This window comes from Streptomyces torulosus, assembly GCF_001419765.1.
In the GTDB taxonomy this organism is placed as follows: Bacteria; Actinomycetota; Actinomycetes; order Streptomycetales; family Streptomycetaceae; genus Streptomyces; species Streptomyces torulosus.
In genome coordinates, this window is the sequence record NZ_LIRK01000053.1 from 1 (window position 1) to 48,928 (window position 48,928).

Below are 48,928 nucleotides of genomic sequence, written 5' to 3' on the forward strand. Positions count from 1 at the left end.
CCGTCCTCGTCCCCCTCCTCCTCAGCCGCGGCTACCACGTCAAGCGGGACATCCCCGAGATGGCCGCCGACAGCGCGGTACGCGCGCGTGTCGCCGCCCCGCTCGGCCCGCACCCGCTCCTCGTGGAGACCCTGCACGCCCGCCTCGTCGAGGCCGGCTGGCGCACTCGCATGGACGCCGAGACCCGCCGTACCAGCGCCGTCGTCCTCGCCGCGGCCGGCTCCCGCGACCCCGAGTCGAGGGTCGACACGGGCCGCACCGCCCATCTCCTCGCCGAACGCCTCGGCGTGCCCGTCGTCCCCGCCTACGCCACCACCGCCGCGCCCACGGTCCCCGACGCCGTCGCCGCCCTCGCGGCCCGGGGCCACACCCGGGTGGCGGTCGCCTCCTGCTTCACGGCCCCCGGCCGTTTCGCCACGGAGTGCGCGCAGGCGGCCCCCTGGATCGCCTCGGCCCCCCTGGGCACCCACCCGGCGATGGCGAGCCTGGTCCTGCACCGCTACGACGAGGCCATGGCGACCCCGGCCGCGACGAGGGAACGGACGCTGGCGACGGCGTAGGGCGCCGCACCACGAGAGGGCACGTGTACAAGGGGCGCGGGGCCGTATCGAATGTGCGGCTCCGCCGCGTGGGCGCGACAAGCAACGACGCACCCGCACCCGCCCGACGACCCAACCCGGCAGCCGAGTAGGCACCCATTTGTCACACCCTCCCCGTACTGTCGAATCATGGAAGGCACCGCACCCCCCGACCACGACACCCCCGCGAGCCTCGACGCACCGGCCGGCTACGACCCGCCCTCCGCAGAGCGCTACGCCCCGGAACACGACAAACGCCCAGGCCGCACCGCCTTCCAGCGCGATCGCGCCCGCGTCCTGCACTCGGCGGCGCTGCGCAGACTCGCCGGCAAGACCCAGGTGGTCACGCCCGGCACCCGCACCCCCGCCTGGGACGCCAGCCCCCGCACCCGCCTCACCCACTCCCTGGAGTGCGCCCAGGTCGGCCGGGAGCTGGGCGCGGCCCTCGGCTGCGACCCGGACCTCGTCGAGGCCGCCTGCCTCTCCCACGACCTCGGCCACCCCCCGTTCGGCCACAACGGCGAACAGGCCCTGAACGAATTCGCCGAGGACTGCGGCGGTTTCGAGGGCAACGCCCAGTCCCTGCGCCTCCTGGCCCGGCTCGAACCCAAGCGGTTCGTACGGTCTCCCGAGTCCGGCGACCCCGTCAGCGTCGGCCTCAACCTGACCCGCGCCACCCTGGACGCCGCCACCAAGTACCCCTGGCCCCGGGGCGCCCACCCCACCGACCCGGCGTCCCCCAAGTTCGGTGTCTACGAGGACGACCGCCCCGTCTTCGACTGGGTCAGAAAGGGCGCCCCCGACGGCCGTACGACCTTCGAGGCGCAGGTCATGGACTGGTCCGACGACGTGGCGTACTCGGTGCACGACATCGAGGACGGCCTGCACGCCGGGCACATCGACCCGGGCTGCCTGCACGCGGAGCCCGAGCGGCAGGCGGTGTTCCAGGTGGCGCTCGGCCGGTACGTGCCCGCCGACACCGACCCCGCCGAACTGGCCGAGGCCCTCGACCGGCTCCTCGACCAGGAGTGGTGGCCGCACGGCTACGACGGGACGGCCGTCGCACAGGCCCGGCTGAAGGACGCCACCAGCCAGCTCATCGGCCGCTTCTGTCTCGCCGCCGAGGGTGCGACCCGGCAGACGTACGGCGGGGGGCGCCTCACCCGGTACGCCGCCGAACTGGTCGTCCCGCGCGGCGCGCGCCTGGAGTGCGCGGTCCTCAAGGCCGTCGCCGACCGGTACGTGATGCAGCGCGCCGAGCAGGAGCGGCTCCGCGCCGACCAGCGCGTCGTCGTCGCGGAGTTGGCCGAGGCCCTCACCGCCCGCGCCCCGGACGGGCTCGACCCGCAGTTCCGCACGCTGTTCGACACGGCGCCGGACGACCGTGCCCGCAAGCGGGTGATCGTCGATCAGATCGCCTCCCTCACCGACGCGTCGGCCCGCTCGCTGCACGCGAGACTGACGAACGCGACCGGCAAGGGGTGAGCGACAGCCCGTGACCGACAGTGCACGACCGGCGGCCCGTGACCGACGGCGTGTGACCCACGGGGCGTTTGGGGCATCCATGTGACCCTCCGTGGCCTGATCGGGTCACTACCTCTTCCCGCATCACGCTCTGTGCGGGACGCTCGCAAGTGGACGCACCCTCAAGAGGAGGCATCAAGTGGTCGACGCGGATCAGACATTCGTCATCGTCGGAGGCGGTCTCGCCGGCGCGAAGGCGGCCGAGACGCTCCGAGCGGAGGGTTTCACCGGCCGCGTGATACTGATCTGCGACGAACGCGACCACCCGTACGAGCGCCCGCCGCTGTCCAAGGGCTATCTGCTGGGCAAGGAGGAACGCGACAGCGTCTTCGTCCACGAACCGTCCTGGTACGCGCGCAACGACATCGAGCTGCACCTCGGCCAGACCGTCGACAAGATCGACCGTGCGGCGAAGACCGTGCACTTCGGGGACGACGGCACCTTCGTCCACTACGACAAGCTGCTGCTGGCGACCGGCGCCGAGCCCCGCCGCCTGGACATCCCGGGCACGGACCTCGCGGGCGTCCACCATCTGCGCCGCCTCGCCCACGCCGAACGCCTCAAGGGCGTCCTCGCCGCCCTCGGCCGGGACAACGGCCACCTGGTCGTCGCGGGCGCCGGCTGGATCGGCCTGGAGGTCGCGGCGGCGGCCCGCGAGTACGGCGCCGAGGTCACCGTCGTCGAGCCGGAGCCCACGCCCCTGCACGGCGTCCTCGGCCCCGAGCTCGGCAACCTCTTCGCCCAGCTGCACCGGGAGCACGGGGTGCGCTTCGCCTTCGGCGCGAAGCTCACCGAGATCGTCGGCCAGGACGGCATGGTCCTCGCCGCCCGCACGGACACGGGCGAGGAACACCCGGCGCACGACGTCCTCGCCGCGATCGGCGCGGCGCCCCGCATCGGCCTGGCCGAGGCCGCCGGACTGGAGATCGCCGACCGGGCGCACGGCGGAGGAGTGGTCGTCGACGAACGGCTGCGCACCTCCGACCCGTCGATCTACGCGGCCGGTGACGTCGTGTCCTTCCCGCACCCCCTGTTCGACACCCGGCTGCGGGTCGAGCACTGGGCCAACGCGCTGAACGGCGGCCCGGCCGCCGCCCGGTCCATGCTCGGCAAGGACGTCACCTACGACCGGGTGCCCTACTTCTTCTCCGACCAGTACGACATGGGCATGGAGTACTCGGGCTGGGCGCCGCCCGGCTCGTACGACCAGGTGGTGATCCGCGGGGACGCCGGGAAACGCGAGTTCATCGCCTTCTGGGTCAAGGAGGGACGCGTCCTCGCCGGGATGAACGTGAATGTGTGGGACGTCACGGAACAGATCCAGAAGCTCATCAGGTCACGGGCCCGGATCGACGCGGACGCGCTCTCCAACCCCCAGGTCCCCCTGGACGGGCTGATCGCTGCCCCCTAGCTGTCGGTGCGCCCCCGTAGAATCACCGCGTGGCAGGACGGATCAACGACGAGGACGTGAAGGCGGTACGGGACGCGGTCCCGATCGACGCCGTGGTGTCCGAGTACCTCCAGCTGCGCAACGCCGGCGGGGGGAACCTGAAGGGGCTGTGCCCCTTCCACGACGAGAAGTCGCCGTCCTTCCAGGTCAGCCCGAGCAAGGGACTCTTCCACTGCTTCGGCTGCCAGGAGGGCGGCGACACCATCACGTTCGTGATGAAGGTCGACCACCTCTCCTTCTCGGAGGCCGTCGAGCGGCTCGCCGCCCAGGCGGGCATCACCCTGCGGTACGAGGAGGGCGGGTACAACCCCTCCCACCAGCGCGGGGAGCGCATCCGTCTCGTCGAGGCCCACAAGATCGCCGCCGAGTGGTACGCGGAGCAGCTCGCGACCAGCCCCGAGGCCGACACCGGGCGGATCTTCCTCGCCGAGCGCGGCTTCGACCAGGCCGCCGCCGTCCACTTCGGCGTCGGCTACAGCCCCCAGGGCTGGGACCACCTCACCCGCTACCTCCGCGGCAAGGGCTTCACCGACAAGGAGCTGCTCCTGTCCGGGCTCGCCCAGGAGGGCCGCCGGGGTCCGATCGACCGGTTCCGGGGCCGACTGATGTGGCCGATCCGCGACATCGGCGGCGACGTCGTGGGCTTCGGCGCCCGCAAGCTGTACGAGGCGGACAACGGGCCGAAGTACCTCAACACCCCCGACACCCCGATCTACCGCAAGTCCCAGGTCCTCTACGGCATCGACCTCGCCAAGAAGGACATCGCCAAAGCCAGCCGGGCCGTGGTCGTCGAGGGCTACACCGACGTCATGGCCTGCCACCTCGCCGGGGTCACCACCGCCATCGCCACCTGCGGCACGGCCTTCGGCGGCGAACACATCAAGATCCTCCGTCGGCTGCTCATGGACAACGGCTCGGCTCGGGTGATCTTCACCTTCGACGGCGACGCGGCCGGCCAGAAGGCCGCCCTGCGCGCCTTCGAGGACGACCAGAAGTTCGCGGCCGAGACCTACATCGCCATCGCCCCCGACGGCATGGACCCCTGCGAGCTGCGCCTGGCCAAGGGTGACGACGCGGTGGCCGAGCTGGTCGAACCCCGCACCCCCCTCTTCGAGTTCGCCCTCCGGCACATCGTGGCCCGCTACGACCTGGAGACCGCCGCCGGGCGCGCCTCCGCCCTCGACGAGGCGGCACCCGTCGTGGCCCGCATCAAGAACAGCGGCGCCCAGCACGAGGTCGCCGTGCAGCTCGCCGGCATGCTCGGCATCCTCGACACCCAGTTCGTCGTCAAGCGCGTCGCCCAGCTCGCCCGCTGGGCCCGCGACCGCGGCGGCAAGGGCCCCGCTCCCGCTCCCCAGCAGCCCGCGCAACCGTACGAGACCGCCGTCCGCCGCCCCTCGGGCCCCGCCCTGGTCCTGCGCAACCCCGTCTACGCCACCGAGCGGGAGCTCCTCAAACTCGCCCTCCAGCGGCCCGAGTTGGTGGCCCCCGCGTTCGACGCCTACGGGATCGACGAGTTCACCGCCGCCCCCTACGCGGCCGTACGCGAGGCGATCATCGAGGCGGGCGGTGTCGAGTTCGGCGTCGAGGACCCGCAGGAGTATCTGGTGCGCGTCCGGGAGGCCGCGCCGGACGACGCCGTGCGCGCCATGGTGACCGAGCTCGCCGTCGAGGCGATCATGCGCAAGACGGTCGACGAGATCTACGCCGGCGCCCAGCTGGTCACCGTCCGCCGCCGCGCCGTCGAGCGCCGCGTACGGGACGTCCAGAGCAGCCTTGCCCGCCTCGGCGCCCACGGCGACCCGGCCCAGCTGGCCGCCGTGCAGAACGAGTTGTGGGTGCTCCAGCAGTACGACCAGGCCCTGCGGGAGAGGGGCGCGGAAGCGCTCTAGAAGAGGGGAACATCCCCGGCGCACTTGCCAATCGGGCGCCGGTCCCCGCAGGTCGCCCCGGTTCCGTACGCGCTTCAAGCTGTTTCACGGCCTGTCAGCGGCCCACTCGTCCGTGAGAGTAACCGTGGGGTCACGGACCGGACGCAAAAAGTCACCGCACGCCCCTCGTGGCGGCTGTGTGTCGTACTCCACACTGGGTTCCGGTGCCTGAGTCCTCGGAGCGCGGCCGACCCGTCCCCCATGGGTCCGAGATCCCCGCGGTTCCGCTCGATGAGTACGGGATGGAGGGCGGACAGGCCGCCCGCGCCATCCCCGACATACCGCTGCCGTACGCGTCAGCAGCGACATCCCTGGAGGTCGCCCCCGTGCAGACCCAGACCCTCATACAGAACGACACCACGGCCCTGAGTACCGACGGCGCGCAGCCGGGCGTCGAGACCGAGGTGATCCGCGCGGTCCCGGCCCAGAGCCGCGCCGTGCACCACCCCGAGACGGCGCCGGAGCCCCCGCCGGACGCCGACGAGCCGCCCGCGGCGGCCGTGGAGGCCATCGAGACGGCCGAACCCGAGCCCGTCGAACTGCCGCGCCGCACCGACACCAGCGCCCCCTCCTCCGACCTGTTCCGCCAGTACCTGCGGGAGATCGGCCGCATCCCGCTGCTCACGGCGGCCGAGGAGGTGGAACTGGCCCGCCGGGTGGAGGCCGGCCTGTTCGCCGAGGAGAAGCTCGGCACCACCCCCGACCTCGACAGCCGGCTCGCCCTCGACCTCGACCGGCTGGTCGTCCTGGGCCGTATGGCCAAGCGCCGCCTCATCGAGGCGAACCTGCGGCTCGTCGTGTCCGTGGCCAAGCGGTACGTCGGCCGCGGCCTGACCATGCTGGACCTCGTCCAGGAGGGAAACCTGGGCCTCATCCGGGCCGTCGAGAAGTTCGACTACGCCCGCGGCTACAAGTTCTCCACGTACGCGACCTGGTGGATCCGCCAGGCCATGTCCCGCGCGCTCGCGGACCAGGCCCGCACGATCCGCGTCCCCGTCCACGTCGTGGAACTCATCAACCGGGTCGTCCGCGTCCAGCGCCGCATGCTCCAGGAGCGGGGCTACGAGCCGACGCCGGAGGAGGTCGCCGCCCACCTCGACCTGCTGCCCGAGCGGGTCAGCGAGGTGCTCCGCCTCGCCCAGGAGCCGGTGTCCCTGCACGCCCCCGTGGGCGAGGAGGACGACGTGGCGCTCGGCGACCTCATCGAGGACGGCGACGCGGCGAGCCCCGTGGAGTCGGCGGCGTTCCTGCTGCTACGGGAACACCTGGAGGCGGTGCTGTCCACGCTGGGGGAGCGTGAACGCAAGGTGGTGCAGTTGCGGTACGGGCTCGCGGACGGGCGGCCGCGGACGCTGGAGGAGATCGGCCGGATCTTCGGGGTGACCCGGGAGCGGATACGGCAGATCGAGTCGAAGACGCTGAACAAGCTGAGGGACCACGCGTTCGCGGATCAGCTGAGGGGTTATCTGGACTGAGGGGCGCCCAGGGGGACGGGGGTGCGCCTGTCGTTGGCGGGTGCGCGTTCGTGGGGGCTGGTCGCGCAGTTCCCCGCGCCCCTGGAAAAGCAGGGGCCTGCGGCCCCGTGCTTTTCCGATGAAGGCCGGGCCGCAGGCCCAAGCCTTCAGGGGCGCGGGGAACTGCGCGAGAAACCACAACGGACCCGCACCCGACAACGCGCCCCCAGGAGGGCCGGCGCCTCAGTCCACCTCGGCGACCGCCTCCGCGAACTGCGCCTTGTACAGCCGCGCGTACGCCCCGCCCGACGCCAGCAGCTCCTCGTGCGCGCCCTGTTCGACGATCGAGCCGTTCTCCATCACCAGGATCGTGTCGGCGTCCCGGATCGTCGACAGCCGGTGCGCGATGACGAACGACGTCCGCCCGTGCGCCAGCTTGGCCATCGCCTTCTGGATCAGCACCTCGGTCCGGGTGTCCACGGAACTCGTCGCCTCGTCCAGCACCAGGATCACGGGGTCCGACAGGAACGCGCGGGCGATGGTGATGAGCTGCTTCTCACCCGCGCTCACCCCGGTGCCCTCGTCGTCGATGACCGTGTCGTAGCCGTCCGGCAGCGTCCGGATGAACCGGTCCGCGTGCGCGGCGCGGGCCGCCTCCTCGATCTCCCCGCGCGTGACCTTGCGCGCGGTGGACGCCCCGTACGCGATGTTGTCCGCGATGGTCCCGCCGAACAGCCAGGTGTCCTGGAGGACCATCCCTATCCCGTCGCGCAGCTCGTCACGGGACATGGACGCGACGTCCACGCCGTCCAGCGTGATCCGCCCACCAGTGACCTCGTAGAACCGCATCAGCAGGTTGACCAGGGTGGTCTTGCCGGCGCCGGTGGGCCCCACGATCGCCACCGTGTGGCCGGGCTCGACCACCAGCGACAGGTCCTCGATCAGCGGCTTGTCCGGCTCGTAGCGGAAGGAGACGTGCTCCAGCGCCACCCGCCCGCGCAGCTCCTCCGGCCGCACCCCGGGCACGGCGTCCGCCGCCTGCTCCTCCGCGTCCAGCAGTTCGAAGATCCGCTCGGCGGAGGCGACGCCCGACTGCACCAGGTTCGCCATGGACGCGACCTGCGTCAGCGGCATCGAGAACTGCCGCGAGTACTGGATGAAGGCCTGCACGTCACCGATGGACAGGGCGCCGGTGGCCACCCGCAGTCCACCGACCACGGCGACCAGCACATAGTTGATGTTCGACACGAAGAACATCAGCGGCTGCATGATCCCGCTGTTGAACTGGGCCTTGAACCCGGCCTCGTACAGCCGCTCGTTCTCCTCGGCGAACTGCTTCGCCGACTCCTCCTGCCGACCGAACACCTTCACGAGGGTGTGCCCGGTGTACATCTCCTCGATGTGCGCGTTGAGCTTCCCGGTGGTCCGCCACTGCGCCACGAAGTGCGGCTGCGACCGCTTGCCGACGCGGGTGGCCACCACGAACGACAGCGGCACGGTCACCAGCGCGACCAGCGCCAGCAGCGGCGACATCCAGAACATCATCACCAGCACACCGATGATCGTCAGCAGCGAGTTGACGAGCTGCCCCATCGACTGCTGCAGCGTCTGGCCGATGTTGTCGATGTCGTTGGTGGCCCGGCTGAGCACCTCGCCGCGCTGCCGCTTGTCGAAGTACGACAGCGGCAGCCGCGACAGCTTCGCCTGGAGCTCCGCCCGCAGGTGGAACATCGTCCGGTTGATGGCCCGGTTGGAGAGCCGTGTGGCCCCCGCCATCAGCAGGCCCGCGACCAGGAAGATGCCGAGGGCAACCAGCAGCACGGCGCCGACGGCCTCGAAGTCGATGCCCTTGCCCGGTGTGAAGTCCGTGCCGGACAGCATGTCGGCGACCCCGCCGTCACCGCGCTCGCGCATCCCTTCGAGGACCTCGGCCTTGGTCCGGCCGGCCGGCATCTCCCGTCCGACCACGCCCGCGAAGACCAGGTCGGTCGCCCGGCCGAGGATCCACGGGCCCAGCACCGACAGACCGACGCTGATCACCGCGCACACGACCATCGCGTACATGGTGAACCGCTCGGGCTTGAACTGCGCGAGCAGTCGTTTCCCGGACCCCTTGAAGTCCATGGACTGCTGATCGGGACCGCCCCCGGCTCCCGCCATGCGTCCCAACGGCCCGGCCATCAGGCTGCCTCCGCTTCCGTCAGCTGGGAGAGCACGATCTCCCGGTACGTCTCGTTCTCGGCCATCAGCTCGTGGTGCCGTCCTGTCCCGACGACGCGGCCCTCGTCCAGGACCACGATCCGGTCGGCGTCCCGGATGGTCGCCACCCGCTGGGCCACGATGACGACGGTCGCCTCGGCGGTCTCCTGCGACAGGGCCGCCCGCAGCGCCGCGTCCGTCGCGTAGTCGAGCGCGGAGAACGAGTCGTCGAACAGATAGATCTCCGGGCGCTGCACCAGCGTCCGCGCGATCGCCAGCCGCTGCCGCTGACCGCCCGACACATTGGTGCCGCCCTGCGCGATGGGGGCGTTCAGCCCGCCCTCCAGCCGCTCGACGAACTCCTTGGCCTGCGCCACCTCCAGCGCGTGCCACAGCTCCTCGTCGGTGGCGTCCGGATTGCCGTAGCGCAGGTTCGTCGCCACGGTCCCGGAGAAGAGATACGGCTTCTGCGGCACCAGGCTCACGGTCCTGGCCAGCAGCCGCGGATCCAGCGTGCGGACGTCGACGCCGTCGACGAGCACCTCGCCCTCGGTGGCGTCGAACAGCCGGGGGACCAGCCCCAGCAGCGTCGACTTCCCGCTGCCGGTCGACCCGATGACGGCGGTCGTCTCACCCGGCCGCGCCACGACCTCGATGGACCTGAGCACCGGCTCCTCGGCCCCCGGGTAACGGAACCCGGCTCCCCGGATCTCCAGGTGCCCGCTCCGCCGCAGCTCCCGCACGGGCGCGAGGGGAGGCACGACACTCGTCTCGGTGTCGAGGACCTCCTGGATGCGCTCGGCGCACACCTCGGCGCGCGGCATCATCATGAACATGAAGGTGGCCATCATCACCGCCATGACGATCTGCATCAGATAGGCGAGGAAGGCGGTGAGCGCACCGATCTCCATCCCGCCGCTGTCGATCCGGTGGGCGCCGAACCACACCACCGCGATCGACGAGAAGTTGATGACGGTCATCACGATCGGGAACATCAGCGCCAGCATCCGGCCGGTGCCCAGGGACACGTCCGTCAGCTCGGTGTTCGCGGTGCGGAAGCGGTCCTTCTCGTAGTCGTCCCGGACGAAGGCCCGGATGACCCGGTTTCCGGTGATCTGCTCGCGCAGCACCCGGTTCACGATGTCGAGCCGCTCCTGCATGGTGCGGAACAGGGGGCGCAACCGGCGCACGATGAGGCTGACGGAGATACCGAGCACCGGCACGACGGCCAGCAGCACGCCCGACAGCGGCACGTCCAGACCGAGCGCCAGCACGATGCCGCCCACGCACATGATCGGCGCGGACACCACCAGGGTGAACGTCATCAGCACCAGCATCTGGACCTGCTGGACGTCGTTCGTCGTCCGCGTGATCAGCGACGGCGCCCCGAAGTGACCGACCTCACGCGCCGAGAACGACTGCACCCGGTCGAACACGGCCGCCCGGATGTCCCGGCCGACCGCCGCCGCCGTACGGGCGCCGTAGTACACCGCCCCGATGTTGCAGACGACCTGGACCAGCGAGATCCCGATCATCAGCGCGCCGAAGGCCAGGATGTAGCCCGTGTCGCCCTGCACGACACCGTTGTCGATGATGTCCGCGTTCAGTGTGGGCAGGTAGAGCGTGGCGCACGTCTGCACGAACTGCAGCAGCACCAGCAGGGCGATGGGTTTCTTGTACGGACGTAGATGACTTCTGAGCAGTCGTATGAGCACGCGAGATCTCTCGGAGTCGGCGACGGGATGGGATGCACCACCCCCCATCGTCGGACACTCCACCCGCGTTACCTCAACCGAATTAACCCAACGGTGAAGGATCGATGGCGAGTCCTTGAGGTCGTCGCGGCCGAGGAGGACCGCTCCGCCGGGCGCTCAGCCCCGGAACGCCCCCGGGTGCGTCTGTTCGCGGACCGCCACGTACTGCTGGCGCACCGCCTGCCCCACGGCCAGTTCCTCGCCCGGCTCCAGGATCTGCGCGGCCGCCCCGGGCCACATCGGCGGCGTCCGCGGGTCGAGCGTGCCCTGGGACACCCCGAGCGCCCAGGCCGCCTGCCGCGCGGCGCCGACCGCCGCGTAGTCCGCCGGCTGCGGCACGACCACCTGCACCCCGAACAGCGCCGGCGCCGCCGCCTGCACCGCGGGCAGCTCGGCCGCCGCACCCAGCATGAAGATCCGCCGGACGTCGACGCCGCGCCCCCGCAGCACGTCCAGCGCGTCCGCGAGCCCGCACAGCATGCCCTCGAACGCGGCCCGAGCGAAGTGCTCCGGCTTCATCGACTCCCGCCGCAGCCCGGCCAGCGTCCCCGCCGTGTGCGGCAGGTTCGGCGTCCGCTCGCCCTCCAGGTACGGCAGCATCACCAGCCCGTGCGACCCTGGCGTCGACTTCAGCGCCAGATCGGAGAGCCCCTCCAGGTCCGGCACGCCGAGCATCTCGGCGGCGCCCCGCAGCGTCCGTACGGCGTTCAGCGTGGTGACGACCGGAAGGTGCATCCCCGTGGCGTCGGCCAGCGAGGTGATCATCCCCGAGGAGTCGACGAGCGCCTCGGTGTGCACGGCCATCACGGACCCGCTGGCGCCCAGTGACACCACCGCGTCACCGAGCCCGATGCCGAGCCCGAACGCGGCGGCCATGGTCTCGCCGGTGCCGGCGGAGATGAGGAGCCCCTCCGGCGTCGTACCGGCGGCGTCCGAGGGGCCCAGCACCTCGGGGAGCATCACCTGGTGGCCGAGCGCCATCTCGACGAGGTCGGTCCGGTACTGGCCGGTCGCCGCGTTCCAGTAGCCGGTGCCCGAGGCGCCGCCCCGGTCGGTGGTCCGCCGCACGGGCCGCCCCAGCAGCTGCCACACCAGCCAGTCGTGCGCCTGGAGCAACACGGCCGTCCGCATGGCCGCGTCCGGCTCCGTACGGCTCATCCAGCGCAGCTTCGTCACCGGCTGCGCGGCCCCCGGCACGCACCCGACGGCCTCCGCCCACGCGCCGCGCCCCCCGAGCGCGTCGATGAGGTCGGCCGCGGCGACCTGGGAGCGCTTGTCACCGCCGACCATCGCCGGGCGCACGGCGTTGCCCTGCGCGTCCAGCGCGACCAGCCCGTTCTGCTGCGACGACACCCCGATCGCCTGCACGCCCTCCAGCAGCCCGCCGCCGGCCGCCTCGCCCAGGGACAGCAGCCACGCCTGCGGATCGACGTCCGCGGGACGCCCTCCGTTCGGCGCGGGCTCCACCGGGTGTGGGGCATACCCCTGCCTGAGCACGGCCCCTGTGTCCGAGTCACAGACGACAATGCGCGTAAATTCGGGCGAACTATCCAGCCCGGCGACTATCCCCATGGCAGAAATTCTGCCGCACGGGGAGGGGTGTGGCGTGCCGTGGAACGAGGGCCGGGGCCCACCGGGGGATACGCACGTCGGCGACCGGCCACGATGGGCCGATCGCCGACGTACGAGCGAAATCTCTCCGATCCCGACGGAGCGACCGGGCGCCCGCCGGCGCCCCGCCCGTCCGGTCGAGGCCGGGTGTCACCGGCGCCCCGCCCGTCCGGTCGGGACCGGTGGTGCCGGTGCCCCGGCGGTCCCTCGGACGCTAGGTGTTGCTGGTGCCCCAGTCGTCCGGTCCCGCGCCGTTCGCGTTGCGTTCCCGCAGCGAGCGGACCCGGCCGGCGACGGACTCCGGCACGCGGTCGCCGACCTTCTCGCTGACCACGTGGTACGCCTTGCCGGCGAAGACGCGCCCCTGCTGGGCGGCCGACTCCGCGGTGTTGCGCACGGCCGGGTTCTGTGCGACCTGCCGGGCCGACTTTTTCAGCTGTTCGTAACGCTCGCGTCCGGCGCGTGTGCCCAGGACGTACCCCAGGGCCAGTCCGGCAAAGAACGTGAGCCGATAGCGCATGGCGGCCACCCTTCCCTTACGTCTGCGTCGGTCCCTTGCGTTGCCCTGCGCGGGCGGCGGGCGCGGGGGATACCGATTGGCGGAGCACCCCCCTGCTTGCGCTAATGTATGTGTCGCAGCGAGCGCACGCCCCCTGGCGAATACCCAGGTAGGTACGTTCGATGCAACGAGGCATTCCTCCGTAGCTCAATTGGCAGAGCAGCCGGCTGTTAACCGGCAGGTTACTGGTTCGAGTCCAGTCGGGGGAGCTCGGTCCTCCGTAGCTCAATTGGCAGAGCAGCCGGCTGTTAACCGGCAGGTTACTGGTTCGAGTCCAGTCGGGGGAGCAGCCTGAACGAGGACCCTACGGGGTCCTTTTTCATGTCCGGGGGAACCGCGCGGGCCGCGTCGTGGTCTCCATGGTCAAGAAGCGCACGCGTGAAGCCGACCATCCGAAGCAGGAGATCGTATGAGCGGCTATGCTGCGGCAGACGGCGCGCACACATGTACGCGACACGCCGCTTGGGGCGGTAGCTCAGCCGGTTAGAGCAGCGGACTCATAATCCGTCGGCCGTGGGTTCGAGTCCCACCCGCCCCACCACTCGCTACGCGAGGAGAAACCTTCTGACCAGCAGCTTAGCTGGTTGGGGGCGACAGTCGAGAGATCTTGGCGGCCCGTCCCGATCATGGGATCACGCATGTTGGGACAATGTTGGGACGCAGGTCACGCGGCGGGACGGAGCCCCTCCTCTGGCTTATCGCCTTCGGTGTCCCCGCCTGTCTTGGACGCCTCACCCTGTGCCTTCGATCGCGTCGGCTTCTGTCGCCGGGGACCGACCTTCTTCGAGCGGGGTACGACGGCGCTAGTGGACTCCGCCTCGGCGGTCAGGAGCTGAGGCAGGACGCTCGTGTACGTGTCTGAGGTGATCTGGCGGGAGCTGTGTCCCAGCCGCTCCTGGACGACCTTGATGTCCGCCTTGCCGAGCAGCGCCAACGTTGCCGACAGATGCCGCGTGTCGTGCAGGCGGATCGGAGGTAACCCAGACAGTTCGACCAGCCGGTTGAACCGCCGGCTGATCCAGTCGGGGTGGAGCGGCTCGCCGTTCTCGTGGGTCCAGACCCGGTTGCTCTCAACCCATGCCTTCTCCCCGGACCACTGCTGACGTTCCTGTTTCTGGGTCTCGCGCCACTCGGCCCACAGCGCGCGTGTCAGCGTGTCGAGCGTGACAGTGCGCACACTGTCCTGTTTCGGGGCCTCGTCGTACATCCGGTAGGCGATCTCGACGACCTGTGCGGAGACGCGGAACCACGAGCTGCTCAGGCTGACCTCGCTCCACGGCAGCGCACACATCTCACCGCGCCGAGGTCCTCGGAAGATGAACCCGTGCCACATGCCGTACAGCCTGTCGTCGGCGATGAAGTCCAAGAACTCGCCAGTCTGCTCCGGGGTCCAGACCATGACGGGACTGGGTTTCAAACCCGTGCGCTTCCACTCTGCGACCCGTTCCGGCGTCCAGACCAGTGCCTTGGGCCGCTTGACCGGCGGCAGCTCGACCATCGCGGCCCAGTTCTTCGTGTAGTCGCCGCGCTTGATGCCGCTGCCCAGGAACGAGCTCAGGGTGGCGTTGATACGGTGCATCGTGGAGGCGCTGGTGATCTTCCGCTTGCCCTTGCGGCCTTCGCGGAGGGCGGCGTTGGCATCGAGGTAAGCGAGGCGCGTGGCACGACGCTCCTCTGTGTTCCCCGCAGCGCGGACCCACGCCGTGTAGGCGGCGTCGCGAGCTTGCTGCAACTCGACTATCCGGCCGTGGTGGATCAGCCGCTCGGCGTTCTCTCGCTCGATCGCGCCGTACATTGCCTCGACGTGCCGCAGCTTGAGGTCCCGGCGTTTGATGTGCCCGAGGTGAGGTTCGAGGTAGAGCCGGACGTGCTCCTCATACCCGTGGAAGGTCGTGCGCGCCAGGCTCCTCTTCCTCTTGAGCCACGCATCCAGGTCTTCCTTCACGGTGGCGTTACTGAGCACATCTGTGCCGTCGACGGATTCCCGGTAGACCTCGGCCGCCTTGGCCTGCGCCGCGTCCTTCGTGGCGAAGCCACCTCGCCGCACGCGCTGTCGCTCGCCACCCTCGCCCGCTTCGAGTTCGAAGTAGAAGTACCAGCGGCCGTGGCTCTTCTGCTTGAGCTTGGGGCAGCCCGCGCCGACCAGGCGCCGCTTCGGTTTGCCGTCGTCGTTGAACACCGGTTTGCCATCATCGCCGATCACATCCTCTCGGCAGGCGCATTGCCGGTAGTAGCTGGGGTTGAACACCTATGGCTCCTTGTCGTCTCCGCTTGTGGATCTTCTGTGCCGGTCTATGTCGACCGATCCCCTATCTTGCCCCAACACTCCAGTGTTGGCGTATCCTTATGGTGTGTTGGCGCGGGGGAGATCGCGACAACGGGAATGACAACGAAGGACGCTTCTGCAGCTACGAACTCCGGGGCCAGCGCGATGACCCGGGAAGAACTGCTCGCGCTCCCGCCGACGGTGAACGTCACGACGGCTGCTCGGGCGCTGGGGATCGGTACGCACAAGGCTTACAACTTGATCAAGAACGGGTCTTTCCCCGTGCAGACGCTCCCTCTGGGCAGCACGGTGAGAGTCCCTACTGCTGCACTCTGGCGCGTTCTGGGGGTGACGCCCCCGGAGTAGTGACCTGCGTAGCCCTTGGTCAGCCGGTCCTCTCGGGTTCATAGCCGCGGTACCGGTGCTGTGGCCTAGGATTCGGGCGGCTACAGGGCGTATGAGACGAGAACGGACCACCGCATGCCACGGCTCTACGGTTTCGACGATCAGTCGCGTCAGCGGCTGCGTGATGACGAAGTGGACCCGCTGCGCCAGATGGTCAGCCGGGCGCTGGTCGACTTGTCCGTGTCCAATGCGGAAGTCGCTGTCTGGGCGAACGGACAGGGATACCGGGGGACGCTCGGCGGTGAGTGGAAGGACGCCTCGGTCGGACGGCTCTTTCGTAACCCGTCGATCGCAGGACTGCGCTACGACGAGGATGGCCAGCTCGTCGACGCCGGCCACCCGGGCGTCATCACCCGTGAGGAGTTCGAGGCACTGCTCGCCCGTGAGCAGCACCGGAAGATGGGCGACCCGGAGCAGCCGTACGACTACCTGCTGACCGATGGCGGGTGCACCTGCGGTCAGTGCACCCATGCGCTTCAAGGCGCGCGGACCAACGCGGGCACTCCTGGCTATCGCTGTCGTCCGAAGGACAAGAATGGGCGAGGAGGTTGCGGCGAAGTCCGTATTGACGCGGAGCTGTTGGAGAGTCACGTCGGTGAGTACGTCGTGGCGGAACTCCTCAAGCCCGGTGTCCGCGCCCAGATCCTCGAGGCCCAAGCCACTGTGCGAAGGCTGGCGGAGAACCTTGATCGTGAAATCAAGGACCTGGAAGCGCGGCGTACCGAAGTAGGGACCCTGTACGGAACGCGTCAGATCAGCAAGGACGCGCTCGTGGCTGCCGAGAAGCAGATCGCCGACAGCCTCAAGTTCGCCCGATCGCGGAACAGGTACGCGGAGCAGATGGCGAACTTCTCGCTGGGGAGGGCGAAGGATCTGGTGAGGTGGTGGAACGCTGCGCCGACTGCCTCGAAGAGGGCCATCACCACATTGCTCTTGGAGAACGTTGAGGTCTTCCCAGCGAGCGCCCGCGGCGTCCGAACGCTTGAGCCAGGGCGCGTCGTCCTCCACTGGCGCAAGCTGGCCGACCTCTCAGCCGGGTCAGACGATGCGGGCGGCGAGGCGCCTGCCGATCATCGCCATGGTCAGGCCGGTGATTAGCGTGATCACGGCGAGCCCGGCCAGGACGGGCGAGATGGCCTCCTCCGTCTCCAGCGTCCAAGGGTGCCCGAGGTAGTTGGCAACCAGGTATGAGCCCTTGCTGGCGGCGTACCCAGCTCCGAGAAGGGCCGACACTGTAGACAGCCCCAGCCCGCGAGCCGACCAGGAATGTCCGCCCCGTCGGGCGACGATCGCCATCCCGGAGCACAGGAACGCGATCTCGCCGCAAGTGATCGCGACGTAGCCGAGGTAGATCAGTAAGTAGACGGTGACGCCTGGGATGCTGGCGTATTCGGTCGTGAACTCGATGCTCTCTTCGGTGGTGTAGGCGAACAGTGGCAGCATGGCTGCGAGGACGCATGCCGCGAAGGCGATACGCGCGTAGAGGCTGGCCTTGAGTACGTCCTGGTTGTACGACCAGTCCACGAGCATGAGTTGAAGGCTGCCGCACCAGAGCACGGCGCAGATGTGAGCGCCGATCTTCGCTGCGTTGTTCATGCCGGTCACGGACTCGACGAGCTCTTCGACTTGCGGCACGGCAAGGATCACGCCAACTGTGCAGACGCCGAAGGCCGTGGTACGGGTCAGTCGAGCGATGCGGTACTCGACTTGATCCCGACGGCGCCACGCCTCACGGGCGGAGAGCGCAGTGCCCGCTAAGCCGAACAGGGCGCAAAGTCCGAAGACGATGCTGTCCATTGGGTTCAGTTTCCTTCCAGGTCAGAGACCGCGCGTTCGGCTGCTTCGGTGAAGCTGAGGCGCCTTCGCCGGCCTGGCCGCGGTGGTTCCGCGACTGGGGGGAGGGGCTCGGGCACCTCTGGCACATTTAGATCACTGCGTCCGTGTCGCAGCCGGATCTCACGCGCGGCCTCGAGTAGTTCAGCGGCGCCGGTTTCACCTAGGTCGTGGATGAGCCGGAGCGCCTCGCGAGCGTCTTGGTGTTCCTCGTAGACCGATAGGGAGGTCAGGCCGTTGTAACCGGGGAGTAGGTAAGCTACCGGAACACCGAACGCCCTTGCGAGTCCGACCAGTTGGGTGGTCTTCGGGTCCGACTTCACTCCGTTCAAGAGATCGTTGACGACCTGGTGGGTCATCACCGGTTTACCCCCGGGCGTCGCCGCCGTCTCGGCGGCCAGGGCGCGCGTGCTGGGGGTTCTCCCGTCTCTCTGTCGTTTCCTGCTGAGCAGGACGGCGAGCTTGCTGGAGAGAGGGGTGTCCGGGCCGAGCGGCATGTGACGGCTACTCCTCGGTGGTATGGCAGGCCCGGTTGGGCGGAACGTGGCAGGTCAAGTCGTACCCAAGTATCCGTGCAATGAGGCGACGTTGTCTCGCGGGCCTGCCTATTGTCTAGGTTAGTTGACAATGAGTTACCCGCTGGGCAAGATCGGTAGTCGCAGTAGAAAGCGCACTCAGTGCCGGGTTGCCGCCCCCTCTTCCACCTCCCAGGCTGCGAGATCGTGTCCGGCACCCTTCCGACCCGCTGATGTGTGCCGCCAACTTGACTGTGTGGGGATCTAATTGGCTGCCGCTCGTTATGAGGCTGAACACCGCTATGCGGGGAGGGTACGGGTGGGGATCGAGCTGGACCGGGTACTGGCCCGCTTGGAAGAGTCGGGTGGCGTTGAGAACGTCACCTTGGACGAAGAGGCGGCGCTCCTTGCGCTCGGGGCGCTGGCGATCGTTGACCCAAGCCGGGTCGGCTGTGGCGCGCAGCGTCCGGGTGGGGTCGACGCGGGCTGAGCTGGGCGAGTAATCGAACGCGGATCCCTCGCTGGGGTCCGCTTTCGCGCGCCTGACCTGCAAAAACTTCTCGAGAATGTGGACCCACCTCCTGAATGCATATAGAATAGAACTAGAACGAAGGGGGAAAGGAGAAGCCCCCACCGACCTCTTGGAGTCTGAAATGTCGCACAAGTTCGCCACCCTGAAGATGCGTCAGATCCGCCGCAACGAGAACCAGCCCCGCGAGACCTTCGACGAGGAGGCGCTGAAGGAGCTGGCCGGCTCGATCAAGCAGCACGGTCTCCTCCAGCCGATCGTCGTCCGAAAGGTGGCGGAGGGGGGCTACGAGCTGGTCGCCGGTGAGCGCCGCTTCCGCGCCAACGAGATGGCCGACAACATCACCATCGAGGCGAAAGTCCTCCTGCCCGACGGGGACGACGCCGAGATCAGCGATATGGACTCCTTCAAGAAGGCGATGGCCGAGAACCTCAACCGCGAGGACATGCTGCCGCTCGAGGAGGCCCGCGGCTTCAAGAAGGTCCTGGACCAGGAGGAAGGAGCCACGCCCGAGAGCGTCGCGAAGACGTTCTCCAAGTCGGTCCAGTACGTCAACTTCCGTCTGGCCCTGCTGAACCTGCGCCCGGAGATCCAGACTGCCGTCGACATGGGCCACATCGGCACGCAGGCGGCCGTCCAGATCGCCGCGCTCTCCCCCGGCAACCAGAAGGCGGTCTTCGAGGACTGGAAGAAGGGCGACAAGACCGACAACCAGCTGGTCCACATCGCCTACGCCATGCGCAAGCAGGAGAAGGCGGCCAAGCAGGACTCCATGGTCGACGTCGAGGAGATGACCGACGAAGAGAAAGCCGAGCGGAGCCGCACGCAGGCCAAGACCAAGAGTGACCTGGACGCGATCGAGCGGATGTGCACCCTGCTGGAGGACATCGGCAAGGCCGACCCCATGGACCTGGCCAACAGTCTGGAGGGCGAGGTCGGCAAGCGGCTTGAGCAGATGGACCGGGTCGCTGCCCTCGTCCAGAAGGCCCGCTTCCAGCTCCGCCAGGCCAAGGCGCACGCCGACGCCAAGGAGATCATGGTCAACCCCGCCGCTGAGGCGCCCGACCTGGCTGCCGAGGCCGACGCCTTGCTCACCCACTTGGAGCCGAACGCGGGCGACGCCGCGCCGGAGGCGCAGGCCGAGTCCACTCCGGAGGTGGACGAGTCCGCTGCGGAGCCGGAGGTGCAGGCCGAACCCGCCCCCGCCGTCGAGGCGGAGCCCGAGAGCCCGGCCGAGCTGGAGGAAGGCGACTCCGAGACGGTGACCGAGCCGAACGCCGTCGCGGCCTGACCTGTCCGTCAGGGGGCGGCCCACCGGGGCCGCCCCCCTCTCTACGGAGCCTTAGTTCGATGAACCCGATCCCGAGCATGCGCAACATCAACCGCAACCTGTTCGACGTGCCGGCCTCGGCCAACGCCCTGGAGGAGTACGACTCCACCGTGGCCGAACTCGTTCGCCAGGCTGCCAATCACCTGTTCACGGCACGCCATGACGACGATCAGGCGGCCCTGGACGAGGCGTACAACCTGACCCTCCTCGCCGCCGCCGACCTCATGAAGGGTGCCGGTAGGTCGGTGTACGTACGCACCCACATCATGATCACCGCCCGCTTGGTCGAGCTCGAAGCGGCGCTGCTTGCCGCTGGAACCAAGACCGCGGGTGAGCGGGGAGGGCGGACGGCATGAAGCGCCCCGCCCACATCAACGGCTTGAAGACCTGGCCCGACGACGGCACGCTGCCGCCCTCCGTCTGTCACCTCTGTGACACCGACCTGGCCGATCCCTACAATCGGCTCGCCTCCGCGATCTGTGTTGTCTGCGGCTATTGGGTCTGCGAGCTGTGCGATGGCGGTACCGACCCGAACACGGGCGACGCCGTCTGCGACGACCACAAGGGCCATCCGCTCGCCGCCACCTGCACTCAGTACTTGTGATCAGGAGACCCAGCCATGCAGATAGATCCCGATGTCCTCGACGTGATCCGGGCGGCCACGGCCGATGGCCCGATGCTTCGACTTCCCAGTCAGCTCGACCGCAAGCTGTACGAGCGGGTCAACCTCGCCTTGGGCGCGGCGGGTGGCCGGTGGAACCGCTACAAGCGCGCTCACCTCTTCCCCGGTGATGCCGCCGAGGCCATGGCGGGACTGCTCGCCACCGGTGAGGTAACCACCGATGCCGAGCGCGGCTACTATCCGACGCCCGATCCCGTCGTTGAACAGCTCCTGGAGCTGGCCGAGCTCGAACCCGGCTGCGAGATGCTGGAGCCGTCGGCCGGTCGCGGCGCCATCGCCAAGCCTGCCGCCGCCCGCGGCGTCATCGTCGACTGCGTGGAGCTCGACGCCACCCGGGCCGAGCACATCCGCTCTGGCGGGTACGCCCGAAGAGTCATGACCGCAGACTTCCTCGACGTCAAGGTTGAGCGCCGGTACCACCGGGCAGTCCTCAACCCACCCTTCGCAGACCGGCAGGACATCAGGCACGTGGGAAGAGCCCTGCGCTTCGTTCGGCCGGGCGGCCTGGTGGTTGCGGTGATGTCCGGCGGCCTCACCTTTCGCTCCGACCGCCTGACCAAGGACTTCCGCGCGCGTGTCCAGGAGGCGCGAGGCACCATCACGGAACTGCCGGACGACGCGTTCCCCTCCGTAGGGGTGCGTACGGTCGTCGCGGTGATACCGGTCCGGAATGCGACGCCGCCCTCCGGCTTCAACCGGTTCGCGCCGAGAGCCGAGGACTTCCGAGCGCGACCTCGCACTGTCCAGCAGGACCTGTTCCTTGTCGACGCTCCAACAGCCCACGGGACGGCCCCCTTTGACGGACTCGGATACGGAGCAGCCCTATGGGCAGAGATAGATCCCAACAGTGAAGCGTGATACGTTCTATTTCGTTGGCGGGAACGGCCACAGCAGAGGAACCGGCCCGTCAGCACGCCGTGGCATGCGGCATCCCCTTCGGTGTCTGGCGGGTGGCCAATCCCCCGCGCCCTACCCGCCAGGCACCGGCCCCGCACCGAAAGCGGAGCCACCCAGGACGCCGCCAAGATCCACGATCGCGACCGGACCCGCCCCAGCTCACGCTGGGGCGGGTCCCCGTGCACTCAGGAGTGCCATGAACGCAGAGGACTTCAAGGGGGACCCAGGAGACCGGGAGCTGTACGAGCGCCTCCTCGTCGAGCGGGACGGTCCGGTGGCCAAAGTCCTCGCTGAGCGGGACCCCGTCCCTGAACCCCAGGGAGGCCCAGATCCCGACGCAACAAGGCACTTGGCGGAACTCGAACAGGCCCTATCCCCCCGACGCCGAAAGGACACAGCAGCATGACCGCCAAGCAGGCGCCCCAGCCCGAGCCGGAAAACCGGACCCCTCCCGTACCTGGAGCTGTGTGGTGCGCATCCTGTGACTCCTGGTGCCTGCCGCCTGGCATCTGCCGCTGCAATAACCGGTGATGGGCACCCTCCTTCGCCTCGCCGCCGACGCGCTGGCCGCCCTGCTCATGGCGCTTATCGCCGTCATCGCCTGGGTGATCGTCCAGCTCGGCGGCGGCGGGGCCTTCCTCGCGAGCCTCCTTGCCATCCCCGCCTGCGCACTCATGGCAGCCTCCATAGAGCACGCCCAACGTCGGATGAGACGCCGGCCACCCCCGTTCAGGCGGAGTGCTCGATCCTGCGACCATCGCGACGCGGTGTAGATCGTCTACTCTGAGCAGCTGTAGGGCGCGGGGAACGACCTACACAAGGGATCCCCCGTGACGTCGACGCCCGCCAATATCCCCGAACTGCTCCTACCGCTGGCCGTCCCCATCGGGGACCTCACGCCGTACTACCGCAACCCGCGCAACGGCGACCTCCCCGCCATCGCCGAATCGCTCACCGTCAACGGCCAGTACCGCGCGATCGTCGTCAACAAAGGGAACCTCACCGGACGGCCCAATGAGATCCTCGCGGGCAACCACACCTACGCCGCCGCCCAGCAGCTCGGCTGGGAGCAGATCGCCGTCACCTGGGTGGACGTCGACGACAGCGCAGCAGACCGCATCGTCGTCGTCGACAACCGGACCAACGACCTCGCCGGATACGACTCCGTTCTCCTGGCCGAGATTCTCTCCGACATCCCCGACCTCGCAGGCACCGGCTACGACCGCGAGAGCGTAGACCGACTCCTGGACGACACCTCTCTTCCCGAGACTCTCGAACTGACCTCCGACGGCGCCGGCACCGGGGCCGCCGCCACTGTCGACTACCTCCAGTGGGGCTACCTCCAGTGGGAGTCCAAGCGCGTCCGGATCACCTCCGAAGAGGTCGAAGCCCTCAACGCGATCTACACGAAGTTCGTGGACGACACGAACAGCGACCTCGGCTTCGGCTGGCACGTCCTTCAGCACGCCCACCAGGCGGAACAGGAAGGCCAGACCACATGAGCACCGCGCCCACCACGAAGTTCTACGAGGCCTACCCGCTCGACCAGCTTCGCCCTGCCGACTACAACCCGCGCCGACTCAGCGAGACCGCGTTCGTCCGACTCCAGGCATCTCTGCGCCGCCACGGCGTCGTGAAGCCGGTCATCCTCAACGCCGACGGCACACTCGTCGCGGGCCACCAGAGAACCAAGGGACTCAAAGCTATTGGGCTGACGCACACGCCCGCGGTCATGCTCGGCACGAAGGTGCGGCTGCAGGACGAGATCCAGTTCAACCTCCTGCACAACCGAGTCGAGACCGAAGCCAGCGTCGTCTACGCCGAGCCCGGCCCGATCGGCGAATGGGCCTGGATCCCCTGGCAGTCCATCCGCGTTGCCGAGCGCAAGAACCTCAGCTTCGTCAATGCCATCGGCCACATGACCGCCGGCCACGGCCCCTGGGGGAGCGTCGTCATCGATGATCAGGGCCGCATCGTACTGAACGCCGAGTACGCCGTCGTCGCCTCCATCTCCCGATTCGACCTCCTCGCCTGGACCGTGCCCTCGGCCGACGCTGCCCAGCTCCACGCCGACCTCACCGGCGAGTACGGCGTCTACGACTGGACAGCCATCGAGGACAAGGCCCCCGTCTGGAATCAGCACATCGTCCAGCCGAAGCGCCTACGCAAGTTCTCGTCCAAGGCCAAGGCCGGGAAGCTCGCCTACGGGTCCGAGACCTGGGATCAGTTGGTCACGCCCTGGCTGAAGCCCACCCACAGGGTCGTGGACTTCGGCGCCGGATACGGCGACTACGCCAAGCATCTGCGCGCCAAGGGCTTCAACATCCACGACTACGAGCCCTACCGCTGCCGAGACGGCTCGTACGCCGTCGACGTCCGTGCCGTCGTCGGCATGATCCGCGACATCAACACCGACATCCAGACCCACGGCCTCTATGACGTCGTGGTCCTCGACTCGGTCATCAACGCCACCACGTCCGTCGACTACCAGCACTGGGTGCTGACCACCGTCAACGCCCTGTGCGCGGCTGACGGCGTCGTGTGCCTCGGCACGCGCAGCCTTGCCCGCGAACTCCGTGACGAGCAAGCCAAGCGCGTCACCTCCCAGACAGCCACCACGAAGATGAGCTTCCTCGACGAGAACAATGTCGAGATGAACTTCGTCAAGGGGAAGTGGCAGAAGCTCCGCTTCCACACGCCGCAAACCCTGGAAGCCCTGCTCCGGCGCTACTTCAAGGACGTGCAGCTCAGCGACTTCAGCGGCTCCAACCTCAAGGCCACCTGCCGGGGTCCTATCGCGCTCCCCAAAGTGGAATACGAGAAGGCATTCGAAGAAGAATTCAACATGCCCTACCCGAACGGCTTCCGGCACAACAGGCACCTGGAATTGGTGGGAAATTTGATAAAATTGGTATTGGAGAGAAATTCCTCTCTTGCTAATTGAGAATCAACTGGGGAGCGCATGTCGCAGCGAATAAGAGTGGAAATTGAGTCGCGAGCCCGATATCACATCATGTGGCTCGCGGGCGTGCGGCACGTGGCCCTCGACCAGCACTGCTTGCGAAGCTTCGGCCACCCTGATCGTCCCCGGGTGGACGTGCGCAGTCGGCACCAGGCAGTGGAACTTCCCATGGATAACCCGCCCTTGGCCTGGTACCTGTGTGCGCTGCCGATCCCCTGGAACTGGAGCCAAAACGCGCACCTGGCCTTCGAGGGCGCACCAGGAGAGCAGTGGAAAGGCTATGCCCTGGTGCCGGGCCTATACGTGCACCTCCACAACGCTCGCCCCATCACCGGATGGGGCGAGCACAACATCCCTGACAGTGAACCTCGTCGGAAGTCATATCGTTTCCGCACCTGCCGCAACTACCAGTTCGCCTGGTGGCTCCGAACCGAGCGCAATGCGCCGGACGCCCCGCCTGAGTATGTACCGCCCCGGCGTCCTGGAGAAGGTGAGCAGATGTCATTTCTGTGACATTCGTTCGGGCTCGTTCGCGTCCGCGTCACGTGAATCCTCAATGGGGTCTGCGGAGCCATCCCCCTCGCACAGGGTGGCGCGAACGCGGCGCCAGGAGCCGATCAGCGGCGGCAGCTGATCTAGTACGCCTCGGGCGACCCAGATGAGAACGGACAACACTCCAGACCACGCCAAGATCCACAGGATGACAGTCGACTCCACAGTTCGGCTTTCCTTTCGTTCTGGGGCCGAACTGTGCGCAGGCACACTCAGTCCGGCCACGTCGAGTGGCTGAACCAAGTTCCGTGCCGGCGGTTGAAACTCAGGTCTTGCGGTCCGTCTGGTCGGCTTCGGAGCGTTGTGGAAGCGGCTTGCTCTCGCCTCGTTGCTGGAGACGGGTCGAGCGAGTCGCCGGATTCGCTCAGTCCATCAACAGCATGGGGCCCTGCGCAGTCCGCTGCAGTCCGCAGCCGACATTGGGGGGCCCTGACTTCCAGGCGCCACCGTAGCGCACGCACGAGAACCGAGTGGCCAGTTCTCGAGACTGGCCGCTGGTGCAGAAGGCAGGCGCACAGTGCGATCATGGCTGACGGGCGCGGGGGCGCACCCGAGCTGTGGAGGACCCCGCCGTGGGACGCCCCGACAAAGCCGCGCGTGCGGCCATCGCGCGCCGCCGCTCGGACGCCATTGACCTGCGCCTCGCCGGCGTGGACTGGCTCACCATCGCTCGGAAGCTGGCCGCCGACCCGACCGTCAACTCCGACGGCATCGCCTACCCGCGGGGCTACGGGATCGAGCGGTACCGCAAGAACCAGGACCCGCCCACCAACGAAGCCCTGATCCACGCCGCGTGCAGGGACGTCCGCACCGCGCTCGCCGACCGCCGAGCTGAACTGAACGACGACGTCGACGAGCTGCGCGCACTGGAGGCCGACCGACTCGACCGTCTGTTCTTCGTCGCCTACAAGAAAGCCGTCCGCGACCAGGACCTCGCAGCCATCGACCGCACACTGCGGATCATGGAGCGCCGCGCTCGGCTGCTCGGCCTCGACATGCCAGTCAGGACGGAACTGTCCGGCCCAGACGGCGGCCCCGTCCAGGTCGAGGACGTCACCGCGGACGAACTCAGCGCCCTGATCGACCTCACCGACCCGGACGGCGGATGACGCGGTACGACTACGCGAGCGTCATCGCCCGCTACAAGACGCTCCCACCAGCACAGCGACGCGCCATTGGTCGGGCAGCTTCGTCAACGCTGCGCGCCCAACTTGCCCGCGCTGAACGCCAACTGGCCATGGACCGCTCACCCGGTGCACTCGCAGCCGTTCTCACCGGAGGGCGCGAGATGCAGGCGCCCCACCTGGACCTCATCGACCAGGCGTTCATCGACATCGCCGAAGGCCGATGCGACCGCGTCATGCTCACCATGCCCCCGCGGCACGGCAAGAGCCGCCGAGCCTCCCGCTGGGCGCCCCTCTGGTACCTGCGGCGCAACCCAGGCCACCGCATGATGATCGCCAGCTACTCCGCAGACCTGGCCGACGATCACGGACGCTGGATCAGAGACGCCATCACCACCTGGGGTGATGAGCTCGGCATCCAACTCAAGCCCGGCAGCCAGGCCGCCAACCGCTTCGATATCGCCGGCGGCGAAGGCGGCCTCCTCGCCGCAGGCATCGGCGGTGGCCTGACCGGGCGCGGCGCCCACATCGCCATCGTCGACGACCCGGTCAAGGACATGGCCGACGCCGACAGCCCCACCATGCGCAAGCGCGCCTGGAACTGGTGGACATCCGTACTGCAGACGCGACTCGAACCCGTCGGCGCCATCTGCCTCATCCAGACCCGGTGGCACGAAGACGATCTCGCCGGACGCATCCTCGCCACCGAGCGCGACGCCTGGCGGGTCATCGACCTGCCTGCCCTCGCAGACAGTCCCGATGACCCGCTCGGCCGCAAGCTTGGTGACCCGCTGTGGCCCGAACGCTTCGATGCAGCCCACCACGCCAAGACCCGCAAGCGCGTTGGCGAGCGCGTATGGGGAGCCCTCTATATGCAGAAACCCCGGCCCCCGGAGGGAGGTGTCTGGAAGCGCGAGTGGATCGACACCGCCCGCATCAACGCCGTCCAGTTCTCCGGCATCGACCTGGCACGCATCGTCGTTGCCGTCGACCCCGCCGGCGGAGAGTCCACCGTCGGCGACGAAACGGGGGTCGTTGGCGTCGGTCGCGACTTCGACCGCCACCTGTACCTCCTGGCTGACCGATCCGGCTTCATGGGCGCCAACGACTGGGGCCTGGCCGCATGTCGACTCGCCCTCGAACTCAAAGCCGACGCGATCGTGGTCGAGAAGAACTACGGCGGAGACATGGCGAGGCAGATCGTCACACAGGCATGGGAGCAGCTGCGCCGGGAGGGCGTCACCAGGGGCCTCCTCATGCCGATGATCCTGGAGGTCACCGCCAAGGTCGGCAAGCGTCTTCGCGCTGCTCCCGTGGCCCAGCTGTACGAGCAGCAGCTCGTTCACCACGTCGGCGAGTACCCCGACCTGGAGGAGCAGATGGTCACCTGGGTCGAGGGGATGGACAGCCCGGACCGCATGGACGCCGCCGTGCACGGACTCACGGAACTCGCCGACCCAGATCAGCTCGACACTTTGCCGACCGACACCGACGACGACCGCTTCGACGGCCGCCGTTGACCCCACCTGCAGGAAACGGCCCCAAGAGGAAACTACCCAAACATAGTCGCCGGACGAATGCGCGGTCGGATAACCTTCCTGATCTGTACGGTGACAGAGAGTCGCGGGGTCGTCCATGAACATGCGCTTGCGTGCCGTCGCGCCGAAGGGCATGCCTCGCCCCTCGGGCGACGAGGGGTACAAGCTCCTCAACTCTGTTTGGCGACACCTCGCGCAGACGGGACGGTGGCCGACCTTCGAGCAGATCGACCGGTCCCTCTACCGCGACGGCATCCACTTCGAGCACGCTGTGGCGCAGCTTCCTGAGGGCTTGGTGATGGGGATCGATCGCGACCTAAAGCGACGGCCGCCTCAGACCGATCAGTTGATCCAACTCTCTCTCGCTGGCGCAGTGCACTGCGACGACGCTGCCGCAGAGGTCAAGGCGTTCATCGGCCTCGTTCGTCTCGGAGGTGTCGTTGAGCGGGACTGGGAACCTGCGCCTGACGATCCTTCGGCTCCCAGCCATCCGTACATCGACCCCGAAGTACTCGGTTCGCACCCGGCCTTCGACCCTGGCGTCTACCCGCCGGCGGAGGTCCTCTATCGCGCTGCGCACCTCAGCGTGTTTGAACCCTGGACGTCGGGTCTCGGATTCCGGCCCGAGGAGTTGTATTGGCGCGTGTCCTTCGACCGCCGCATCCGACCTTTCGCAGCGGTGGCCGGACTGGCCGAGTATTGGAAGGCAAGGACGAACGTGCTCCCTTCTACGCCTCCAGACCCCGTGTTTGTGCAGGCGCCCGCTGTATGCGCACCCGTCGTTGCACCACCGCCCGAGCTTGCGTTCACGCTCACGATTCCGCTTCACCCGGACGTGGCGGCAGTAGCAGCTGAACGCTTCCAGAAGGGCCAACACGCCGACGCCGTATTCCGGGCGTACCAGGCCGTGGAGAACCGAGTTCAGACGCTCATCGGATCGTCCGAGGTCGGGACAAGACTCATGGGGTTGGCTCTCGCCTCGGACACGCCGAAGCTCGTGGTCACGCGGTCCACCGGCTCCTCGCTGGCCAGCGAGCGCGAAGGCTTCCAGAACCTGTTCCGGGGCGCCATGGCAGGACTCCGCAATCCGAGGGCGCATGGCCCGCATGACGTCGACGATCCCGAGGAAGCCCAAGAGATGCTCGTCTTCGCGAGCCTTCTTATGCGACGGCTCGACCTCGCTGAAGCGGAGCTCAGTGCCCGGTCTGATCAGGTTGCCGGAACGCCGTAACCTGATCTTGCGGCGCGGGGCCGACTGCCTGGAGGGGCACTGTGGGCCTGCGCGAGCTGATCACCGACGTCTGGAGCTGGCTGGACTACAAGCCAGCCATGGCCGACCCGCGTCGGCCAGGCCGGAGCACCTGGGCGGAGCTGACCCGTTCATGGGTGCCGGACGAGGACCTTCGGCGTCTGGCCGCCTACCGGCTCTTGGCCGCGTACGACTCCAACCAGGCCGGCCAGGTTGCCGCCGTCACTGGAGACGATCAGGCAGGCCGAGAGCGGAGGGAACTCGGCGACGCCTCCAAGCTGGTCGACACCGCGCTCGGCTACCTCCTCGGCACCGAGCAGACCATTAGCGTCGCTGGTGCGGAGCACACCGACGACGAGCCGACTCGCGAGGCAGCCGCGGCGCTGGCTGTGCAAGAGAGACTCCGGGCCTGGGCGGAGAAGGAACTGCTGCCCCTGCGCCTTCAGCAGGCCGAGCGAACCGCGATCCTCCTGGGCGACGCCGTCTACACCCTGGCCTGGGATCCCGAGAAGGGACGCGTCCTGCTGCGCACCTGGGACCCGGGCCTGTACTTCCCGGAGTGGCCGGAGGACGGTGAGCAGGACGGAGCTGAGTTCCCGCTGCGGGTGCACCTGGCATGGGAGCTTCCCGAAGACAAGCGGCGTGGCCTCAAGGCGAGGCTGCGAAGGATCACGTACGAGCTGGGCCCGATCGGTCCGGCCAGTCGGCGCAGCGTGGCAAAGGACGACAGCCCGATACGCGAGCACCTGTACGCCGACGACGGCGAACCGATCCTGGTCAAGGGCGACATGATGAACGCGGAGACGGGCGTCATCACGCGCACCTACCCATGGGCACCGAACCGGCCCTCCCCGTGGACGTGCTACCTCACGGACGCGGAATGGAACCTGGACGATCTCAAGTACGCCGACCTGCTGTACGACTTGCCAATGCACAAGGCTCGGTACCGAGTCCGCTCGGACGGCGAAGTCCTTGACCGGCTCGACCTCATGGTGGACTTCATCCCCGTCATCCACATCACCAACAGCATTCCCGCCAGCGGAGAGCACTGGGGAAAGCCCACCGTAGCGACTGTTCTCCAGGCCCTGGACGAGCTGTCCGCGACCGATACTGACAGCTCGGGGGCATCGGCCACGACTGGCTCTCCGATCATCGGTCTGGCCGGGGCCCGATTGCCCATCGACCGCGTGACCGGCCAGCCGCTCCCAGTGAAGGTCCGAGCGGGGACGGTGTGGCAGCTCAACGACAACGGGCGGATGGACGTCCTCGACACTTCCGCTCAGCTTGCCGAACTGCGCGCCCGGGTCGATCACATCCTCGACCGCATCGCAGCAAACAGTCGTCTCACCGCCGCTGGCCTCGGCACCCTCGACCCGACCGCACTGCCGTCCGGCTACGCGCTACAGCTCGCGCTCGGCCCGCTGGACTCGCTGGTTGCCTCCATGCGGCTGGCCCGCAACCACAAGTACGCCATCCTTCTCCGCATGGTGCAGCGACTTCACCAGGCCGGACAGGCCGAGGGCTGGCCAGCGGGGGAGTCGTTTCCCGCACACCTGATGTGGGGCCCGCACACCCCGACAGACCGTGCCGCCGTCCTCGACGAGGTGGTCAAGGGCGTGGGCGCCGGTGTGCTGTCCGTCGAGACCGGCGTCCGGATGCTCATCGACGCCGGATATCCGATTGACGACGCCCAGACGGAGGTCGAGCGGATCCAGTCCCGTGCCTTCGAGGCTGCCGCCCGCCTTGCTGACGCGACCGGGGACAACGCTGCTGTACGCGAGTACCTTGGTCTGCCGGAAGCGGACCCGGAACTCCCAGACACGCTCCTGATACCGGCCGAGGTGCGTGATGCATGAGACCACAGGAAATGCCGAGCCTCGTGAGGGACGACGACCCGATAATCGTGCGCATGACGTCCCGCCATCGCTACCCCGGCATAGCCCAGTTCCCTCGACCTGTGCCTGTGGACGTGGAGGTCTTGGGTTTCGCCGCAGAGGTCGCGATCGGAAGGCACCAGGTCATAGTGGCCCTGCCGGTCGTGCAAGGTGACCCCAGTTCTACCCCGCCTCCTGACCGCTATGGGCGACTGGACCGCCTTGCGGCACCGCCTGAGGTAGCCGGCGAGGCCCTTCCGGAGGCGATGATGCGGGATTTTACGAACGCCTGGGGTTTCCGCAGCGCGCAGCGCATTTGTTACGTCGAGGCTGTGGCCATCGCCCCGGTCCTCGGTCCTGGGGAAGACGCGCTGGAGAAGCCGGTGCGTGATCTGGGCAACGACTTCTTCCTTTGGTTCCGGATACTTCAGGAATGGGCCTGTGTCTGGAGCGGTGAACCGATGCAGGACTTCGACCCTTACCGTCCCTCCGCCGTGCACATCATGGACGAGCAGGGTGCAATCGTCAGCAACGGTCCGAGGGAACGTGGTGTGTACGTCTGGCCGGAACCCCTCAACAGAGCCCAATTTGCCGGCGCACTGAGGCGTGCTTCGGCTGGCGAGTTGCTGCCGCCCGAGCACCGCACACTGCTCGATGCTGTGGAAGCCAAGGTCGGAGGCATGTTCCGCAAAGCAGTCATTGACGCGGCTACAGCGGTGGAAGTTGCGCTGGCTGGACACATCACCCGTGAGCTCATCGGTAAGGGCGTAAACACGTCGGTCATCGACGAAGCGATCAAGGGCGTCAACGGTTTGATGAGCCTGCACAGCCTGTGTACGGAGCTGGGCGCGAACCTGAGGGTGTCCAAGAACAGGCTCGGCGCGCAACTCGCCAACGTCAGGAACCGCGCCGCGCATGCGGGAGAAGTGCCTTCATGGGACGAAGTCCAGATCGCTTGCGAGCACGCTGCCACGATTGTGCACGGCATAACTCCGCTTCCTGAGACCTGATACCACGGACCAGCGCATCACCCGATGTGAGCTGCGGTACCGGGTAACTGCCCCATGAGGAAACGGCCCAGGCTGGCTGGTCGCTACACTGATCACTGGCGCGGGGGCGTTGGAGACCTGTGGATGGTTCACGCATGACGAGGCCTTCGCTCCCCAACCCGCTCGAACCCGTCGGGCACCGCCGTGACGGGCGGCCGATCTATCCGATTCTCGGGGCCTCACCCGACGACGACTCCAACAAGTCGGGTGACGCGGACGGCCCGCCGAGTGGCGGCGTCACGCAGGAGGACCTGTCGCGGCTGCTGGCCCGAGAGAAGACCCAGGGTGGGCGCGCCGCTGTGAAGAAGCTGCTTGGCGAACTCGGCTTCGAGAACTCAGAGGCGCTCACCGAGTTCGTCACTGCTAAGCGCAAGGCCGACCAGGCGGCGCTGACCGAGGTCCAACGCCGGGAGCAGGCCGCCGAGGAGAAGCTGAGGGCGGCAGAGGCGCGCGAGGCGCAGGCTTTGGCCAGGGAACGCGCCGCCATCCGACGCGCCGCCCTCGCAGGGCTCGGCGCGACCGGGGAGGATCTCGACGATGCAGTGCTCCTCATCGACCGCGCGCTCGACGACCAGCCCGACGCTGATGAGGAGACCGTCATCGCTGCCGCCGAGCAGCTGAAGGAGCGGCGCCCCGAGTTGTTCGGCCAGGCCCGCGAGACCCCACCGCCCGCTCCGGGCGGATCTCCCGCTGGCGGCCCGCCGACACGTGGAGGCGTTCCGCCCAAGCCCGGAGCGGCTGGCCTCGACATGGCCCGGCGACGCGGCTTCATCACCGACTGACGCAGCTCAAACACGTCATGGCCAAGATCATGACCCCACCGGCGGGCAGGCCGGACACGGGGACCACGCCCCTACCCGATTCGTGGACGGCGCCACCAGCCCGGTGAGCGCGCGGCACCCATCCGCGACCGTCCACTGGAGGTAGGGGCGTTGTCCATTCAGCCCGTATCCCGGTCGGCGACGTACAGCGCGAACCGTGACTGGCTCGCCTCGCTGCACGGAACCGACCAGACCGAAACGATCACTCTCGACCTGTCGAAGTTCACTGCGAACACGCACTACTTCGTTTCGACCGACCCCGACCAGCCGTACTCCCGCGTCGTGTCCGGCATCCCCGTCGGCAAGATCACCGCCTCGGGGCTGTACGCGCCGTGGAACCCGGCAGCGTCCGACGGCACCCAGGTCCTGGCCGGTCTCGTTTTCGCCGAGGCACTGTTCGCGCCCGGCGTCACGAAGGTCCCGGCCGCACTGCTGTGGCACGGCGTCGCCAAGGCGTCCAAGGTGCCCGGCGGCATCGACACCACCAAGGTCACCTGGTCGCCGACCGGTGCGCAGATCCGGTTCGTGTGAGGTGACGAGCAGATGACCATTCAGGACCTCATCAAGGACGTCACCGTCCAGGACCTCACCGCATTCGCGCGGGCCCTGCCCACGCCGGCGGACTTCCTCCTCAGCGGCGGTACAAACCCGGTGTTCCCGCAGCTGCAGCTCAACGACGTGAAGTGGCGGATCAAGGACTCCGGCCGCTACGTCTCCACCGCGAAGTACCGGGCATACGACGCGTCCGTGCCGTTCGCGTCCCGCGAGGCGTGGTCGAACGTCCGCGAGGGCATGCTGCCAGCCCTCGGACAGAAGCTCGTGGTGGGGGAGCAGGAACAGCTGCTGCTGGAGGCATCCCGCAACGCGGACATGGACCGGCTGCTGGAACTGCTGTATGACGACGTCGAGCGGCACGTCGAGGCCATCAAGTCCCGCGTGGAGCTGGCCGCCGCTGACGTGCTCCTCGACGGCAAGCTCACCATCAACGAGAACCAGTTCGTCACCGAGGTCGACTTCGGCGTCCCGGCCGGGAACATGCCGACAGCCGTGATTCTTTGGTCCGATCCGACTTCCGACCCGATCCGGGACGAGCTGGCGTGGATCCAGTACCTCGACGACCTCGGCGCACCCGAGCCCGCGATGGTGCTGACATCCCGGCGAGCGTTCAGCTACCTGGCGCTCAACAACGCGTACCGCGCCGCGTACTACGGCTCGGTCAACCCGTCGACCACTCCGACCGCGAGCCTGACCCCGGAACAGGTCAACGTGGTTCGGGGCAACTACGGGCTGCCGCCGATCACCTTCTACAAGGCCCAGGTCCGCGTCGACGGCACGGCCGTGAAGTGCCTGCCGGACGACCGGTGGATCATGCTGCCGCCGGACCGACCGAAGTGGGGCAACATCCAGTGGGGCACCACCTCGGAATCCCTCGTCCTCTCCCGCGGCTCCAACCCGGCGATCGTCCGCGAGGACGCTCCCGGCCTGATCATCACGCGGGGAACGCAGGACGACCCGCCGCAGATCTGGACCAAGGGCGCCGCTGTCACCATGCCGGTGCTGCACACGCCGGACGCGCACATCGTGGCGAAGGTGCTGTGATGGGGCGCCGACTGGCGGCCGCGGTCCACGTCCGGCACCCGGTGACCCATGAGTTGCTGGTTCTTCAGCCCGGCGAGGAGCCGGACGAGGACCTGGTCGGGGCCATCACCAACCCGGGCTGCTGGGAAGAGCCGGACGGGGCATCCGCCGACGAGGAGCCGGAGGAGGAAGCCGGGACGGGGAACGCGGAGAATCCCCCGGAGCCGGAGCCGGAGCCGGAGCCGGAGCCGGAGCCGGAGCCGGAGCTGGCCAAGGCCCCGAGGCGGCGAGCGACGAAGAAGCCCGACGCCGAGTAGCAGCACCACCTTTGGGGCTCGGCACCGCCACGGTGCCGAGCCTCCCTCGCACGACAGGAGAATCCGTGGACGACCCCGTACGGGCCTGGCTACTGGCTCAGCTCGGCTCCACTACCGACATTGCTGATCTTGACGCCCGCTACGCGCGGTTGCAGTCCGCGCGCGCCGTCGCCAACGAGGTCCTGGCCGAGCGGCGCGCGAAGCTGCTCGCTGATCCGCTGCGGATGACGGTGGACGGCGTGGTCACCATCGATCAGAGCAACAACCTCGCAGGGATCGAGCGCCAGATCGCCGCGCTCGTCGACGTCGTCGCGCCCGACGAGCCGGCGGAGACAGAGCAAGGCACTGACCTCGTGACCGCGCCACTGCTACGCACTCGGGCACGGTAGAGCAGCGTGCCGTACGAGTGGCCACCGTTGGTACCCGGAGACTCGGATGAGATCGCGCGCCGTGTCGCGGCGGTGCTCGAGGAAGCCTGGCAGCGTCTCGCCGACAAACAGCGCGCTGTCATCGTCCGGTTCGCCGACAACCCGAGGACTCCGTACACCGTGGCGACGCTTGAGGAGTTCAAGCAGGCTATCCGGACCTTCCGCCAGCGCGTTGACCAGGAGGCCCGGCAGTTCGTCGAGCGACAGCTACCTCACCTGTACGCGGCTGGTGCCCAAGCGGCTGCCGAAACACTCGGCGTGACCTTCACCTGGACCACGTTCCATCGGGACGCCCTCCAGTCGCTTGCGGCCGACTCCTACGTCGATTTCCTGCGCCGCTCGCAGGAAGCCGAGCGGATGGCGAACCAGTTCTATCGGGCGGTTCGCGAGGCCGCCCGCCGAGAGGTTCCGCTGCTTGCAGCGGGCAACATGACGGCTAAGCAGGCCGCAAAGAACCTGGCGGACAGGCTCGCAGCCGAGCACAAACTGACGCACGTCATCTACCGGAATGGTGCTCGCGTGCCGGTCCGCGCCTGGGCCGAGGCCGCTACCCTCACCAAGTCGGCCGTCGCCTACAACGCGGGCACTCTCAATCGGACCCGCCAAGCCGGCGTCACCACGGTCGAGGTCTTCGACGGGGCCGACTGCGGATGGACCACCCATCAGGACCCAGACAAGGCCAACCGCACAGTGCGCACTGTCGAAGAGGCGGCCGAGTGGCCGATCTCCCATCCACGCTGTCGGCGTGGATTCGGGCCGCGTCCGGACACTATGGGGCGTCCAGGACCTGGTCTCTGACGGAGGCCTTCACGTGCCGGGGGGTGTTGAGTCAGCGTTCCGACTCTGCCCCGGCGCGGTCCTTAGTATGCGTCGATCCCCCGTCTGTGCAGCACCGCCAATCACGGTGCGCGCAGTCCGACCGCAAGACTGTGGACATGATCCAGGATGCCGCTTCTGCGGCCAGCGCGACACAGCGGGCTCCGGCGAGGAGTGTCCCCTGCACCGCAGGGCCCGCCAGGCACTACGGCACCCAGCTTGACGGGGAAACAATACGCAACGCACACAGGATCGAACTTTCCGCCTAAATCGGGCGCCACCCCCGGAGTGGCGTCGATTGTCGGTGGCACCATCTACATTTTCGTGTGTGGACCAGCGCCGTCACTGGTCAGTAGGAAGGACAACTCAAGTGGTCGACCTGAAGAAGGACGTCTGGGCTATCGCCGACACCCTGCGCGGTGTCTATGCCCGCAACAAGGCAGGTGACGTCATCCTGCCCATGACGATCCTGCGCCGCCTGGAGTGCGTCATGGCACCCCACCGCGCCCAGGTTGCCGCGATCATCGCTCAGCAGCCGCACGAGATGCTGCGCGTGAAAATGATCAAGTCTCTCACCGGCGGTGTGAAGTTCTACAACACGACGAAGCACACCCTGGCCTCGGTTTACGACTCCGGTGACGACATGGCCGACAACCTGCTGGAGTACGTGCGCGGGTTCAGCGACGACATCGACGTCTTCGCGAACTTCCATTTGCCCCAGCACATCGAGCGGATGAGGAAAGGCGGCATTCTCGCCACGATCGTCCGCCAGTTCCGCGACCTCGACCTGTCGCCCGAGACCGTGCCGAACTCCAAGATGGGCGAGCTGTTTGAGCACCTCATCTACATGGACTTCGAGTCGTCCAACGCTGAGTCCGGTGACCACTACACCCCCCGCGACGCGATCAACCTGCTTGTCGACCTGCTGTTCGCCGAGGACGACAACGGTCTGTCCGGCGACGCCATCCGCAGCATCTACGACCCAACAGTCGGCACCGGCGGCATGCTCAGCGTGGCAGAGGAGCACCTGCACCGCATGAACCCGGACGCCGAGCTCCTCCTCTATGGGCAGGAACTGCGCCCCGAGTCCTACGCCATGTGCCGTTCCGACATGCTCGCCAAGGGCCAGAACCCCCAGAACATCGCTCTGGGTAACACGCTGACCAAGGACCATTTTCCCGACGACAGGTTCAACTACATCCTCTCCAACCCTCCCTACGGCGTGGACTGGAAATACATCGCCGAGGATGTGGAGAGGGAGCACAAGAAGGGCTTCGGCGGGCGGTTCGGGGCTGGCCTACCCCCGACCTCCGATGGCGCCCTGTTGTTCGTCCAGCACGCCATCGCAAAGATGAACCCCGCCGACAGTCAGGACGGTGGCGCCAGAGCCGGCATTGTGTTGAACGGCTCCCCGCTGTTCTCCGGTGGCGCCGGGGCCGGCTCTAGCGACATCCGAGGCTGGCTGCTGGAGAACGATCTAATCGAGGCCATTGTTGCGCTGCCGAACGATATGTTCTACAACACTGGCATCTCCACGTACCTGTGGATCTTTGACAATGCGAAGCGCCCCGAGCGTCAGGGAAAGGTGCAGCTCATTGACGCCACCGCCCTGGGTTCTAAGATGCGTAAGTCCCTCGGATCCAAGCGTGTTCAGATCGACGAAACTGCCCGTGAGCGCGTGCTGCAGCAGTATGCCGACATGGAGGTTTCAGACACCTCCAAGATCTTCGACAACCTCGACTTCGCCTACTGGCAGATCACCATCGAACGCCCCTTGCGCCTGAACTTCGCGACCGTCCCCGAGCGCGTCGCCCTCGTTGCTGAGCACAAGGTTCTCGGCAAGATCAACGGCCTCATCGGCGCCCTGAACTCGTTCGGCGGGGGTGTTTACCTCAACCGCGAAGATTTCCTTATGGACCTCGGTAAGCACCTCGGTTCCCGTGATGTCACTCTGACCTCCGCGCAGCGCAAGGCCCTGTGGCAGACCCTCGGTGAGCGCGACGAGAACGCAGATATCTGCCGCTTCCAGTCTGGCAAGAACAAGGGCGAGCCCGAGCCTGACACAGGCCTGCGCGACACTGAGATTGTCCCCTTCGGCTGGGGAGAGCACCAAAAGACCCACGATGCGAAGGATGCCACCATCAAGGCGTACTTCAAGGCTGAGGTAAAGCCTTACATTGAGGATGCCTGGGTCGACTACACCAAGACCAAGGTGGGATACGAGATCCCCTTTACCCGTCACTTCTACAAGTACGCTCCCCCGCGCACCCTGGCCGAGATCGATGCTGACCTCAACGAATCCCTACAGGAGATCCTCGGGCTGCTGAAGGAGGTTGAGGCGTGATCGATTCGTCTTTCCTTGGCCCGTCAGGGCAGTGGCTGACAGACGTTCCGGCGCGATGGAATAACGCGCCGCTTTGGTCCATGTTTGACAGGATCAAAGATGTCGAGCATCCGGACGAGATGATGCTGTCAGTATTCCGCGACTATGGCGTAGTCCCCAAAGAGTCGCGGGAGAACCTGAATAAGACGGCGGAAAACAGAAACATCTACCAACTGGTTCATCCCGGCTGGTTCGTAGTCAATCGGATGAAGGCGTGGCAAGGGTCAGTTGGAATTTCAGAATATCGCGGGATTGTCTCTGGTCACTACATCTGCTTCGCCCCTACTCATCAAGAGGATGTCAGATATCTGAACTATGCGCTCCGCTCGGATGCGTATAGGGCGATCTACCAGGGGCTGTCGCGCGGGGTGCGTCCTGGCCAAATTGAGATTGACAATGGCCAACTGCGGAAACTTCCCATTTCTCTCCCACCTCTCGAGGAACAGCAGGCCATCACTGAGTACCTGGATCGGGAGATTGGACAGATCGATGCGCTGATCGCTGCGCAGGAGCGGTTCATTGGGCTGCTGCAGGAACGGCGTCAGGCTGTGATCGGTCACGCGTTCCAGGAGTTGCCCAATTCTCGAATCCAGCTCAGGCGATTCATCCAGTTCCTTACGAGCGGTTCGCGAGGGTGGGGTGACTACTACGCGGACGACGGTGACGTCTTCGTCCGAATCGGTAACCTGCCGCGCCAGTCGCTTGAGCTGGGTGGTGAAATCCAGCGTGTCGATCTACCTCCCCATGTACGAGAGGGGCAGCGGACCAGGCTTCGAGAGAAAGACCTGCTGTTCTCCATCACCGCCTACATCGGCTCTGTGGCTGTGGTTGGGCCAGGATGGGTTGATGCCTACGTCAGTCAGCACGTAGCACTGTGCCGACTGGATCTTTCGCGGCTGGACCCGCGGTTCGTCGGGTACTTCATGCTCGGAACCGAAGGCCAAGACCAGCTTCTACAAGGAGCTGTCGGCGGTACTAAGGTCCAGCTTGCGCTCGACGACATCCGGGGCCTCCGAATTCCTGCTCCCACGCTCCAGGAACAGCGACGCATCGCGGCACATCTGGACAGTGAGACTGCGAAGATCGACAAGCTCATCGTCAAGACGAAGCGGCACATCGATCTTGCGAAGGAGCGCAAGTCTGCGCTCATCACTGCGGCCGTGACCGGCCAGATCGACATCACGAAGGGGGCCTGAGCCGTGGTGGACCTGACATACGAGGAGCAGTTCGAGCGGCAGATCTGCGAGCACTTGGCGGCTCATGGGTGGCTGTACTCCCCAAACGGGGAGGGGTACGACGCTGATCGTGCTCTGTACCCGGATGACATTTTCGATTGGTTTGAGGAACTGGACCCGCATGCGTGGCAGCGCAGCATCGGTTCCGGCCCGCGAGCGGATTCGGCGAAGGAAGCTCTGCTGGACTTGATCGTGCAGCTGCGCTCCACCCCGCTGGACAACAAGGGCGGCGGCCCTGGCGGGACCCTGCAGTTGCTGCGCTCGGACGTCCCCATCGGGCTGCGCGACGAGCTGAAAATGGTGCAGTGGCGCCCAGCAGACCCGACCAACGCCAGCCGCACGGCCGCCTACGACAAGGTGCGCCTGCGGATCATGCGGCAGGTGCACTACTCGCGGCAAAAGCCTCACGACAGCATCGATCTGGTCGCATTCATCAACGGTATCCCGGTGGCCACGTTCGAGCTGAAGACCAACTTCAAGCAGTCCATCGACGCCGCAGTCAAGCAGTACGCCCAAGACCGCAAACCCAAGGCAGAGCCGCTGCTGGCGTTCGGTACCGGGGCTCTGGTGCACTTCGTGGTCACCGAGTCCGAGGTCCGCATGACCACGCATCTCGACGGTGAGAACACCTACTTCCTGCCATTCAACCAGGGCGACAACGGCGGCGCGGGCAACCCGGTCAACGAGCACGGGCCGGCCACCGCGTACTTGTGGGAGCAGGTCATGGCCCGCAATACGTGGCTGGACATCTTCGGGTCCATGCTGTTCGTGGACGCCAAGAGCACCACGAACGCGATCACACGTGAGCGTAAGACCTCCACCAACGTCATATTCCCGCGCTTCCACCAGTGGCAGGCCGTATCGAGGATGGTGGAGCAGGTCAAGGCTGAGAGCGTGGGAGGACGATTCCTGATCCAGCACTCAGCAGGATCGGGCAAGACGAACACCATCGGATGGACTGCTCACCGCCTGTCGAACCTGCACGACGACACCGGTCGCAAGGTCTTCGACACGGTGATAGTGATCACCGACCGCACGGTGCTGGACGACCAGATGCAGCGCGCAGTCCTGCAGATCGAGGGCAAGCCGGATTACGTCTACAACGTGGACAGGAGAGCCCGCACCGACCAGGGCTCCAAGTCACGTGCGTTGCTTAAGGCCCTGCAGGACCGTCGCCGCATCGTGGTCGTGACCATCCAGACCTTCCCGGCCGTACTCAAGCTCCTGTCGCAGGACGACTCGCTGGCCGGGCACCGGTTCGCGGTCATCGCGGACGAGGCGCACTCCTCACAGGCCGGCGCCACGGCCAAGAAAGTGCGCCAGGTACTGCGCGCCGGTGGTCAGGAAGTCGACGAGGGCACGGAAGTCGACGCTGAGGACACAATCAATGCCTTTGCCGACGCCCCGACCCCGAACGTGTCGTTCTTTGCGTTCACCGCCACCCCCAAGCCCAAGACCATCGAGCTGTTCGGGCGCCGCGAGACACCCGACGCCAAGCCGTCCGCGTTCGACGTGTACTCGATGAAGCAGGCCATCCAGGAGGGGTTCATCCTGGACGTCCTGCCGCGCTACCAGAACTACGGGACGATTTACCAGATCGCCGAGGCGATCAAGAAGAACGGTGTCAACGTCTCCGCTGCTGACGAGGACAACCTGGTCGAGAAGACCGAGGCGGCAAAGGCCCTTAAGAGGTTCGTACGCCTGCACCCGACGAACATCGCCCAGAAGGTCGAGATCATCGTCGAGCACTTTCGCGCTAACGTGGCCAGCATGCTCGGCGGCCACGCCAAGGCCATGATCGTGACCTCGGAACGCAAGCACGCGCTGCGGTACAAGCTGGCGATCGACAAGTACATTAAGTCCAAGGGTTACGACCTGGGCACCCTGGTCGCCTTCTCCGGCACGCTGGACGACCCGGAGTCCGGCATCCACGACGAGGTCTCCGAAGCCAAGATGAACCCAGGAGCTGGTCCGGACCTGGCCGAGGCGTTCGCCGAGCCGAACTACCGCGTCATGATAGCTGCGGACAAATTCCAGACCGGGTTCGACCAGCCCCTGCTGTGCGCCATGTACGTCGACAAGCGCCTGGACAACATTCAGGCGGTGCAGACCCTCTCTCGCCTGAACCGCACCTTCCGATCAGGCAACCTGGTCAAGGACCGCGTCTTCATCCTGGACTTCATCAACGAGCCCAAGGACATCCAGGCGGAGTTTGCAAAGTATTACGAAGAAGCCGAGATCGAGACCGAGACCAACCCCAACCAGCTGCACGTTCTGGCGATGGGGCTGCGCACCTTCGGCATCTTCGACACCCAGGACGTGGCCCAGTTCGTCCAGGGCGCTCAGGACGGTGACCGCAACGCGATCACCGCTGCGATGAGCCGGGCGCAGGACCGGTTCGCCCAGGCATGGGACCAAGCGCAGGACGACGAGGACACTCAGGCCGCGGAGCGGCTGGAGCAGTTCCGGAAGAACGTCTCCTCGTTCGTGCGACTCTACGACTTCCTGTCCCAGGTATACGACTACTCCGGCTCCCCGCTGGAAGACCTGTGCGCGTTCTGCCGTGAACTGGCCCAGTGGATCAAGGCCGAGCGGACGCACGACGAGATCGACATCTCAAGCGCCCGGCTGGTCGCCATCGAGCAGAAGGACAAGGGCGTCACGAATGCTTCGGTCACCGAGAAGGGTGACAAGCTGACCGGGCCGAGCGCGCTGGGCACGGCCAAGGTGAAGGACCCTGAGATGGTCCCGCTACTGGAGGTCATCGACACCCTCAACACCCTGTTCGACGACCTATCGGAGTCTGCCGTCGCCGGACTGATGGCGCTTGTCATCAAGGCGGCCAAGTCGGATGAGGTGCTGAGGTCGCGGGCCCTGGAGAACAGCCTGGAGAACTTCCTAAAGTCCGAGAAGGTTCGCGACCGGATCCTCGACACGCTGCTCGCCGCCCCCGGGGAACTCGGAAGAGTAGTGGCCGAGGTCGTCGGTGATGGCAAGGGTCTGGACAGCATCATCGCCGGCGCCTTCCACGGCGTACGTCTGGACGCCGAGCAGGAGGCCGACTAACAGCACGTATCAACGTACCCTGGACGAACGGTCGTTGGGCTCGCGCCGGGTCATCACCCGGCTGCGGGTGCGCCGGTACTTCTGCGACCGCAGGAGCTGCCCGCACGACCTTCGTCGAGCAGGTGCGGGGGCTGTCCGCGCGCTACCGCCGTTCCAGCACCGGGCTGGCTGCGGTCGATCACGATCGAGCTCGGCGGCCGTCCCGCCGCACCGTCATCGAGGAAGGCGCCGCCCAACCTGAGCAGCGTCGCACCGTGCCACCGCCCGGGCACTGGCCGATTCACGAGGCCATCCCGCTCGTGCTGGCTGCTGGCTCCAAGGCGAGGACGACGAGGAGGCCCCTCCGTGAGCATCTCCGTCGCCGAGCACGCTCCCCACCGCGCCCACCGATAGGGTTGGCGGCGTCGGAGCGAGGAGGGAAACCATGGCGCTGACCACGTCGCTGGCTGGCCGGGTTCGGAACACGAGCCTGCCGAAGAGCCATGCCCTCTTGCCGCTCCTTGAGGCCGTAGTTAATGGCATTCAGGCGATCGACGCCCGATTCGGCGACGACGTCGAGCGTGGCCGTCTGAGCGTCAGGATCCAGCGCAGCCCGCAGGAGGAACTCGACCTCGTTCACGCTAGCCCTGGGCGAGTGGCGCTGAAGCCCATCGTCGGCTTCAGCGTCGAGGACAACGGGGTGGGCTTCACCCCGGAGAACATGACCTCGTTCGAGACGCTGGACAGCGACCACAAGGCCGCCATCGGCTGCCGTGGTGTGGGACGCCTGCTCTGGCTCAAGGCGTTCGACAGAGTCTCGATCCGCAGCGCCTATGAGGACGAAGCCGGAGTCCTCCACGGACGGCAGTTCCGGTTCTCCGTCGAGGGGGAGGTCGAGCCGGACGGGGAAGCGGACGGCCTAGGCAATGTCGGCACGATCGTGAGCCTCGACGGGTTCAGGAAGCCCTTTCAGCAGAGCGCGGTGAAGTCCGTCGACGCCATCGCTCGCGAGACGTTCGAGCACTGCATCTGGTACTTCCTCCGCCCAGGGGGCGCGCCTGACATTACGGTGACCGACGACGTCGAGACCGTCTCGCTCAACGACCTCATGGCCGACTTTGTGTTCTCCGAGATGCCGACGACCTCGATCGACGTCAAGGGTGAGAAGTTCGAGATGGTCAACCTCTGTCTCAAGTCCTCGACGCGTAATCCCGCGCCGCGGCTGTACTGGTGCGCCGCGAGCCGCGTGGTCATGGAGGAGAACCTCACGAGCAAGGTGCCCGGGCTCTACGGGAGACTCAAGGACGAAGCGTCCTCCCAGTTCACGTATGTCTGTTACCTGTCTTCCGTCTTCCTGGACAACCACGTCCGCGCGGACCGCACGGCCTTCGACATCGCCGAGCGCGTGCCGGGCGCGGCGCTGATCGAAGACGTGTCGCTGGACGACATCCGCGAGGGCGTGCTGAAGGAAGTCGAGAGGATCCTCGTCGGCCCGCTCAGCGCAGCGCGCGAGGAGGGCAAGGCTCGGGTCAACGAGTTCGTGAGCAACCGTGCGCCGAGGTACCGGCCCGTTCTGTCGCGGCTCGAGTCGCTCGGCGTGAGCGTGGATCCGTCCATCAAGGACCACGACCTTGAGTTGTTGCTGCACGGCAACCTCCAGAAGCTCGAAGCCACCGCGATCGCCGAGGGCCAGGCCGTCTTCGCCGAAGTCGGCTCCTCTCGGCCGGAGGACTACAACGAACGGCTCACTCGGTATCTGGGCATGGTGACGGACATCAACCAGTCCGACCTGGCCGCGTACGTCTCACGCCGGCGAGTGATGCTCGACGTACTCGCCAGACGGATCAGGTCCGACGACGAGGGCAGGTACAGCAAGGAGGACGCCATCCACTCGCTGATCTTCCCGATGCGGACCGACTCGAACGAGATCGGCACCGACGCCTCGAACCTGTGGATCATCGACGAGCGGCTTGCGTTCCACGACTACCTTGCCTCCGACAAGACGCTCAAGAGCATGCCGATTACAGGATCCGACTCGACGAGGGAGCCCGACGTGCTCGCGACTCGGCTCGTCGGCTCCCCCGTGCTGGCCGCGGAGGGCGAGACGCTCCCGCTGCCGTCCATCGTCGTGATCGAGATCAAACGGCCGATGCGTAACGATGCGGCTGAGGACAAAGATCCGATCCAGCAGTGCCTGGAGTATGTGAAGCGTGTGCGCGCCGGTGGCGTGAAGACCACATCGGGGCGGCAGATCCCCGAGACGCATGAGGCGCCCGCTTTCTGCTACGTGGTCGCCGATCTCACGCCGAAGATGGTGGATAGGTGCAAGTATGCGAGCCTGCGTCCCACTCATGACGGAATGGGTTACTTCGGTTTCAACGAGCCGTACAAGGCATACATCGAAGTGGTGAGCTTCGACCGTCTCGTCAACGCGGCCACCGAGCGGAACCGAGCGTTCTTCGACAAGTTGGGACTTCCGTCCAGTTAATCGATGACGGGGTTATTTGAATGCAACGATCCGCAACACCCTGCATCCCCGGGACCTTGTATCAGGACTCTGCAGCCTTGGTGGCCTGCCATTCGTGGTCGAGCATTGAGTGGATGACGGAGTCTCGCCACTCCCCGGCCTTCTGGATGTGCCCGCGGATGGTTCCCTCTTCGACCATGCCGGCGGCCGCCATGGTTTTCGCCGACGCCGCATTGTGCGGGGAGCGTGCGCCCCAAATGCGGTGCAGACCGAGGTCTTCGAACCCGAGGCCGAGGAGTAGCTGCACGGTTTCCAGGCCGTAGCCAACGCCCCAGGCGTCCGGGCGAAGCGCGAAGCCCATGGTGGCTGCGCGCTGCTGGTGCGGGTCTGTTGCGATCCTGCCGAACCCGATCAGGTCGTTCGTGTCTCGCTCGACTACGGCGAGCGCGTACTCGCTGCGCGGCTCCTCGGTCGCGGCAGCGATTGACCGGGCCACGATGTGGCCGACCTGCTCGCGGGTCCGCGGCTCGAACGACAGGTGCTCCGTTGCTTCCTGGTTGCCATAGATCGCGAACACTCCGTCCACATCGTCGCTGGTGAGTTCGCGGAGGCCGAGACGCTGGCTGGAACGCTGGACCGGGTACATGCCAGGAACCCTACCGTTGCGTTCCGCCGGGGAGGGCTGGTCGTCGTGGCGGGTAAACCGCGAGTTCTTCCCGCAGGTCACGGGCCATGAGAGCGGTGCGCACGCCGTTCGTCGTCAGGGCTTGGCGGACGCGCAGGGCCGAGACGACGATGCCGTTGTTCCTGAAATTGGCCGGGAGGTCCAGCACGGGGCGGATGGCCTGCGCTGCTCCGTCGACGTCACCGCTGTAGATGTAGATGAGGGCCAGGTTGCACTGCGCGCCGGCCAGATCGCCGAACGCCCAGTTGGGGTTTGCTGGGTCGCGGAAGCCTTGCACGGCCAGCTCTGCCTGGGCGGTGAGGTCTGCGTTGCCGTCGCCGAGGAGGGCAGAGGCTTCCACGGCGTAGTACCGCTGCTTCTCCAGAGAGTAGGTGAGGAGGCCACCGAGTTGATCGAGTTCGTCGGGTATGACCTGCTCTCGTAGGTCGTTCGCCGCTCGGTTCGACGCCTGGACCGTCTCGTCGTCGCCGAGGACGGCTGCCGCGCGTGCCTGGAGACCAAGGAGCCACAGGCCGACCGTGCCTCGGAGGTCGGTGGCAAGGGCCGTGCCCTTCTGGGCATAGAACAGGGCGTCGCCGGGCCGGTCCGCCCAGTATTCGATGAGGGACTGGAGTCCACTGACGAGGGACATGAGTGCCGTGTGTTCGGCGTCCTTGGCGAATGCCGCAGCTAGCAGACTCATCGTCCGCGCCTGCTCACGGTCTTCCATGTCGTTGAAGCCCTTGGCCACGAGGAACGCAGTGATAGCGGCCATGAAGTTGAGGTCGCGAAGCTGCGATGGCCGGTGTTTACCGGTCTCCAGGTTGCAGATGATCTGGTCCTGAACGTCCAGGAGGGTGTCCCAGATCTCCGATAGCGGGACTCGGGGGTAGTCGGTAACAAGCCGAGCCACCTGGTCGTGAAGCAACGGGAGCGTGTTCTCTCCCAGCCTGTCTCGATCCGTGTGGAGAACGTACTGCCTCGCACGTCGAACGGCCATCGCGCCGCTCCTTTTCATGTCTCTCAGGTCCATGCCGGGTTCGGCATGGAGTGCAGTGGGCGACGTGCCAGCCAGAGGGGCGAAGTCCGGCGTGGTTCCCTCGGGGACCTGTGTCCACAGCGCATCGATGCTGTAGTTGGTCATGGCGACGACCACCCTGCGGAAGTCGCCTTGAGGTTTCCGCTTCCCGTAGTACCAGGCCAAGTAGGTCGACTGGGCTGGCTCCAAGCCTTTCAGCCCCAGCCCTTCGGCCGCCTCTCTGAACGGAGGGAGGAAGTCCTTGTAGTCACGCAGTTCGCGCTCATTTAGCCAGTGCTGGAAGAACGTGACCAACTGGTGCCTCCCATCCGCTTCGTTCAGCACGTCCTAGGCACGACGGTAAGTCGCTCACGCTGACAACTTGCCCAGTACAGAAGGTACTTAGCTGGTCCGAGAAGGATCCGAGAAACAGACGAGAAGCCAGGTCACCGCTGTACCAGGAGACGAGAAGAAGACGGGGATAGATCCGCAAGGCCACGGCTGCAACGCTCGTACCACCCCTCGCAGAGAGTGCCCGAGCGAGCACAGTCGTGGAAACAGAGGTCCCCGTGAACGCGCAGATGGTGAGCGCCGCTCTCGCCCTTCCCCCGGCGGGCGCACGCACAACTGAGGCACCGGCCCTCGTTGCCGAGCCGGAGACGGATCGAGAGGTTGACGCCGGCCAGGAGCCGACTCCTCTACGCCCGCAGTCGTGGCAGCGCAGCTGGCGTATAGAGGCCTGCGTCCCCCGACTTGCTCGCCTGCACGCCCGTACACGGCTGGGGGTGATGGCTTGGTCCGGCAACCGGAACTCCGCCGTACGGATCATCACCGAAGTCGTACGGAACGCCGTGGATCACGTCGGCAAGGGCATCGTCGAGCTGACGTTGTCCGCTGACGAAGACGAGGTGCTGTTCATCGACGTGACCGACCCGCGCCCCGGAGATGAGAACCTCGAGGGAGCCCTCGCCGGTGGCCATGGGACGGGGCTTTGGCTCGTGCGGCAACTGGGCGGCGAAGTCAGTTGGTTCCCAGCCGAGTCCGGGCACGGCAAGACCATCCGCGTGCGGATGCAGCCGCCCGGCGAGACCGGATCTGCAACCCCGGCCGTCGAGGCCCCCTGACCGGCCGCCGGGCGGCAGACGCCACCTCCCCAAGGTATGAGCCCCTGCCGCCCGGCGGTCTTCCAACCCCCACACGAGGCCCCCATGCCCCTCTTAATGCGTTCAAGACGGGCCCCTGCCCTGCCTGTTGTCGCCCTCCACAGGCTCGGGGGGTGCCCCGATGGCCACCAGTGACATGTCCCTGACCCCGCACCCTGCGGGTTACGACGACGACTTGCGCCTAGCCCTGGAAGACCTCCTGCTCGACCGGTGGCTCTCCACCAAGACGCTGCTCGCCAACACCCGCAGCTGGGCACTGCGCACGTCCCGCAGCCAGGTCCTCGCGGCCGGCGCCGCGAAGGGTGACGCCATCGCGGCCTGGTGCGCGGAGGAGCCCACAGACGCCAACGCCCTGATGATGCGGGCCCGCGTCATGACCCATCGGGTCCTGGTCGCTCACCGCAGCAAAGCAGACCGTCACACCCTGCTCCCTAGGGTCAGCGCCGCACGCGCGGCATGCGAGGACGCTGCTCGCCGCTGGCCAGCTGACCCCGTTCCCTGGGTGTGCCTGCTCGCGCTCGCCCAGTTGGACGTCGACCCCAGGCGTTGGCACGCCGTTGACCACTGGGCGAATCCGCCCGAAGCCATGCTGCCCCGAGGGCCGTGGCCGCTGCTGTGGCAGGTGGACAGGCGCGACTGGCCCAACAGGGAGGCTTATCACCGGATGCTCCAGTGCTTGCAGGCCCGCGGCACTGGAGCCGTGGACTTCACGCGCTGGGTCTCATCTCAGGCGAAGCCGGGATCCGTGCAGCTGCCCTTGCCCTTGTACGCCTGGGTCGAGGAGTACCGGTCTCGGATGGCGAGCAGGCAGGTCGCAAGCACTCTCGGCTTCTGGGACAACGAGCAGGTCCGGCACTACGTCGAGCGGGCAAGAGACGGCTGGTTCGCCCATGTCACCGAAATGAGCACCTGCTCCCTGCTGGACCTGAACTATCTGGCCTACACGCTGACTGCCTGTGGCCTGCCAGGCGCGGCAGAGGTGTTCACGGCGATCGGCCCCTTCGCCACTCCCGCGCCCTGGCAGCACGTCAGCGAAAGCCGGTGGTGGCAGGACGACTTCCTCCAAGCGCGCAACTACGCGATGAAGCGCGAGCGGAGCCGCAGATGAGCAGCCGCGCACCCCCGCCC

General features: G+C 67.1%; 42 protein-coding genes and 3 tRNA genes. 36 read left to right on the top strand and 9 right to left on the bottom strand.

Translation table 11 applies throughout. The annotated features are described in order from the left end of the window. The 5 genes from AOK23_RS04885 to AOK23_RS04905 form a co-directional block, all read left to right on the top strand. A partial coding sequence (locus AOK23_RS04885; protein WP_055711507.1) for a sirohydrochlorin chelatase occupies positions 1-560 on the top strand: 560 nt, incomplete at its 5' end. A 168-nt stretch (positions 561-728) separates the two neighbouring features. Beyond that, positions 729-2,063, top strand: a complete 1,335-nt coding sequence (locus AOK23_RS04890) for a deoxyguanosinetriphosphate triphosphohydrolase (RefSeq protein WP_055711508.1) — start codon at positions 729-731, stop codon at positions 2,061-2,063. A 178-nt stretch (positions 2,064-2,241) separates the two neighbouring features. Continuing rightward, positions 2,242-3,513: an NAD(P)/FAD-dependent oxidoreductase gene (locus tag AOK23_RS04895; protein ID WP_055711509.1), complete on the top strand. Its 1,272-nt coding sequence runs from the start codon at positions 2,242-2,244 to the stop codon at positions 3,511-3,513. Positions 3,514-3,542: 29 nt separating this feature from the next. Further along, complete coding sequence (dnaG, locus tag AOK23_RS04900) at positions 3,543-5,444, top strand: DNA primase (protein ID WP_055711510.1); 1,902 nt, start codon at positions 3,543-3,545, stop codon at positions 5,442-5,444. Between the two features lie 203 nt (positions 5,445-5,647). Beyond that, positions 5,648-6,958 (top strand): RNA polymerase sigma factor, encoded by a 1,311-nt coding sequence (locus AOK23_RS04905; RefSeq protein WP_055711511.1) that lies wholly within the window; start codon positions 5,648-5,650, stop codon positions 6,956-6,958. Positions 6,959-7,180: 222 nt separating this feature from the next. Here the strand turns inward: AOK23_RS04905 and AOK23_RS04910 are convergent, their stop codons facing one another. From AOK23_RS04910 to AOK23_RS04925, 4 genes are all read right to left on the bottom strand, one after another. Further along, the gene (locus AOK23_RS04910) at positions 7,181-9,118 is read right to left on the bottom strand and encodes an ABC transporter ATP-binding protein (RefSeq protein WP_055711512.1); all 1,938 of its coding nucleotides are present in this window, start codon (positions 9,116-9,118) and stop codon (positions 7,181-7,183) included. Beyond that, positions 9,118-10,851 (bottom strand): ABC transporter ATP-binding protein, encoded by a 1,734-nt coding sequence (locus AOK23_RS04915; RefSeq protein ID WP_055711513.1) that lies wholly within the window; start codon positions 10,849-10,851, stop codon positions 9,118-9,120. The genes AOK23_RS04910 and AOK23_RS04915 overlap by 1 nt, the downstream gene beginning before the upstream one ends. A 156-nt stretch (positions 10,852-11,007) precedes the next feature. Further along, positions 11,008-12,462 carry an FGGY family carbohydrate kinase gene (locus AOK23_RS04920; RefSeq protein WP_079049296.1) on the bottom strand — a complete coding sequence of 485 codons (1,455 nt, stop codon included), beginning with the start codon at positions 12,460-12,462 and terminating at the stop codon, positions 11,008-11,010. 253 nt (positions 12,463-12,715) lie between these two features. Then, entirely contained in the window at positions 12,716-13,021 is a 306-nt protein-coding gene (locus tag AOK23_RS04925) for a hypothetical protein (RefSeq protein ID WP_055711515.1), read from the bottom strand. A 175-nt stretch (positions 13,022-13,196) separates the two neighbouring features. Here AOK23_RS04925 and AOK23_RS04930 point away from each other — a divergent pair. The 3 genes from AOK23_RS04930 (at position 13,197) to AOK23_RS04940 (ending at position 13,601) form a co-directional block, all read left to right on the top strand. Beyond that, a tRNA-Asn gene (locus AOK23_RS04930) sits at positions 13,197-13,269 on the top strand. A gap of 5 nt (positions 13,270-13,274) precedes the next feature. Beyond that, positions 13,275-13,347: transfer RNA gene (locus tag AOK23_RS04935), tRNA-Asn, on the top strand. Positions 13,348-13,524: 177 nt separating this feature from the next. Then, positions 13,525-13,601: transfer RNA gene (locus AOK23_RS04940), tRNA-Ile, on the top strand. Positions 13,602-13,724: 123 nt separating this feature from the next. On the opposite strand, the gene AOK23_RS04945 is transcribed toward AOK23_RS04940, so the two are convergent. After that, positions 13,725-15,308: a site-specific integrase gene (locus AOK23_RS04945; RefSeq protein WP_055711516.1), complete on the bottom strand. Its 1,584-nt coding sequence runs from the start codon at positions 15,306-15,308 to the stop codon at positions 13,725-13,727. Positions 15,309-15,806: 498 nt separating this feature from the next. On the opposite strand from AOK23_RS04945, the gene AOK23_RS04955 reads away from it, so the two are divergent. After that, complete coding sequence (locus AOK23_RS04955) at positions 15,807-16,829, top strand: recombinase family protein (protein WP_055711518.1); 1,023 nt, start codon at positions 15,807-15,809, stop codon at positions 16,827-16,829. On the opposite strand, the gene AOK23_RS04960 is transcribed toward AOK23_RS04955, so the two are convergent. Together AOK23_RS04960 and AOK23_RS47665 are read right to left on the bottom strand one after the other, a co-directional pair. Further along, positions 16,770-17,528: a hypothetical protein gene (locus AOK23_RS04960; protein WP_055711519.1), complete on the bottom strand. Its 759-nt coding sequence runs from the start codon at positions 17,526-17,528 to the stop codon at positions 16,770-16,772. The two genes, AOK23_RS04955 and AOK23_RS04960, sit on opposite strands and share 60 nt — an antisense overlap. Positions 17,529-17,533: 5 nt before the next feature. Further along, complete coding sequence (locus AOK23_RS47665) at positions 17,534-18,061, bottom strand: hypothetical protein (protein ID WP_157877938.1); 528 nt, start codon at positions 18,059-18,061, stop codon at positions 17,534-17,536. A 337-nt stretch (positions 18,062-18,398) separates the two neighbouring features. On the opposite strand from AOK23_RS47665, the gene AOK23_RS47670 reads away from it, so the two are divergent. From AOK23_RS47670 to AOK23_RS05075, 25 genes are all read left to right on the top strand, one after another. Further along, complete coding sequence (locus AOK23_RS47670) at positions 18,399-18,569, top strand: hypothetical protein (RefSeq protein ID WP_157877939.1); 171 nt, start codon at positions 18,399-18,401, stop codon at positions 18,567-18,569. A gap of 163 nt (positions 18,570-18,732) precedes the next feature. Beyond that, positions 18,733-19,899, top strand: a complete 1,167-nt coding sequence (locus AOK23_RS04970; protein WP_055711521.1) for a ParB/RepB/Spo0J family partition protein — start codon at positions 18,733-18,735, stop codon at positions 19,897-19,899. Between the two features lie 59 nt (positions 19,900-19,958). Next, on the top strand, positions 19,959-20,294 hold the full coding sequence (locus AOK23_RS04975; RefSeq protein ID WP_055711522.1) for a hypothetical protein: 336 nt from the start codon (positions 19,959-19,961) through the stop codon (positions 20,292-20,294). Then, positions 20,291-20,542, top strand: coding sequence for a hypothetical protein (locus AOK23_RS04980; RefSeq protein ID WP_055711523.1), 252 nt, complete (start codon positions 20,291-20,293; stop codon positions 20,540-20,542). The genes AOK23_RS04975 and AOK23_RS04980 overlap by 4 nt, the downstream gene beginning before the upstream one ends. Before the next feature lie 15 nt (positions 20,543-20,557). Continuing rightward, positions 20,558-21,478, top strand: a complete 921-nt coding sequence (locus tag AOK23_RS04985; RefSeq protein ID WP_055711524.1) for an SAM-dependent methyltransferase — start codon at positions 20,558-20,560, stop codon at positions 21,476-21,478. 235 nt (positions 21,479-21,713) lie between these two features. After that, a complete protein-coding gene (locus tag AOK23_RS47675; RefSeq protein ID WP_157877940.1) occupies positions 21,714-21,923 on the top strand; it encodes a hypothetical protein in 210 nt (69 codons plus the stop codon). Positions 21,924-22,047: 124 nt separating this feature from the next. After that, positions 22,048-22,290, top strand: a complete 243-nt coding sequence (locus tag AOK23_RS04990) for a hypothetical protein (protein WP_157877941.1) — start codon at positions 22,048-22,050, stop codon at positions 22,288-22,290. 57 nt (positions 22,291-22,347) lie between these two features. Continuing rightward, on the top strand, positions 22,348-23,019 hold the full coding sequence (locus AOK23_RS04995) for a ParB N-terminal domain-containing protein (protein ID WP_055711526.1): 672 nt from the start codon (positions 22,348-22,350) through the stop codon (positions 23,017-23,019). Next, entirely contained in the window at positions 23,016-24,461 is a 1,446-nt protein-coding gene (locus tag AOK23_RS05000; RefSeq protein WP_055711527.1) for a methyltransferase domain-containing protein, read from the top strand. The genes AOK23_RS04995 and AOK23_RS05000 overlap by 4 nt, the downstream gene beginning before the upstream one ends. An 18-nt stretch (positions 24,462-24,479) precedes the next feature. Then, complete coding sequence (locus AOK23_RS47680) at positions 24,480-24,992, top strand: hypothetical protein (RefSeq protein ID WP_157877942.1); 513 nt, start codon at positions 24,480-24,482, stop codon at positions 24,990-24,992. Between the two features lie 611 nt (positions 24,993-25,603). Next, positions 25,604-26,140, top strand: a complete 537-nt coding sequence (locus AOK23_RS05005; RefSeq protein WP_055711528.1) for a hypothetical protein — start codon at positions 25,604-25,606, stop codon at positions 26,138-26,140. Between the two features lie 179 nt (positions 26,141-26,319). Then, on the top strand, positions 26,320-27,675 hold the full coding sequence (locus AOK23_RS05010; protein WP_240496251.1) for a terminase large subunit domain-containing protein: 1,356 nt from the start codon (positions 26,320-26,322) through the stop codon (positions 27,673-27,675). A 115-nt stretch (positions 27,676-27,790) separates the two neighbouring features. Then, positions 27,791-28,924 (top strand): TIGR02391 family protein, encoded by a 1,134-nt coding sequence (locus AOK23_RS44480; protein ID WP_240496252.1) that lies wholly within the window; start codon positions 27,791-27,793, stop codon positions 28,922-28,924. Positions 28,925-28,965: 41 nt separating this feature from the next. Next, on the top strand, positions 28,966-30,798 hold the full coding sequence (locus AOK23_RS05020; protein WP_055711530.1) for a hypothetical protein: 1,833 nt from the start codon (positions 28,966-28,968) through the stop codon (positions 30,796-30,798). 53 nt (positions 30,799-30,851) lie between these two features. Continuing rightward, a complete protein-coding gene (locus AOK23_RS05025) occupies positions 30,852-31,826 on the top strand; it encodes a hypothetical protein (RefSeq protein WP_157877943.1) in 975 nt (324 codons plus the stop codon). 134 nt (positions 31,827-31,960) lie between these two features. Next, positions 31,961-32,647, top strand: a complete 687-nt coding sequence (locus AOK23_RS05030; protein ID WP_055711532.1) for a hypothetical protein — start codon at positions 31,961-31,963, stop codon at positions 32,645-32,647. 150 nt (positions 32,648-32,797) lie between these two features. Beyond that, complete coding sequence (locus AOK23_RS05035) at positions 32,798-33,217, top strand: head decoration protein (protein ID WP_055711533.1); 420 nt, start codon at positions 32,798-32,800, stop codon at positions 33,215-33,217. 12 nt (positions 33,218-33,229) lie between these two features. After that, the gene (locus AOK23_RS05040; protein WP_055711534.1) at positions 33,230-34,285 is read left to right on the top strand and encodes a major capsid protein; all 1,056 of its coding nucleotides are present in this window, start codon (positions 33,230-33,232) and stop codon (positions 34,283-34,285) included. Further along, complete coding sequence (locus tag AOK23_RS47685) at positions 34,285-34,581, top strand: hypothetical protein (protein WP_055711535.1); 297 nt, start codon at positions 34,285-34,287, stop codon at positions 34,579-34,581. The genes AOK23_RS05040 and AOK23_RS47685 overlap by 1 nt, the downstream gene beginning before the upstream one ends. 65 nt (positions 34,582-34,646) lie before the next feature. After that, positions 34,647-34,970 carry a hypothetical protein gene (locus tag AOK23_RS05050; protein ID WP_055711536.1) on the top strand — a complete coding sequence of 108 codons (324 nt, stop codon included), beginning with the start codon at positions 34,647-34,649 and terminating at the stop codon, positions 34,968-34,970. A 6-nt stretch (positions 34,971-34,976) separates the two neighbouring features. Beyond that, positions 34,977-35,807, top strand: coding sequence for a hypothetical protein (locus tag AOK23_RS05055; protein ID WP_055711537.1), 831 nt, complete (start codon positions 34,977-34,979; stop codon positions 35,805-35,807). Positions 35,808-36,195: 388 nt separating this feature from the next. Next, positions 36,196-38,169 (top strand): type I restriction-modification system subunit M, encoded by a 1,974-nt coding sequence (locus AOK23_RS05060; protein WP_055711538.1) that lies wholly within the window; start codon positions 36,196-36,198, stop codon positions 38,167-38,169. Continuing rightward, positions 38,166-39,404, top strand: a complete 1,239-nt coding sequence (locus AOK23_RS05065) for a restriction endonuclease subunit S (RefSeq protein ID WP_157877944.1) — start codon at positions 38,166-38,168, stop codon at positions 39,402-39,404. The genes AOK23_RS05060 and AOK23_RS05065 overlap by 4 nt, the downstream gene beginning before the upstream one ends. Positions 39,405-39,407: 3 nt before the next feature. Next, on the top strand, positions 39,408-42,509 hold the full coding sequence (locus tag AOK23_RS05070; RefSeq protein WP_240496253.1) for a type I restriction endonuclease subunit R: 3,102 nt from the start codon (positions 39,408-39,410) through the stop codon (positions 42,507-42,509). Between the two features lie 424 nt (positions 42,510-42,933). Further along, the gene (locus AOK23_RS05075; protein WP_055711540.1) at positions 42,934-44,976 is read left to right on the top strand and encodes a hypothetical protein; all 2,043 of its coding nucleotides are present in this window, start codon (positions 42,934-42,936) and stop codon (positions 44,974-44,976) included. 61 nt (positions 44,977-45,037) lie between these two features. Here the strand turns inward: AOK23_RS05075 and AOK23_RS05080 are convergent, their stop codons facing one another. Together AOK23_RS05080 and AOK23_RS05085 are read right to left on the bottom strand one after the other, a co-directional pair. After that, complete coding sequence (locus AOK23_RS05080) at positions 45,038-45,601, bottom strand: GNAT family N-acetyltransferase (RefSeq protein WP_055711541.1); 564 nt, start codon at positions 45,599-45,601, stop codon at positions 45,038-45,040. A 10-nt stretch (positions 45,602-45,611) separates the two neighbouring features. Beyond that, on the bottom strand, positions 45,612-46,982 hold the full coding sequence (locus tag AOK23_RS05085) for a hypothetical protein (RefSeq protein WP_240496254.1): 1,371 nt from the start codon (positions 46,980-46,982) through the stop codon (positions 45,612-45,614). A gap of 443 nt (positions 46,983-47,425) precedes the next feature. Between AOK23_RS05085 and AOK23_RS05090 the strand changes: the two genes are divergently transcribed. Beyond that, a complete protein-coding gene (locus AOK23_RS05090) occupies positions 47,426-47,761 on the top strand; it encodes an ATP-binding protein (RefSeq protein WP_055711542.1) in 336 nt (111 codons plus the stop codon). Between the two features lie 160 nt (positions 47,762-47,921). Further along, positions 47,922-48,908 carry a hypothetical protein gene (locus tag AOK23_RS05095; protein WP_055711543.1) on the top strand — a complete coding sequence of 329 codons (987 nt, stop codon included), beginning with the start codon at positions 47,922-47,924 and terminating at the stop codon, positions 48,906-48,908. Positions 48,909-48,928: the final 20 nt, after the last annotated feature.

What these genes read in the sequence shown, in the direction of transcription:
- AOK23_RS04980 (WP_055711523.1), top strand. Translation starts at nt 20,291, where the DNA reads ATGAAGCGCCCCGCCCACATCAACGGCTTGAAGACCTGGCCCGACGAC.
- AOK23_RS05095 (WP_055711543.1), top strand. Translation starts at nt 47,922, where the DNA reads ATGGCCACCAGTGACATGTCCCTGACCCCGCACCCTGCGGGTTACGAC.
- AOK23_RS05075 (WP_055711540.1), top strand. Translation starts at nt 42,934, where the DNA reads ATGGCGCTGACCACGTCGCTGGCTGGCCGGGTTCGGAACACGAGCCTG.
- AOK23_RS04890 (WP_055711508.1), top strand. Translation starts at nt 729, where the DNA reads ATGGAAGGCACCGCACCCCCCGACCACGACACCCCCGCGAGCCTCGAC.
- AOK23_RS05090 (WP_055711542.1), top strand. Translation starts at nt 47,426, where the DNA reads ATGGCTTGGTCCGGCAACCGGAACTCCGCCGTACGGATCATCACCGAA.
- AOK23_RS44480 (WP_240496252.1), top strand. Translation starts at nt 27,791, where the DNA reads ATGAACATGCGCTTGCGTGCCGTCGCGCCGAAGGGCATGCCTCGCCCC.
- AOK23_RS04955 (WP_055711518.1), top strand. Translation starts at nt 15,807, where the DNA reads ATGCCACGGCTCTACGGTTTCGACGATCAGTCGCGTCAGCGGCTGCGT.
- AOK23_RS47675 (WP_157877940.1), top strand. Translation starts at nt 21,714, where the DNA reads ATGAACGCAGAGGACTTCAAGGGGGACCCAGGAGACCGGGAGCTGTAC.
- AOK23_RS04970 (WP_055711521.1), top strand. Translation starts at nt 18,733, where the DNA reads ATGTCGCACAAGTTCGCCACCCTGAAGATGCGTCAGATCCGCCGCAAC.
- AOK23_RS47665 (WP_157877938.1), bottom strand. Translation starts at nt 18,061, where the DNA reads ATGCCGCTCGGCCCGGACACCCCTCTCTCCAGCAAGCTCGCCGTCCTG.
- AOK23_RS04910 (WP_055711512.1), bottom strand. Translation starts at nt 9,118, where the DNA reads ATGGCCGGGCCGTTGGGACGCATGGCGGGAGCCGGGGGCGGTCCCGAT.
- AOK23_RS04960 (WP_055711519.1), bottom strand. Translation starts at nt 17,528, where the DNA reads ATGGACAGCATCGTCTTCGGACTTTGCGCCCTGTTCGGCTTAGCGGGC.
- AOK23_RS04985 (WP_055711524.1), top strand. Translation starts at nt 20,558, where the DNA reads ATGCAGATAGATCCCGATGTCCTCGACGTGATCCGGGCGGCCACGGCC.
- AOK23_RS04925 (WP_055711515.1), bottom strand. Translation starts at nt 13,021, where the DNA reads ATGCGCTATCGGCTCACGTTCTTTGCCGGACTGGCCCTGGGGTACGTC.
- AOK23_RS05010 (WP_240496251.1), top strand. Translation starts at nt 26,320, where the DNA reads ATGCAGGCGCCCCACCTGGACCTCATCGACCAGGCGTTCATCGACATC.
- AOK23_RS05030 (WP_055711532.1), top strand. Translation starts at nt 31,961, where the DNA reads ATGACGAGGCCTTCGCTCCCCAACCCGCTCGAACCCGTCGGGCACCGC.
- AOK23_RS05000 (WP_055711527.1), top strand. Translation starts at nt 23,016, where the DNA reads ATGAGCACCGCGCCCACCACGAAGTTCTACGAGGCCTACCCGCTCGAC.
- AOK23_RS05080 (WP_055711541.1), bottom strand. Translation starts at nt 45,601, where the DNA reads ATGTACCCGGTCCAGCGTTCCAGCCAGCGTCTCGGCCTCCGCGAACTC.
- AOK23_RS47685 (WP_055711535.1), top strand. Translation starts at nt 34,285, where the DNA reads ATGGGGCGCCGACTGGCGGCCGCGGTCCACGTCCGGCACCCGGTGACC.
- AOK23_RS05040 (WP_055711534.1), top strand. Translation starts at nt 33,230, where the DNA reads ATGACCATTCAGGACCTCATCAAGGACGTCACCGTCCAGGACCTCACC.
- AOK23_RS04920 (WP_079049296.1), bottom strand. Translation starts at nt 12,462, where the DNA reads ATGGGGATAGTCGCCGGGCTGGATAGTTCGCCCGAATTTACGCGCATT.
- AOK23_RS04990 (WP_157877941.1), top strand. Translation starts at nt 22,048, where the DNA reads ATGGGCACCCTCCTTCGCCTCGCCGCCGACGCGCTGGCCGCCCTGCTC.
- AOK23_RS04975 (WP_055711522.1), top strand. Translation starts at nt 19,959, where the DNA reads ATGAACCCGATCCCGAGCATGCGCAACATCAACCGCAACCTGTTCGAC.
- AOK23_RS05025 (WP_157877943.1), top strand. Translation starts at nt 30,852, where the DNA reads ATGACGTCCCGCCATCGCTACCCCGGCATAGCCCAGTTCCCTCGACCT.
- AOK23_RS47680 (WP_157877942.1), top strand. Translation starts at nt 24,480, where the DNA reads ATGTCGCAGCGAATAAGAGTGGAAATTGAGTCGCGAGCCCGATATCAC.